Origin of the sequence: Pseudonocardia ailaonensis, from assembly GCF_039531635.1 — a bacterium.
Taxonomy (GTDB): Bacteria; Actinomycetota; Actinomycetes; order Mycobacteriales; family Pseudonocardiaceae; genus Pseudonocardia; species Pseudonocardia ailaonensis.
In genome coordinates this window covers 115,344-169,595 of the sequence record NZ_BAAAQK010000028.1, presented here as the reverse complement: position 1 = coordinate 169,595, position 54,252 = coordinate 115,344, and the positions used below count along the sequence as shown (strand labels likewise).

The 54,252-nt window shown below is 73.3% G+C and carries 60 protein-coding genes and 1 pseudogene (1 of these 61 cut by a window edge); 35 read left to right on the top strand and 26 right to left on the bottom strand.

The features are described 5' to 3' along the window. Nucleotides 1-483: 483 nt before the first annotated feature. The gene (ybaK, locus tag ABD324_RS33180; protein ID WP_344426442.1) at nucleotides 484-960 is read right to left on the bottom strand and encodes a Cys-tRNA(Pro) deacylase; all 477 of its coding nucleotides are present in this window, start codon (nucleotides 958-960) and stop codon (nucleotides 484-486) included. Nucleotides 961-1,190: 230 nt separating this feature from the next. On the opposite strand from ybaK, the gene ABD324_RS33175 reads away from it, so the two are divergent. Then, a complete protein-coding gene (locus ABD324_RS33175) occupies nucleotides 1,191-1,838 on the top strand; it encodes a sigma-70 family RNA polymerase sigma factor (RefSeq protein ID WP_344427540.1) in 648 nt (215 codons plus the stop codon). Next, nucleotides 1,835-2,158, top strand: a complete 324-nt coding sequence (gene rsrA, locus ABD324_RS33170) for a mycothiol system anti-sigma-R factor (RefSeq protein WP_344426439.1) — start codon at nucleotides 1,835-1,837, stop codon at nucleotides 2,156-2,158. Before ABD324_RS33175 ends, rsrA begins: the two co-directional genes overlap by 4 nt. Nucleotides 2,159-2,396: 238 nt before the next feature. On the opposite strand, the gene ABD324_RS37435 is transcribed toward rsrA, so the two are convergent. Continuing rightward, complete coding sequence (locus ABD324_RS37435; protein ID WP_425565971.1) at nucleotides 2,397-2,468, bottom strand: 50S ribosomal protein bL37; 72 nt, start codon at nucleotides 2,466-2,468, stop codon at nucleotides 2,397-2,399. A gap of 62 nt (nucleotides 2,469-2,530) precedes the next feature. On the opposite strand from ABD324_RS37435, the gene ABD324_RS33165 reads away from it, so the two are divergent. Then, nucleotides 2,531-4,030, top strand: a complete 1,500-nt coding sequence (locus ABD324_RS33165; protein WP_344427538.1) for a sensor histidine kinase — start codon at nucleotides 2,531-2,533, stop codon at nucleotides 4,028-4,030. A gap of 246 nt (nucleotides 4,031-4,276) precedes the next feature. Here ABD324_RS33165 and ABD324_RS33160 read toward each other — a convergent pair whose 3' ends face one another. Together ABD324_RS33160 and ABD324_RS33155 are read right to left on the bottom strand one after the other, a co-directional pair. Then, nucleotides 4,277-4,528 (bottom strand): WhiB family transcriptional regulator, encoded by a 252-nt coding sequence (locus tag ABD324_RS33160; protein WP_093082363.1) that lies wholly within the window; start codon nucleotides 4,526-4,528, stop codon nucleotides 4,277-4,279. 426 nt (nucleotides 4,529-4,954) lie between these two features. Further along, entirely contained in the window at nucleotides 4,955-5,905 is a 951-nt protein-coding gene (locus ABD324_RS33155) for a diacylglycerol/lipid kinase family protein (RefSeq protein WP_344426430.1), read from the bottom strand. Between the two features lie 36 nt (nucleotides 5,906-5,941). Here ABD324_RS33155 and ABD324_RS33150 point away from each other — a divergent pair, with 36 nt between their 5' ends. Continuing rightward, complete coding sequence (locus tag ABD324_RS33150) at nucleotides 5,942-6,373, top strand: hypothetical protein (protein WP_344426427.1); 432 nt, start codon at nucleotides 5,942-5,944, stop codon at nucleotides 6,371-6,373. 10 nt (nucleotides 6,374-6,383) lie between these two features. On the opposite strand, the gene ABD324_RS33145 is transcribed toward ABD324_RS33150, so the two are convergent. The 5 genes from ABD324_RS33145 to ABD324_RS33125 all read right to left on the bottom strand — a co-directional run bounded on the left by ABD324_RS33145 (nucleotide 6,384) and on the right by ABD324_RS33125 (nucleotide 10,869). Beyond that, nucleotides 6,384-7,070 carry a fasciclin domain-containing protein gene (locus ABD324_RS33145; RefSeq protein WP_344426424.1) on the bottom strand — a complete coding sequence of 229 codons (687 nt, stop codon included), beginning with the start codon at nucleotides 7,068-7,070 and terminating at the stop codon, nucleotides 6,384-6,386. 115 nt (nucleotides 7,071-7,185) lie between these two features. Beyond that, nucleotides 7,186-8,802, bottom strand: coding sequence for a molybdopterin-dependent oxidoreductase (locus ABD324_RS33140; protein WP_344426421.1), 1,617 nt, complete (start codon nucleotides 8,800-8,802; stop codon nucleotides 7,186-7,188). A 53-nt stretch (nucleotides 8,803-8,855) separates the two neighbouring features. Next, a complete protein-coding gene (locus ABD324_RS33135) occupies nucleotides 8,856-9,677 on the bottom strand; it encodes an anti-sigma factor domain-containing protein (RefSeq protein WP_344426418.1) in 822 nt (273 codons plus the stop codon). Then, nucleotides 9,674-10,333, bottom strand: a complete 660-nt coding sequence (locus ABD324_RS33130; protein WP_344426415.1) for an RNA polymerase sigma factor — start codon at nucleotides 10,331-10,333, stop codon at nucleotides 9,674-9,676. Before ABD324_RS33130 ends, ABD324_RS33135 begins: the two co-directional genes overlap by 4 nt. Before the next feature lie 47 nt (nucleotides 10,334-10,380). Further along, nucleotides 10,381-10,869, bottom strand: coding sequence for a GNAT family N-acetyltransferase (locus tag ABD324_RS33125; RefSeq protein ID WP_344426412.1), 489 nt, complete (start codon nucleotides 10,867-10,869; stop codon nucleotides 10,381-10,383). 108 nt (nucleotides 10,870-10,977) lie between these two features. On the opposite strand from ABD324_RS33125, the gene ABD324_RS33120 reads away from it, so the two are divergent. Then, nucleotides 10,978-11,529 carry a L,D-transpeptidase gene (locus tag ABD324_RS33120; RefSeq protein ID WP_344426409.1) on the top strand — a complete coding sequence of 184 codons (552 nt, stop codon included), beginning with the start codon at nucleotides 10,978-10,980 and terminating at the stop codon, nucleotides 11,527-11,529. 3 nt (nucleotides 11,530-11,532) lie between these two features. On the opposite strand, the gene ABD324_RS33115 is transcribed toward ABD324_RS33120, so the two are convergent. Then, nucleotides 11,533-12,120 carry an acid phosphatase gene (locus tag ABD324_RS33115; RefSeq protein WP_344426406.1) on the bottom strand — a complete coding sequence of 196 codons (588 nt, stop codon included), beginning with the start codon at nucleotides 12,118-12,120 and terminating at the stop codon, nucleotides 11,533-11,535. Between the two features lie 110 nt (nucleotides 12,121-12,230). Here ABD324_RS33115 and ABD324_RS33110 point away from each other — a divergent pair, with 110 nt between their 5' ends. The 4 genes from ABD324_RS33110 (at nucleotide 12,231) to ABD324_RS33095 (ending at nucleotide 14,941) form a co-directional block, all read left to right on the top strand. After that, a complete protein-coding gene (locus ABD324_RS33110) occupies nucleotides 12,231-12,851 on the top strand; it encodes a carboxymuconolactone decarboxylase family protein (RefSeq protein WP_344426404.1) in 621 nt (206 codons plus the stop codon). Nucleotides 12,852-12,880: 29 nt separating this feature from the next. Continuing rightward, entirely contained in the window at nucleotides 12,881-14,053 is a 1,173-nt protein-coding gene (locus tag ABD324_RS33105; RefSeq protein ID WP_344426401.1) for a globin domain-containing protein, read from the top strand. A gap of 67 nt (nucleotides 14,054-14,120) precedes the next feature. Beyond that, entirely contained in the window at nucleotides 14,121-14,453 is a 333-nt protein-coding gene (locus ABD324_RS33100) for an ArsR/SmtB family transcription factor (RefSeq protein ID WP_344426398.1), read from the top strand. Beyond that, nucleotides 14,450-14,941 carry an SRPBCC family protein gene (locus ABD324_RS33095; RefSeq protein ID WP_344426395.1) on the top strand — a complete coding sequence of 164 codons (492 nt, stop codon included), beginning with the start codon at nucleotides 14,450-14,452 and terminating at the stop codon, nucleotides 14,939-14,941. Before ABD324_RS33100 ends, ABD324_RS33095 begins: the two co-directional genes overlap by 4 nt. A 79-nt stretch (nucleotides 14,942-15,020) precedes the next feature. Here ABD324_RS33095 and ABD324_RS33090 read toward each other — a convergent pair whose 3' ends face one another. Both ABD324_RS33090 and ABD324_RS33085 read right to left on the bottom strand, forming a co-directional pair. Further along, entirely contained in the window at nucleotides 15,021-15,836 is an 816-nt protein-coding gene (locus ABD324_RS33090) for an SDR family NAD(P)-dependent oxidoreductase (protein WP_344426392.1), read from the bottom strand. Then, on the bottom strand, nucleotides 15,836-17,278 hold the full coding sequence (locus tag ABD324_RS33085; protein WP_344426389.1) for a flavin-containing monooxygenase: 1,443 nt from the start codon (nucleotides 17,276-17,278) through the stop codon (nucleotides 15,836-15,838). The genes ABD324_RS33090 and ABD324_RS33085 overlap by 1 nt, the downstream gene beginning before the upstream one ends. 71 nt (nucleotides 17,279-17,349) lie before the next feature. On the opposite strand from ABD324_RS33085, the gene ABD324_RS33080 reads away from it, so the two are divergent. Next, the gene (locus ABD324_RS33080) at nucleotides 17,350-18,357 is read left to right on the top strand and encodes an AraC family transcriptional regulator (protein WP_344426386.1); all 1,008 of its coding nucleotides are present in this window, start codon (nucleotides 17,350-17,352) and stop codon (nucleotides 18,355-18,357) included. A 13-nt stretch (nucleotides 18,358-18,370) separates the two neighbouring features. On the opposite strand, the gene ABD324_RS33075 is transcribed toward ABD324_RS33080, so the two are convergent. Beyond that, entirely contained in the window at nucleotides 18,371-18,937 is a 567-nt protein-coding gene (locus ABD324_RS33075; RefSeq protein ID WP_344426383.1) for a TetR/AcrR family transcriptional regulator, read from the bottom strand. 89 nt (nucleotides 18,938-19,026) lie between these two features. On the opposite strand from ABD324_RS33075, the gene ABD324_RS33070 reads away from it, so the two are divergent. After that, entirely contained in the window at nucleotides 19,027-20,109 is a 1,083-nt protein-coding gene (locus ABD324_RS33070) for an FAD-dependent oxidoreductase (protein ID WP_344426380.1), read from the top strand. Nucleotides 20,110-20,130: 21 nt separating this feature from the next. Here the strand turns inward: ABD324_RS33070 and ABD324_RS33065 are convergent, their stop codons facing one another. Further along, nucleotides 20,131-20,526: a hypothetical protein gene (locus tag ABD324_RS33065; protein ID WP_344426377.1), complete on the bottom strand. Its 396-nt coding sequence runs from the start codon at nucleotides 20,524-20,526 to the stop codon at nucleotides 20,131-20,133. Between the two features lie 84 nt (nucleotides 20,527-20,610). Between ABD324_RS33065 and ABD324_RS33060 the strand changes: the two genes are divergently transcribed. Then, nucleotides 20,611-22,206: a CocE/NonD family hydrolase gene (locus ABD324_RS33060; protein WP_344426374.1), complete on the top strand. Its 1,596-nt coding sequence runs from the start codon at nucleotides 20,611-20,613 to the stop codon at nucleotides 22,204-22,206. Nucleotides 22,207-22,679: 473 nt separating this feature from the next. Here ABD324_RS33060 and ABD324_RS33055 read toward each other — a convergent pair whose 3' ends face one another. After that, nucleotides 22,680-23,879 carry an MFS transporter gene (locus ABD324_RS33055; protein ID WP_344426371.1) on the bottom strand — a complete coding sequence of 400 codons (1,200 nt, stop codon included), beginning with the start codon at nucleotides 23,877-23,879 and terminating at the stop codon, nucleotides 22,680-22,682. Between the two features lie 70 nt (nucleotides 23,880-23,949). Here ABD324_RS33055 and ABD324_RS33050 point away from each other — a divergent pair, with 70 nt between their 5' ends. Both ABD324_RS33050 and ABD324_RS33045 read left to right on the top strand, forming a co-directional pair. Further along, complete coding sequence (locus tag ABD324_RS33050; RefSeq protein WP_344426368.1) at nucleotides 23,950-24,882, top strand: LysR family transcriptional regulator; 933 nt, start codon at nucleotides 23,950-23,952, stop codon at nucleotides 24,880-24,882. Further along, a complete protein-coding gene (locus ABD324_RS33045; protein WP_344426364.1) occupies nucleotides 24,879-25,457 on the top strand; it encodes an RBBP9/YdeN family alpha/beta hydrolase in 579 nt (192 codons plus the stop codon). The genes ABD324_RS33050 and ABD324_RS33045 overlap by 4 nt, the downstream gene beginning before the upstream one ends. Before the next feature lie 42 nt (nucleotides 25,458-25,499). On the opposite strand, the gene ABD324_RS33040 is transcribed toward ABD324_RS33045, so the two are convergent. Beyond that, nucleotides 25,500-26,084: a TetR/AcrR family transcriptional regulator gene (locus ABD324_RS33040; RefSeq protein ID WP_344426361.1), complete on the bottom strand. Its 585-nt coding sequence runs from the start codon at nucleotides 26,082-26,084 to the stop codon at nucleotides 25,500-25,502. A 49-nt stretch (nucleotides 26,085-26,133) separates the two neighbouring features. Between ABD324_RS33040 and ABD324_RS33035 the strand changes: the two genes are divergently transcribed. Next, the gene (locus tag ABD324_RS33035) at nucleotides 26,134-26,973 is read left to right on the top strand and encodes a class I SAM-dependent methyltransferase (RefSeq protein ID WP_344426358.1); all 840 of its coding nucleotides are present in this window, start codon (nucleotides 26,134-26,136) and stop codon (nucleotides 26,971-26,973) included. Nucleotides 26,974-27,025: 52 nt separating this feature from the next. Here ABD324_RS33035 and ABD324_RS33030 read toward each other — a convergent pair whose 3' ends face one another. Both ABD324_RS33030 and ABD324_RS33025 read right to left on the bottom strand, forming a co-directional pair. Beyond that, the gene (locus tag ABD324_RS33030) at nucleotides 27,026-27,478 is read right to left on the bottom strand and encodes a class I SAM-dependent methyltransferase (RefSeq protein WP_344426355.1); all 453 of its coding nucleotides are present in this window, start codon (nucleotides 27,476-27,478) and stop codon (nucleotides 27,026-27,028) included. After that, nucleotides 27,475-28,629, bottom strand: coding sequence for an MFS transporter (locus ABD324_RS33025; RefSeq protein ID WP_344426352.1), 1,155 nt, complete (start codon nucleotides 28,627-28,629; stop codon nucleotides 27,475-27,477). Before ABD324_RS33025 ends, ABD324_RS33030 begins: the two co-directional genes overlap by 4 nt. 54 nt (nucleotides 28,630-28,683) lie before the next feature. Here ABD324_RS33025 and ABD324_RS33020 point away from each other — a divergent pair, with 54 nt between their 5' ends. Then, nucleotides 28,684-29,433, top strand: a complete 750-nt coding sequence (locus tag ABD324_RS33020) for an AraC family transcriptional regulator (protein WP_344426349.1) — start codon at nucleotides 28,684-28,686, stop codon at nucleotides 29,431-29,433. 11 nt (nucleotides 29,434-29,444) lie between these two features. Here ABD324_RS33020 and ABD324_RS33015 read toward each other — a convergent pair whose 3' ends face one another. Beyond that, a complete protein-coding gene (locus ABD324_RS33015) occupies nucleotides 29,445-29,906 on the bottom strand; it encodes an ArsI/CadI family heavy metal resistance metalloenzyme (protein WP_344426346.1) in 462 nt (153 codons plus the stop codon). A 72-nt stretch (nucleotides 29,907-29,978) separates the two neighbouring features. Here ABD324_RS33015 and ABD324_RS33010 point away from each other — a divergent pair, with 72 nt between their 5' ends. Genes ABD324_RS33010 through ABD324_RS33000 form a run of 3 tightly spaced genes read left to right on the top strand, consistent with a single transcriptional unit; the run spans nucleotide 29,979 to nucleotide 31,422 of the window. Continuing rightward, complete coding sequence (locus tag ABD324_RS33010) at nucleotides 29,979-30,317, top strand: ArsR/SmtB family transcription factor (protein ID WP_344426343.1); 339 nt, start codon at nucleotides 29,979-29,981, stop codon at nucleotides 30,315-30,317. After that, nucleotides 30,314-31,030: an aquaporin gene (locus tag ABD324_RS33005; protein ID WP_344426339.1), complete on the top strand. Its 717-nt coding sequence runs from the start codon at nucleotides 30,314-30,316 to the stop codon at nucleotides 31,028-31,030. Before ABD324_RS33010 ends, ABD324_RS33005 begins: the two co-directional genes overlap by 4 nt. After that, nucleotides 31,027-31,422: an arsenate reductase ArsC gene (locus ABD324_RS33000; protein WP_344426337.1), complete on the top strand. Its 396-nt coding sequence runs from the start codon at nucleotides 31,027-31,029 to the stop codon at nucleotides 31,420-31,422. The genes ABD324_RS33005 and ABD324_RS33000 overlap by 4 nt, the downstream gene beginning before the upstream one ends. Nucleotides 31,423-31,527: 105 nt before the next feature. Here ABD324_RS33000 and ABD324_RS32995 read toward each other — a convergent pair. Continuing rightward, a pseudogene (locus ABD324_RS32995) lies at nucleotides 31,528-31,986 on the bottom strand (cadmium resistance transporter); the annotation flags it as partial. Nucleotides 31,987-32,256: 270 nt separating this feature from the next. On the opposite strand from ABD324_RS32995, the gene ABD324_RS32990 reads away from it, so the two are divergent. Beyond that, nucleotides 32,257-32,520: a hypothetical protein gene (locus ABD324_RS32990; RefSeq protein WP_344426335.1), complete on the top strand. Its 264-nt coding sequence runs from the start codon at nucleotides 32,257-32,259 to the stop codon at nucleotides 32,518-32,520. A gap of 123 nt (nucleotides 32,521-32,643) precedes the next feature. Here the strand turns inward: ABD324_RS32990 and sodN are convergent, their stop codons facing one another. Then, nucleotides 32,644-33,051, bottom strand: a complete 408-nt coding sequence (sodN, locus tag ABD324_RS32985; protein ID WP_344426332.1) for a superoxide dismutase, Ni — start codon at nucleotides 33,049-33,051, stop codon at nucleotides 32,644-32,646. A gap of 79 nt (nucleotides 33,052-33,130) precedes the next feature. Between sodN and ABD324_RS32980 the strand changes: the two genes are divergently transcribed. From ABD324_RS32980 to ABD324_RS32935, 10 genes are all read left to right on the top strand, one after another. Continuing rightward, nucleotides 33,131-33,454 carry a S26 family signal peptidase gene (locus tag ABD324_RS32980; RefSeq protein ID WP_344426330.1) on the top strand — a complete coding sequence of 108 codons (324 nt, stop codon included), beginning with the start codon at nucleotides 33,131-33,133 and terminating at the stop codon, nucleotides 33,452-33,454. Nucleotides 33,455-33,748: 294 nt separating this feature from the next. Further along, nucleotides 33,749-34,951 carry an NAD(P)-dependent malic enzyme gene (locus ABD324_RS32975; protein ID WP_344427536.1) on the top strand — a complete coding sequence of 401 codons (1,203 nt, stop codon included), beginning with the start codon at nucleotides 33,749-33,751 and terminating at the stop codon, nucleotides 34,949-34,951. Between the two features lie 303 nt (nucleotides 34,952-35,254). Further along, nucleotides 35,255-37,954 (top strand): putative bifunctional diguanylate cyclase/phosphodiesterase, encoded by a 2,700-nt coding sequence (locus ABD324_RS32970; RefSeq protein WP_344426328.1) that lies wholly within the window; start codon nucleotides 35,255-35,257, stop codon nucleotides 37,952-37,954. 132 nt (nucleotides 37,955-38,086) lie between these two features. Next, nucleotides 38,087-39,160 carry an ABC transporter ATP-binding protein gene (locus ABD324_RS32965; protein ID WP_344426325.1) on the top strand — a complete coding sequence of 358 codons (1,074 nt, stop codon included), beginning with the start codon at nucleotides 38,087-38,089 and terminating at the stop codon, nucleotides 39,158-39,160. Then, on the top strand, nucleotides 39,160-39,864 hold the full coding sequence (locus tag ABD324_RS32960) for an ABC transporter permease (RefSeq protein ID WP_344426322.1): 705 nt from the start codon (nucleotides 39,160-39,162) through the stop codon (nucleotides 39,862-39,864). The genes ABD324_RS32965 and ABD324_RS32960 overlap by 1 nt, the downstream gene beginning before the upstream one ends. After that, nucleotides 39,861-40,613 (top strand): ABC transporter permease, encoded by a 753-nt coding sequence (locus ABD324_RS32955; protein ID WP_344426319.1) that lies wholly within the window; start codon nucleotides 39,861-39,863, stop codon nucleotides 40,611-40,613. Before ABD324_RS32960 ends, ABD324_RS32955 begins: the two co-directional genes overlap by 4 nt. After that, nucleotides 40,610-41,545, top strand: a complete 936-nt coding sequence (locus ABD324_RS32950; RefSeq protein WP_344426316.1) for an ABC transporter substrate-binding protein — start codon at nucleotides 40,610-40,612, stop codon at nucleotides 41,543-41,545. The genes ABD324_RS32955 and ABD324_RS32950 overlap by 4 nt, the downstream gene beginning before the upstream one ends. 105 nt (nucleotides 41,546-41,650) lie before the next feature. After that, complete coding sequence (locus ABD324_RS32945; RefSeq protein WP_344426312.1) at nucleotides 41,651-42,145, top strand: hypothetical protein; 495 nt, start codon at nucleotides 41,651-41,653, stop codon at nucleotides 42,143-42,145. Continuing rightward, nucleotides 42,142-43,815, top strand: coding sequence for a multicopper oxidase family protein (locus ABD324_RS32940; RefSeq protein WP_344426309.1), 1,674 nt, complete (start codon nucleotides 42,142-42,144; stop codon nucleotides 43,813-43,815). Before ABD324_RS32945 ends, ABD324_RS32940 begins: the two co-directional genes overlap by 4 nt. Before the next feature lie 354 nt (nucleotides 43,816-44,169). Continuing rightward, nucleotides 44,170-44,970 carry a DUF5134 domain-containing protein gene (locus ABD324_RS32935; RefSeq protein WP_344426307.1) on the top strand — a complete coding sequence of 267 codons (801 nt, stop codon included), beginning with the start codon at nucleotides 44,170-44,172 and terminating at the stop codon, nucleotides 44,968-44,970. Here ABD324_RS32935 and ABD324_RS32930 read toward each other — a convergent pair. Continuing rightward, nucleotides 44,967-46,247 carry an Nramp family divalent metal transporter gene (locus ABD324_RS32930; protein ID WP_344426304.1) on the bottom strand — a complete coding sequence of 427 codons (1,281 nt, stop codon included), beginning with the start codon at nucleotides 46,245-46,247 and terminating at the stop codon, nucleotides 44,967-44,969. The genes ABD324_RS32935 and ABD324_RS32930 overlap by 4 nt on opposite strands. A gap of 177 nt (nucleotides 46,248-46,424) precedes the next feature. On the opposite strand from ABD324_RS32930, the gene ABD324_RS32925 reads away from it, so the two are divergent. From ABD324_RS32925 to ABD324_RS32910, 4 genes are read left to right on the top strand one after another with little or no spacing between them, the layout of a single operon-like run. Further along, entirely contained in the window at nucleotides 46,425-46,685 is a 261-nt protein-coding gene (locus ABD324_RS32925; protein ID WP_344426301.1) for a hypothetical protein, read from the top strand. Nucleotides 46,686-46,707: 22 nt separating this feature from the next. Then, on the top strand, nucleotides 46,708-46,956 hold the full coding sequence (locus ABD324_RS32920; RefSeq protein ID WP_344426299.1) for a hypothetical protein: 249 nt from the start codon (nucleotides 46,708-46,710) through the stop codon (nucleotides 46,954-46,956). A 28-nt stretch (nucleotides 46,957-46,984) separates the two neighbouring features. Then, the gene (locus tag ABD324_RS32915) at nucleotides 46,985-49,699 is read left to right on the top strand and encodes an FtsK/SpoIIIE domain-containing protein (protein ID WP_344426297.1); all 2,715 of its coding nucleotides are present in this window, start codon (nucleotides 46,985-46,987) and stop codon (nucleotides 49,697-49,699) included. Then, nucleotides 49,696-50,064, top strand: a complete 369-nt coding sequence (locus ABD324_RS32910; RefSeq protein WP_344426294.1) for a hypothetical protein — start codon at nucleotides 49,696-49,698, stop codon at nucleotides 50,062-50,064. Before ABD324_RS32915 ends, ABD324_RS32910 begins: the two co-directional genes overlap by 4 nt. Nucleotides 50,065-50,091: 27 nt before the next feature. Here ABD324_RS32910 and ABD324_RS32905 read toward each other — a convergent pair whose 3' ends face one another. Further along, nucleotides 50,092-50,307, bottom strand: coding sequence for a DUF397 domain-containing protein (locus ABD324_RS32905; RefSeq protein WP_344426291.1), 216 nt, complete (start codon nucleotides 50,305-50,307; stop codon nucleotides 50,092-50,094). A gap of 119 nt (nucleotides 50,308-50,426) precedes the next feature. Then, the gene (locus ABD324_RS32900) at nucleotides 50,427-51,314 is read right to left on the bottom strand and encodes a helix-turn-helix domain-containing protein (protein ID WP_344426289.1); all 888 of its coding nucleotides are present in this window, start codon (nucleotides 51,312-51,314) and stop codon (nucleotides 50,427-50,429) included. A gap of 597 nt (nucleotides 51,315-51,911) precedes the next feature. On the opposite strand from ABD324_RS32900, the gene ABD324_RS32895 reads away from it, so the two are divergent. Then, entirely contained in the window at nucleotides 51,912-52,085 is a 174-nt protein-coding gene (locus ABD324_RS32895; RefSeq protein ID WP_344426286.1) for a hypothetical protein, read from the top strand. 90 nt (nucleotides 52,086-52,175) lie between these two features. On the opposite strand, the gene ABD324_RS32890 is transcribed toward ABD324_RS32895, so the two are convergent. Together ABD324_RS32890 and ABD324_RS32885 are read right to left on the bottom strand one after the other, a co-directional pair. Continuing rightward, a complete protein-coding gene (locus ABD324_RS32890; protein WP_344426283.1) occupies nucleotides 52,176-52,349 on the bottom strand; it encodes a DUF6104 family protein in 174 nt (57 codons plus the stop codon). Between the two features lie 4 nt (nucleotides 52,350-52,353). Beyond that, on the bottom strand, nucleotides 52,354-54,252 hold the 3' portion of the coding sequence (locus ABD324_RS32885) for a multifunctional oxoglutarate decarboxylase/oxoglutarate dehydrogenase thiamine pyrophosphate-binding subunit/dihydrolipoyllysine-residue succinyltransferase subunit (RefSeq protein WP_425565970.1). Its footprint extends 1,812 nt past the window's final position; the window shows 1,899 of its 3,711 coding nt (coding positions 1,813-3,711); its start codon lies beyond the right edge, outside the window; the stop codon is at nucleotides 52,354-52,356.

Sequence of the window (54,252 nt, the reverse complement as noted above, 5' to 3'; positions counted from 1 at the left end):
GCGGCGGTGAAGATCGCTGCGAGCGGCACTCGACGGCGCACTCGACCGCTGTGCCGTGCCGGTCGCGGTGATCACGCGCCCGTGCGGCGGTGAAGATCGCCGCGAACGCGACCTCACGGTGCGGCCGGCACCTCTGCTGTGGCACTCGGATCGATCACCGGCCCGCGGCGGAGCTGATCATCGCGAGCGGTACCTCACGGTCCCGTCGCAACTCCGCTGTAGCGCTCGGAACGATCACGGACTAGCGGCGGAGCTGATCATCGCGAGCGTCACCTGACTGCGCAGTCGACCGCTGTGCGGTGCCGGTCGCGGTGATCACGCGCCCGTGCGGCGGTGAAGATCGCCGCGAGCGCGACCTCACAGCGCGGCCGGCAGCTGTGCTGTGGCACTCGGAACGATCACTCTCGGCGGAGTTGATCATCGTGAGCGATACCTCACGGCTCCGCCGGCGACCTTGCTGTGGTGCTCGGATGGATCGCAGCCTCAGCGGGCCGCGATGTCCGCGGTGGTGGCTCCCACGACCGCGACCAGGTCGGTGGGGGAGAGCTCCACCTCGAGGCCTCGGCGACCCGCGGAGCAGAAGATCGTGGGGTAGCCGGTGGCGGAGGCGTCGACCACCACCGGCAGCCGCTTCTTCTGCCCCAGGGGCGAGATCCCTCCCGCGACGTAGCCCGTGGCCCGTTCCGCGGCGGCGACCTCGGCCATCGTCGCCTTCTTGCCCCCGACGGCCGCGGCGAGGGCCTTGAGGTCCAGCGTCGCGTCGACCGGGACCACCCCGACCGTCAGGGCGCCGTCGACCTCGGCCACCAGGGTCTTGAACACCCGGCCGGGCTCGAGGCCGAGCGCCCGGGCGGCCTCGGGGCCGTACGCGGCGCCACCGGCGTGCTCGTAGGAGTGCAGCGTGTGGGCGATCTTCCGCGTGCTCAGCAGCGCCGTCGCCGGCGTCCCCCGCCCTGCCACGACCTCTCCTTTCCCCGGCCCGGGCCGCACCGGGAATCCCCGCCCGGTCCGGCGCGTTCGCAACCTACGTGACATCTGCTCTGTTGGAGACGCCGGTCCCGGCCGCATCGCGCCGCACCGGCGTCGGACGCGTAGTCTCGTCTCCGATCGCGAACCGGGTGCCCCGCACCCACGGGGAGAGGAGCGCGGTGCCCGACGAGTCGTCGAAGGCGGAGGACTCCGCCGAGCCGGTGACGGACGAGCTGGACCGCGCCCCGGAGGAGACCGAGTCCGAGCGGGCCGCGCGCTTCGAGCGCGACGCGATGCCCATGCTGGACCAGCTGTACGGCGCCGCCCTGCGGATGACCCGCAATCCCGCGGACGCGGAGGACCTGGTCCAGGAGACGTACCTGAAGGCCTACTCGGCGTTCCGGACGTTCCGCGAGGGCACCAACCTCAAGGCCTGGCTGTACCGGATCCTCACCAACACCTACATCAACGGCTACCGCAAGCGGCAGCGCCAGCCGCTGCAGTCCCCGACCGACGAGATCACCGACTGGCAGCTCGCCCAGGCCGGTGAGCACAGCTCGACCGGCCTGCGGTCCGCCGAGGTCGAGGCGATGGACAACCTGCCGGACTCGGACGTCAAGGAGGCCCTGCAGCGGCTTCCCGAGGACTTCCGCATGGCGGTCTACCTCGCCGACGTCGAGGGTTTCGCCTACAAGGAGATCGCGGACATCATGGGAACCCCGATCGGCACCGTGATGTCGCGGCTGCACCGCGGCCGCCGGCAGCTCCGGGAGATGCTCACCGACACGGCGATCGAGCGCGGCTTCATCCGTGACTCGAGCATCCGTGACTCGAGCGTCCGGGGCGAGCAGGAGGTGGCCAGCTCATGAGCTGCGGGAACCACCACGACACGGACTGCTCCGAGGTCCTCGCGGAGGTCTGGTTGTACCTCGACGGCGAGTGCGAGCCGCAGCGCCGGAGCCTGCTGATCCAGCATCTCGACGAGTGCTCGCCGTGCCTCGAGGAGTACGGGATCGACGAGAAGCTCAAGGCGCTGCTCGCCCGCAAGTGCAGCGGGGAGACCGCGCCGGACGGGCTGAAGGACCGGCTGCGCCGGCAGATCCTCGCCCAGGCCGAGGTGAGCGTCGAGTCCGGACCGGGCGGGACGACCGTCGAGGTCCGCACCACCCGCATCGAGCGCCGCGGCTGAGCCGCGAGTTCGGCCCTGCGGCTGAGCCGCGAGTTCGGCCCTGCGGCTGAGCCGCGAGTTCGGCCCTGCGGCTGAGCCGCGAGTTCGGCCCTGCGGCTGAGCCGCGAGTTCGGCCCTGCGGCTGAGCCGCGAGATCGGACCCGCGGCTGAGCCGCGAGATCGGACCCGCGGAGGGCAGACAGAACACGAACGGCCCGTCCACCGCGGTGGACGGGCCGTTCGTGCGTCTGCGGACGGCTCAGGTGTTGGGCCGCTTGCCGTGGTTCGCGCCCTTCTTGCGGTCGCGGCGCTTGCGTGCGCGCTTCGACATGGTTCCCTCCTTCTCCTGGCACAGGTCCTGAGCCCATCCTCCCACGTGATTGGATGGCGCTCGTGTCGACCCTGAGCGAACTGCTGGCCGAGCACTCGAGCCTGTCCGGCGACTCCGTCGAGCACCTGCAGCGGGTCGTCGCCGAGTGGCAGCTGCTGGCCGACATGTCGTTCGCGGACTTCCTGCTGTGGATCCCGCTGCCGCAGGACGCGGACCACGACATGGCGGGTGCCCCGGAGGAGTTCCTCTGCGTGGCCCAGGCCCGCCCGACGACCGCCCCGACCGCGCACCCCGAGGACGCCGTGGCGGCCCGGGTGACCTTGTGGGAGAACCCGCAGCTGCGCCGCGCGGTGGTCGAGGGCCGGATCTGTCGCGAGGAGGAGCCCCGCTGGCACATGGAGGTGCCGGTGCGGCGGGAGACCATCCCGGTCCGGCACAACGGTCGCGTCGTCGCCGTGCTGTCCCGGGACACGAACCTGGCCATGCCGCGCGTCCCGAGCCCGTTGGAGATCGCCTACCTGGGCAGCGCGAGCGACCTCTGCCAGATGATCGCGGACGGGACCTTCCCGACGACGGCGGCGGCGGCCGGCGCGGACACCAGCCCGCGGGCGAGCGACGGGCTGATCCGGCTCGACGCCCACGGCCTCGTGGCCTACGCCAGCCCCAACGCCCTGTCCGCCTACCACCGGATGGGTCACGACACCGATCTCGTCGGCACCCCGCTCGGCCCGCTCACCAAGTCGCTCACCGGCGATCCGTTCGACGCCACCGAGGTCGCCGCCCGCATCCAGGCGGCGCTCGACGGGCGCACGTCGCTGCGCATGGAGGTACGGGCCCGCGGCGCCACGATGCTGGTCCGGGCGCTGCCGTTGCGTCCGCGCGGGGACGCGGCGGGCGCGCTCGTCCTCGTCCGGGACATCACCGACCTCCGCCGCCGCGACCAGGCCCTGCTGAGCAAGGACGCAACGATCCGGGAGATCCACCACCGGGTCAAGAACAACCTGCAGACGGTCGCGGCGCTGCTGCGGTTGCAGGCCCGCCGGACCCAGATCCCCGAGGCCCGCCGGGCGCTGTCGGAGAGCGTGCGGCGGGTGACGTCGATCGCGCTGGTCCACGAGGCGCTGGCCTACTCGGTCGCCGAGATGGTCGACCTCGACGAGCTGGTGGACACCGTGCTGCCGGCGATCGGCGACGGCGCCACCGCGGAGGTGCGGGCGAAGGTCCGCCGCGACGGCTCGCTCGGCACCCTGGGTTCGGCGCTCGCGACCCCGCTGGTCCTGGTGCTCACCGAGCTGGTGCACAACGCCCTGGCCCACGCCTACGAGCCGGGTCAGCAGGGCGAGGTGGTCCTGCGGGCCCGGCGCTCGGCGGCGACGCTGGAGGTCGTGGTGGCCGACGACGGGCGGGGCATGCCCGAGGGCTTCGACATCGACCGCGCGGAGGGTCTGGGGCTGCAGATCGTGCGCACGCTGCTCGACGAGCTGGACTCGACGCTGGCCGTCCGCCCCCGGGAGGGCGGCGGAACGGAGGCCCTTATCACTGTCCCGATGACGGCGCGATAACCTTGGCGTGTGATCGCCGATCCCGGTGCCGAGGTCGCGCCGGTGCCGTGCTCGACGGTCATGGGTTCCCGGAGTGGTGCGGTGACATCGCTCCGGGACCACAGAGAAGCGGGCCCGCTGCCGGTGCTCTCCGGCGACGGGCCCGCTTCTCGGGTTCGTGCAGCTGTCTCTGGTACCGCAGGGTGCAGGTCTCGGGGAGCGAGTGTGCGACCCCAGCTGTGACCTGCGCTCGGCCCGGCGAACTGCTCAGGCGGTGCGAGCGCGGGTACGTGCGTTCCGGCGCTTGAGGGCGCGGCGCTCGTCCTCGCTCATACCGCCCCACACGCCGGCGTCCTGGCCACTCTCGAGGGCCCACGCGAGGCACTCGGTGACCACCGGGCAGCGGCGGCAGACGGTCTTCGCCTCGGCGATCTGCAGAAGCGCGGGGCCGCTCGTCCCGACCGGGAAGAAGAGCTCCGGGTCCTCGTCGCGGCAGATAGCGCGGTGACGCCAATCCATGATCGTTCCACTCCTTGTGCTGGCGGTCGGGGTCGCGCCGACCGCACGTCTGTGTGTCACGCATTTTTCGCGCTTGTGAATGATTTCACGAGCGACGTCGCTCTTCAAGGGACAAGGTCCGAGCGGGTGAGTAGCCTCACCCACACTCCGCAACGTTGGCCGACACGGACGGTGTCCGGATCGATCCCGCGTCACTCGGTGCGTCGTCGGTATCGTCCGCCGCGCCCCGGGTATTACCCGGACCGCCGTGGACCATACCGGCCGACCCCGGTGTCGTCCCTCGCTTTCGCAGGACCTACCTTGGATCACGGTCCCCGCAGGTGGCGAGTCCCTAGCTGCTCGGTGGTCGTCGAACGTCGGTGAATGGTGGCCCCGTGTCACTCGACCGGGTGATCACGCCGCCCCGCCTGCGACGAGGGGCTCCTCTCACACGACGACGCGTAACGCTCCGGGCACGCTCACGAATTCCACGTCCGTCCGGGCGCCCAGGTGGTCCCCGTCCAGCTGCAGGGCCAGCGGCTCCTCGCTCCGGATGCGCACCCGCGGCACCGCGTCCTGGCGCACGATGCCCTTGCCGTGGGGGTCGCCGTCGGTCACAAGGATGTGGCGCAGAGTGCGCGCGATGGTCGGCAGCCCCAGATCGCGCAGCGCGAAGAGGGCCAGACCGGCACCGAACGTGGCGCCCGGGTTGGTGCGCACCGCGCGCCCGGACAGGTAGGTCCACGGGTCGGTGTTGCTCACGAACGCCATCCGGATGTCCTCGAGCGGCCCGGCACCCGGGACCTCGACGGTCATCGCCGGCGGCCGGCGGCGCTGCCGGAGGTACTCGGCCACGGCCGTGCCCGCGTACCGGACCGGGCTCGCCTCCCGGCCGCTCGCCCGCGCGCGCTCGACGGCGGCGACCACGTCCGCGTCCCAGCCCATGCCGGCGTTGAAGGTGAACCAGCGGTCGTCCGCGCGGCCCAGGCCCACCAGGCGGCTGCTGCGGCGCTCCAGGGCCCGCAGGATGGCGCCCGTGGCCTCCACGGGGTCCCTGGGGATGCCGAGGGCGCGGGCGAAGACGTTCGCCGACCCACCGGGCACGACGGCGAGGGCGGGGGCCTCGGGATCCGCGCCGTCCGGCGCCCGCGGGCCCTCGGCCTCGCGGTCGACCAGCATGCCGTTGACGACCTCGTTGACCGTCCCGTCGCCGCCCAGGGCCACGACGAGCTCGACGCCGGCCGCGCAGGCCGCGGCGGTGGCCTCGGCCGCGTGCCCGCGGTAGGCGGTCTCCAGCACGTCCAGCTTGAGCTCGCTGGCCAGGGCGTGGGTCAGGACGTCCCGTCCACCCGGGGTCGTCGACGTCGCCCGCGGGTTCACGATGAGGAGGGCGCGCACGTCCCCCAGGGTAGTCGCGCCCGTATCCTGGCCGTCGTGACGCCCGACGCCCGCCCGGAGGACCTTCCCGCCCCGCAGGGGGAGGGCCCGCCGCCGCGGCCCGTGCAGGTCGCCGCGGGGATCGTCGGTGCCGAGGGGCTGCTGTCGCTGGTGGTGGCCGGCGTGTTCGCCGTGGCGTCCGAGGGCGGCGTCGGCGCGCGGATCGGCGAGGCGTCCTACTTCGTGATCATCGGTGCCGCGCTGGTGTTCTGTGCCGCCGCGCTGTTCCGTGGCCGGTCCGGCGCGCGCACGCCGGCGATCGTGGCGCAGCTGCTGCTGGTGCCGGTCGTCTACTCCACGCTCAGCTCGGGGCAGCTCCTGATCGGCATCGCCGCGCTGGTCGTCGTCGTCGGGACCTTCCTGCTGCTGGTGAGCGAACCGGCGCGGCGCTGGTCGATGGGGATCGACCAGCGCCGCAGAGGTGACTAGCGGACGAGCGTCAGCTCGCCGGCATGAGCACCTTGTCGATCACGAACACGGTGGCGTTCGAGGTCGGGATGTTGCCGCACAGGATGTTCGCGGTGTTGCCCTTGCCGTCGGTCACGGTCGGCGCCGTCGCGGTGCCGCCGATCTTCAGGGTGCCGCCGGCGAGCTCGGTGGTGGTGCCGGCCGCGACGAGGCCCTTGGCGTCGTAGCGCTTCGGGATCACGTGGTAGCTGAGCAGGCCACCGAGCTGCTGCTGGTTGGCCAGCAGGCTGTTGAAGGCCTGGTCACCGACCGCCTTCTGGACGTCCGCGAAGGCGCCGTTGTACGGGGCGAACACGGTGATCGCCTTCTGCTGGTTCAGGGTGTCGGCCAGGCCGGGCACCTTGCCGACGGCCGTGACGAGCGTCGTGAGCAGCGGGTTCGTGCTCGCGGCGCTGGCGACCGGCTGCGGGCCCATGTTGTCCAGCGAGCCGGGGGAGTTGCCCTGCGGGAGCTGGCTGCAGGCGGGGCCGAAGACGTCGGCGTTGGTGGTGACGCCGGTGCTCGCCGCGGCCGCCGGGGCGGACGCAGGAGCGGAGGCGGCCGCCGACGGGGCGGCGGAGGTGCCCGACGCGGTGGAGGAGCCCCCGCCACAGGCGGCGAGGGTGACGGCCAGGGCAGCGGTGGCGACTGCGGCGGCCACCCGGACGGTACTGCGCATCGGAATTCTCCTTCGAGCTCGGCCCGGTGCTTCCGGGCCTTTCACAGGGGTATTCGGGACGTTTTCCGGAACGGTTCGCGCTTCGTATCCGGATGAATTTCGGTTCGGGTGAATCTCAGGAAACCGTGAAGATCGTGGCGGGCCAGCCGGAGGCGCCGTCGGGGATCGGCTCGGCGCGGTCCTCGGTCTGGGTCACGCCGTTGGCGTCGACCGCACGGGTCTGCACGGTGTGGCTCCCGGGGGCGAGGTCGAAGTCGGCCTTCCACATCCGCCAGGTGCGCCCGCCCGTGGCGCCGCTCGGGGAGGACGACAGGGTGGCCGCACGCCATGGGCCGCCGTCCATCCGGACCTCGACCTTGCTGATCCCGATCGGCTGCGACCAGGCGATCCCGGCGCAGGTGACGCGTCCGGCCGGCACGGACTGGAAGCCGCGCGGGCTGTCGATGCGGCACTCGGTCTTGATCGGGGCCCGCTGGGCCCAGCCGCGCTGCAGCCAGTAGCCCTTGCGCCGGTCGAAGGTGGTCAGCTCCATGTCCACGAGCCACTTCGTGGCCGAGACGAACCCGTAGAGGCCCGGCACGACCATCCGCACGGGGAAGCCGTGCTCGGGCAGCAGCGCCTCGCCGTTCATCCCGACGGCGAGCAGCGCCCCGCGCCCCGGCTCCAGCACGACGTCGGTGGGGGTGCCGGCGGTCCAGCCGTCCGAGCTGGTGGTGAAGATCTGGTCGGCGCCGCGCTGCACCCCGGCCTCGAGCAGCAGCTCGCGCAGGTCGACGCCGGTGAACACGGCCGTGGAGATCAGGTCCCCGCCGACCGGGTTGGACACGCAGGTCATGGTGATCGTGCGCTCGACGAGCGGGCGGGACAGCAGGTCGTCGAAGCTGAGGGAGAGCTCGCGGTCGACCATCCCGTGCAGCCGCAGCGACCAGTCCTCGGCGCGCAGGTCCGGCACCTGCAGGGCGGTGTCGATCCGGTAGAAGTCCTGCGCGGGCGTCAGGAAGCCGGGCGTGCCGAGCTCGGCGAAGTCCGCACCGGCGGGCACCGCGGGCGGCTGTTCCGTCACCCGGGCGCCGGCCAGCCGGGCGGTCACGCCGCGCCGGGAGTCGGCGCCGCCCCCGCCGAGCAGCAGCCCGCCGAGACCCGCGGCCGCCGACGCCACGGCGACGGCGGCCATGGACCCGACCAGCACGGCCCTCCGGCCGATCCCTCCGCGGCCGGAATCACCGCCACTGCCGTCGGTGGGGGCCTCGCCGTTCGCGGAGCGGGCGACGCGGTGCAGACCGGCGAAGCTCGCGAGGCCGGCCACCAGGGCCGCCAGCGGGGCGACGAAGGCCGCCGCGTTCACCGTCGGCGCGGCGGCGACGGCGCCCACCCCGAGCAGGCCCAGCACGGCCACCACGGTGAGCCCGGGACCCGGGCGGCGCCGCGACACGAGCCCCGCGACGGCTCCGACCAGCGCGATCACCACCGCCATCCCGCCCAGCAGCACCGGCTTGTCGGCGGTGCCGAAGGTGGTCTTGGCGAACTCGGTGAGCACCTGCGGGGAGAGTCGGATGACCGTGTCCCCGACCGCGAGGAAGGGCGACGACGAGGGCGTCACGAGCCCCGCGACGAGGCTCCCCACGCCGAGCGCGGCGCCCACCGAAATGAGTCCGACGAGCGCCGCGACGAGGCGGCCGAGCGCATTTCCCGGTGCCCGTTCCGGCGATTTCCGGGGCGTCGTTGTGGCCATGCCCGAAATTCGTTCCGAAACTGATTTCGGTTCGTTTTCGGGTGCGGCCCCGGTCAGGCGGTGAGCGGGCCGATCGCGACGATCGTGGTGGGCAGTTCGGGGGCGACCCGGCCGGGCTCGCGGGAGACCGCGAACCCGGTGAACCGGGACGTCGCCGGGAGGGTGCGCACCTCGGTGCGACCGGTCGTCGCGTCGAACGTCCCGACCGCCTGCGGGGCCCCGGCGCCGGTGCCCCACAGCACGTAGGTGGTGCTCGACGCGTCGTTGCCCGGCAGGTCCGCGACCACGAGATGAAGCGCGGTGTGGTCGGAGACGACGGCCGCCACGGCGGTCCCGGCGCCGTCGAGCAGGGTGGCGTGGGTGCTGCCGGGGGCGTCGAGCCCGGTGACGATGCTGGTCAGGTCGCGGGAGCCGGCCACCGCGGTGTCCCGCTGGGCCTGCAGGTCGACGGCCTGCCCGGTGAGCACCCCGACGGCCACGGTGCACGCGGCGGCGAGCAGTGCGGTCACGAGCCGGCGCCGACCGGGCCTCGCGCCCCGCCGCTTCCCGGCCGGCTGGAGCGGACGGGTGCTGCCCCAGCCGCCCCGGCTGCCCTCCCCGGCGACGGCGTGCCGCGGGGAGCCCGTGGGCTCCCGCAGGCCGGCGTCCGGTCCGGCGAGAGCCGCGGCGAGGATCCGTTCCCGCAGGTGGGCGGGGGGTGCGGGGGCCGGGGCGGCGTTCGCGATCCGGACCAGCACCTCGTCGTGGGCCCGCAGGGTGGCGGTGCACTCCGCGCAGCGCGGCAGGTGGGCGAGCACGGCCAGCTCCTCGTCGGGCTCCAGCGCGTGCAGCGCGAAGCCGGCGACCTGCCGGGTCATGGAGCAGGGCGCGGTCACGAGGCACCCCCTTCCGGGGCGAGGGCGGCGAGCGAGGTCCGGAGCCGGGCGAGGCCGGTGAACATCCGGGACTTGACGGTGCCCAGCGCGACCCCGGTCAGCGCGGCGACCTCCCGCTGCGTGTACCCGCCGAAGTAGGCGAGGGCGAGGGCCTTGCGCTGCTCGGCGGGGAGCGCGGCCAGGGCGGTGCGCACCGAGCCCGCTGCCGCCGAGAGCAGCGCGGACTCCTCGGGCCCCGCGCCGCCGTCGGGCGGGAGGCGGTCGGTGCCGCCGGGGTCGTTCGGGAAGGTGTCGATCGGCACGGTCCGGCGGCGCTGCGAGTCCTCGCGCCGCACCAGGTCCACGGCGCGGTGGTGCACCAGCGTCATCAGCCAGGTGCCCACCCGCCCCCGCCGCGGGTCGAACCGGGGGGCCTCCCGCCACGCCGTCACGAAGGCTTCCTGGACGGCGTCCTCGGCGAGCTGTGCATCCCCGCACACGCGCTTGGCCAGGGCGAAGGCCCGGGTGCCGTAGCGGTCGTACAGCGCCGCGAGCGCGTCCGGGCGGCCTGCGGCGAGCGCGGCGAGGATGTCCTCGTCGGAGTCCGGAGCTCTGGAGCCGGCGTCCTTGCGGGCCGCAGCGCCGCCGACGGCGTGTGCCGCGTCCCGTGTGTTCACGCAGGGCGTTCGGAGCACCGCCCTGATCGGTTCGGTGGAGAGCCGGTTCAGCTGCCCAGCTCGGCCAGCGCCGCACCCGTGAGCCGGAAGGTCGTCCATTCGTCCATGCCGGTGGCGCCGAGGGACCGGTAGAAGGCGATGGACGGGGCGTTCCAGTCGAGCACCGACCACTCGAGCCGGGCGTACCCGCGCTCCCGGCACTCCACGGCCAGCGCCGTGAGGAGCTCCGTGCCGAGTCCGCTGCCGCGCAGCGCGGGCTGCACGTAGAGGTCCTCCAGCCAGATCCCGTGCACGCCTTCCCACGTACTGAAGTTGAGGAACCAGAGCGCGCAGCCCACGATCCGCCCGTCGAGCTCGGCCACGTGGCCGAACAGCGCCGGCGCCGGCCCGAACAGCGCCGCGCGGAGCTGCTCGACCGTCAGGTGGCACTCGTCGCGTGCCTTCTCGTACTCCGCGAGCTCCTCGACGAGACCCACCACCGCCTCGACATCGCCCGGTTCGATCCTACGTACCCGATTCGTCCGCCCGTCCGTCACCTCTGCACGATATCGGCCTCCTACCAGCGCAAACATCTCCGGCGAACGGAGCAACCTTTGGTGCTCCCACTCGTCAACCATGTGGGGGAGGACGACGGAGAGGTGACCATGGGTAGACACAGCGTGAGAACCGGGCGGTACCGGACGGCGTCGATCACGGCGGCGGTCCTCGGGCTCGGCGCGCTCGCCGTCGCCCCGGCCCAGGCGGCCACCACCGCGCCGCAGAGCCAGACCCAGGCCCAGCCCCAGACCCAGCCCCAGATCCAGCCGCAGGCCCAGCCGGCCGGCGACGCGACGGCGCTGGTGCCCGGCACCCCCTGCACGGTCACGGCGAAGGCGTGCGTCGACCTGGCCCATCGCGAGGCGTGGCTGATCGTCGACGGCAAGGTCAGCCGCGGGCCGGTCCGGATGATGCCCGGCGACCGCGCCGACCCCACGCCCGTCGGCACGTTCACGGTCCAGTGGAAGGACCAGAACCACATCAGCGACATGCCCAACCACGCGCCGATGCCGTTCTCGGTCTTCTTCGCCGACGGCGGGGTGGCCTTCCACGAGGGCAGCCTGCAGAACCCGTCCTACGGCTGCGTGCACCTGACCCACGACGACGCGGTGGCCTTCTTCGACTACCTCCAGGTCGGCGACCAGGTCCAGGTCCACTGATCGCTAGGGGATCCTGAGGTTGACGGCGTCGAGCCGCGGGACCCCGCGCTCGTCGCCCAGTACCGCCCAGGCGGCGGCGTCCATCGCGACGTGCACGCCGCCCGCCGCCGGCATGCCGAGCCAGCGCGCGATCAGGACCCGCGAGAAGTGGCCGTGCCCCACCAGGACGACGTCCCCGTCCGGGAGGACGGCGCGGGCGTCGGCGAGCACGGCGTCGGCCCGCTCGCCCACCTGCTCGGCGGACTCGCCGCCGGGGCACGGATGGGTCCACACGGTCCAGGCCGGCACCGTCTCGCGGATCTGCGGGGTGGTGAGGCCCTCGTAGTCCCCGTAGTCCCACTCGGCGAGCCGCGGGTCGACGGCGTCCGGCTCCAGGCCGGCGAGCTCGGCGGTGACCCGGGCCCGGGCCCGGGGGCTGGTGACCACCCGCGCGGGGGGGCCGGCGCCGGGGCGCAGCGCGGCGAGGGTCGGTGCGGCCGCCTCCGCGAGCTTGCGTCCGCGCTCGGTCAGGGGGATGTCGGTGCGCCCGGTGTGCCGGCCGTTGGCCGACCACTCGGTCTCGCCGTGCCGGAGCAGGAAGACGCGTGCCACCCCGCGCAATCTACCGGTCGGCGCGCGGCGCTCCCGACCGTTCGGAGCAGTGTCGGTGCCCGCCACTGCGGGGTACCATCCGCTCACCCACTGTGCACGAGGAGACGATCATGGCTGGCCGGGCGCTCAACCGCGTGACGGTTCGGCTGCTCCATGCCGGCTGTCGCACGATGTGGGGCTTCGAGCCGCGGATGATCCCGCACATCGTGGAGGCCATGGGCCCGGGCGGCGCGCTGCGGTGGTTCGCCGCCAACATGCCGCGCTACCTGGTGACGATGCAGGTGCTCGGCGGGATCCGCACCCACCTCGCCGGCATGGTCATCTCCCTGTACAACGGCTGCCACTACTGCGCCTACGGCCACGGCTACGCCCTCGAGCTGCTCTACCTGCGCCAGAAGGGCAAGCTGTTCCCGCTGGACGTGCGCACGCTGGACGAGTGGCTGGAGATCGGGCCGCGCCAGCTCACCGGCCGGATGCAGGCGGTGCTGCGAGACGCGGGCATGCATGCCGAGGCGCTCTGGGTGGACGCCACCGTCGGCCTGGTGAGCGGGCAGCAGCAGCCGGTCGACGGCGCCGAGGTGCGGCTCGCGCACCTGGTCTCGATGTTCGGGACCATGAACCGGATCGCCGTCGAGGCCGGCTGCATCGACGCCGACCAGGCGCAGAACCCCGTCAACAAGGACCGGGCCGTGAAGGAGCGCCATGCGGCGCTCCGGGCGGCTCGGGTCTGAGCTCCCCCCGTGCTCTACCCTTCGCCGGTGTGACGGCCGAGCGAGTGTCCGAGGGGATGCCGGGCCTCGCGCCTGCGCATCCCGAGGAGCTGCACCCGCACCTGGCGCTGGCCCGGCGCAGCCTGACCACCGCCGGCATCGACATGGCGGAGTTCGTCCCGCTCTTCTACCGCACGCTGTTCGGCTACGCGCCCGGGCTGCGGTCGCTGTTCCCGCTGTCGCTGTCGGTGCAGCAGTCGCGGTTCGGCCGCGCGCTGGTGCACGTGCTGACCACACTGGACGAGCCCGAGTCGCTCGTCGGGTTCCTGGAGCAGCTGGGCCGCGACCACCGCAAGTTCGACGTCCGCGAGGAGCACTACGCCGCCGTCGGCCGGGCCCTGCTCGCGACCCTGCGCGAGTGCGCGGGGGAGGCCTGGACGCCCGAGGTCGCCGAGGCCTGGGAGTACACCTACGGGTACGTCGCGGACGTCATGCGCCGCGGGGCCCGCGCGGACACCGGGCCCGCCTGGTGGGCGGGCGAGGTCGTGGAGCACCGCCGCCTCGACCGCGACAACGCGATCGTGCGGGTGCGCACCGACGGGGCCGTCGACTACCGCGCCGGGCAGTACGTCGGGGTGGAGACGCCGCAGCACCCGCGGCTCTGGCGCTACCTCTCGCCGGCCACCGCACCCGACGGCGACGTGCTGGAGTTCCAGGTCAAGGCGATCGGCTACGGCAGCGTGAGCCGGGGGATCGTGGCCTCGGCCGCGCCCGGGGACCGCTGGCGGATCGGCTCGCCGATGGGCGCGCTGGACCAGGCGATCGCCCCCGGGCGGGAGCTGCTGATGATCGCGGGCGGCACCGGGATCTCGCCGGTCCGTGCGCTGCTCGACCAGCTGGAACGCGACGGCGGGCACCCGCAGCGGGTGGTCGTCTTCTACGGGGCGCGGGACTGGGAGTCGCTGCACGCCCTCGACGGCCTGCGCCGCGCCACCTATCGCAACGGGTGGCTCGACGTGATCCCGGTCGTCGAGGAGGAGCCCCCGGCACCGGGCCCGCAGGTCGGCACGCTGGCCGAGGTCGCGGCGCGCTTCGGGGGCTGGGACGACTGCGAGATCGTGGTCAGCGGCTCGCCCGCGATGCTCGCCGCCACGGTCCGGCGGCTCCGGGGCGCGGGGGCGCCGCTGGAGCGCATCCACTACGACCCGTTCGTCGTCGACTGACATCCGTTCCACCAGGTAATCCCTTCGTGCGCCTTGACGTATTCCCATATGGGTATATGTTGGGCGCATGGCACGGGCGGCGACCACCACCGACGCGTTCAACGCGGTGGCGGAGCCGCGGCGCCGGGAGATCCTCGACGTGCTCGCCGCCGGCGAGCGCTCGGTGGGTGATCTCGTCGCCGAGCTGGGGCTCGCCCAGCCGCAGGTGTCGAAGCACCTGAAGGTGCTGCACGAGGTGGGCCTCGTCGCCGTCCGCGAGGACGGGCGGCGGCGGCTCTACCGGCTGAACGGGGGCGGGCTCAAACCGATCCACGACTGGGTCGCCCGCTTCGAACGGCACTGGGAGGACCGGTTCGGCGTGCTGGACGCCGTCCTGGAGCAGATGGAGGAGCCGGAATGAGCACCACGACCCGCGGCAGCGCCGTCGTCACGCTGCCCGCCGACGACCAGATCCTGATCGTGCGCGAGTTCGCCGCCCCGGCCGCGAACGTGTTCCGCGCCTGGACCGAGCCCGAGCTCGTGAAGCGCTGGTGGGCGGGCACGAAGGGCACCGTGACCGGCGCGGACGTCGACCTGCGGGTCGGCGGGTCCTGGCGCTGGGTGATGGAGGCCAACGGCGGCTTCGAGGTCGCGTTCCACGGCGAGTACCGCGAGATCGTCCCCGGTGTGCGGCTGGTGTTCACCGAGGTCTTCGAGGGCATCCCGAACGCCGACGAGGCCTACGCGGTGACCGCCCTGGACTTCACCGAGACCGACGGCCGCACCACCGTGAGAATGCTGATCCAGCACCAGACCCAGGAGCACCGCGACATGCACGTCCAGTCCGGTATGGAGGAAGGCATGCAGGGCAGCATGGACGCCCTCGAGGACGTCGCCGTCACCCTCTGACCTGCGCATTATGGTTCCATAACGCGATTTCGGGGGCCGTTTTCGCGCGTTATGGTTCCATGACGCGGGGTCAGCGGGGTCAGCGGGTGAGGAGAGCCGTCAGGCGGTCGAGGGCGGGGCCGTAGGCGCCGGGGAGGGCGCGGGCCAGGAGGTCGGGGACCTTGGCGCTGCTGGCGATCAGGACCCTCGTCCGCCGTTTCTCGACGCCGTCGAGGATCTCCGCGGCGGCCTTCTCCGGCGGGTAGGACAGCAGCTTCGCGAACAACGCCCGGTGCCTCTCGGCCTCGGCGGTGTCCACACCGGACCCGAGCCGGGCGTTGCGCGCCACGTTGGTGCGGATCCCGCCCGGATGTACTTGCGTCACACCGGTTCCGGTCTCGGCGAGCTCGTGGCGCAGCACCTCGGAGAACCCGCGGATCGCGAACTTGCTCGACGAGTACGCGGACTGTCCCGCCGGCCCGATCAGCCCGTACAGGCTGGAGACGTTCACGAGGTGGCCGCCGGGGCGGGCGGTCAGGGCCGGCAGCAGGTGGTGGGTCAGCACCACGGGCGCGCGGAAGTTGATGTCCATGACCCACTCGAACTCGTCGAGGGTCACCTCGCGGAACCGCCCGCCCAGGGCGACCCCGGCGTTGTTGACCAGCAGCCGGATCTCCCGGGTCGCGAGCTCCTCGCCGAGGGCGGTGACGGCGGCCCGGTCGGCCAGGTCGACGACGTGCGTCTCGGTCTTGACCGTGGTGATCGCGTCGGCCACCCGGGCCAGGCCCTCTGCGTCCCGGTCGACCAGGATCAGGTCGCTGCCGCGGGCCGCCAGCCCGTACGCGAGCTGCTCGCCGATGCCGCTCGCGGCGCCGGTGAGGACCGCGGTGCCGCCGGTGAACCGGTAGTTCTCCATCAGGCTGCCTTTCCGGTGAAGGTCATGTCCCGGGTGAGGTCCGCGCGGGACATGGTCAGGGCGTCGGACACATAGTTCTGCGTCACCTGCCAGGGGCGGCGCGTGCCCTGGCTCGGGAAGTCCTTCATGGAGCGCTGCACGTAGCCGGAGGTGAGGTCGAGCAGCGGGCGGCGTTCGGCGGAGGCGGGCGCGGTCGGGGCGGCCGAGCCGTACCCGTTGCGCTCCAGGTACGTCAGCAGGCGGGTCACGTACCGCGAGGACAGGTCGGCCCGCAGCGTCCAGGAGGCGTTGGTGTAGCCGATGCAGTAGGCGAGGTTCGGCACGCCCGACAGCATCAGGCCGCGGTAGGAGAAGGTGTCGCCCAGGGCGACCTGCCGGCCGTCGACGGACAGGGTGAGCCCGCCGAGCGGCAGCATGCGCAGCCCGGTCGCGGACACCACGACGTCCGCCTCGAGCTCCCGCCCGGACCGGAGCCGGATGCCCTTCTCGGTGAAGGTGTCGATGTGGTCCGTGACGACGGAGGCGTGCCCGTCGCGGACCGCCTGGTAGAAGTCGCCCCCCGGGACGACGCAGAGCCGCTGGTCCCACGGCTCGTAGGCGGGCGTGAAGTGCTCGTCGACGGCCTTCTCGTTGAGGAAGTGCAGCGCGCCCGCGCGGAGCATCTTCTTGACCAGGGCCGGCCGGCGCCGGGCGAGCTGGTAGAAGGCCTGCGTGACGGCGACGTTCTTGGCCCGGACGATCCGGTGCGCGAGCCCGGCCGGCAACCGGCGCCGCACCGCGTCGGCGAATCCGTCCTTGGCCGGCAGGGCCGTGAGGTAGGAGGGGGAGCGCTGCAGCATGGTGACGTGCGCGGCCTGCTCCGCCATCGCGGGGACGAGGGTGACGGCGGTGGCGCCGCTGCCGATGACCACGACCTGCTTGCCGGTGTGGTCAAGGTCCGCGGGCCAGGCCTGCGGGTGCACGAAGGTGCCCGCGTAGTCCGCGAGGCCGGGGAACTCCGGCTGGTAGCCGCGGTCGTAGGAGTAGTAGCCGGCGCAGAGGTAGACGAACTTCGCGTGCCACTGCCCGCTGCTCGTCTCGACCGTCCAGCGCTGGGTCTCGCTGGACCAGGCCGCGGACCGCACCGTCGTGCCGAAGCGGATGTTCCGCTCGATGCCCGCCTCGCGCGCGGTGTCGCGGATGTAGGTGCGGATGGCATCGCCGTCGGCCATGGACTTCTCCCCGCGCCACGGCCGGAAGGGATAGGACAGCGTGAACATGTCCGAGTCCGAGCGGACGCCGGGATACCGGAAGAGGTCCCAGGTGCCGCCGATCGCCTCGCGCTGCTCGAGGATCACGTAGGAGTCGCCGGGGCGCTCCTCGTGCAGGCGGTACGCGGCGCCGATGCCGGACAGGCCGGCCCCGACGATGAGGACGTCTGTGTCGAACGGACCGTCGTTCATGTCGTCCAGTCTCCGATTTCGTACGGGCAGGGCGCTTACCCTCACGCGACAATGATTTACCCTCACGCGACATGACCCCGGTCGTGCGCGCCGCCTCGCTGCGCGGCCTCGCCCCGCTCGTCGACGGCCTGGGCGGCGACTCCGCGGAGCTCTTCCGCCGGTTCGGGGTCGATCCCGCCGCCGTGGGCGCGGACGACGCGGTGATCCCGGTCCGCTCCGCCGGCCTGCTGCTGGAGGTCGCCGCCGCCGAGCTGGACTGCGCGGACCTCGGCCTGCGCCTCGCCGAACACCAGGACCTGGGCATCCTCGGGCCGCTGGCCGTCGCGATCGAGAACGCGCAGACGCTGGGGGAGGCCCTGGACAGCGCGTCGCGGTACCTGTTCGTACACAGCCCGGTGCTGTCGATCGCGCAGGTGCCCGATCCGGAGGGCGGCCGCGGCGTCACCGCGGTGCGCTACGGCGCGACCGGGCCGGAGCCGCTGCGGCCGCAGGCCTCGGACCTGGGACTCGGTCTGCTGCACCGGATCATCCTGCTCCTGCACGGCGGCCCGTACGGCCTGCGTTCCGCCCACCTGCCGCATCCACCACTCGTCCCGGTGACGCGCTACACCGACTTCTTCGGTGCCGACGTCCGGTTCTCCCGCGACGCCGCGGTCCTCCGCCTGCCCACCTCGCTCACCGCCGCCCCGGTCGCGGGCGGGGACCGCCTGCTGCGCACGCTCGCCCTGGAGTATCTGGACACCCACTTCGCGGAGCCGGACCAGGGCGTGACCGACCGGGTCCGGGCCCTGCTGGCCCGCTCGCTCGGCTCGACCCCGCCGCGGATCACGGACGTGGCCCGCTTCCTGCGCCTGCACCCCCGCACCCTGCAACGTCACCTGGCCGCGGAGGGCACCACCTTCGAGACGGTCCTCGACGAGGTCCGCCGCGCCGCCGCCCACCGCCTGATCACCCAGACCGACCTCCCGTTCTCGCAGGTCACGGCCATGCTGGGGCTCGGCGCCCAGTCCGCCCTGACCCGCGCCTCGCGCCGCTGGTTCGGGGCGTCCCCCCGTTCCGTGCGCGCGGAGCAGGGCTAGGGGGACGACCGGCTCACAGGGGCCAGCCGGAACGCAGGATCGCGAAGGTCGCCTCGCGGAGGGCGGCGGCGTCGTCGTCCGGTCCCTGGACGAGGCCGGGGATCCCGCAGAACACGTGGGCGAGCGCGCGGGTGGAGGGGCTCGGGGCCGCCTCGCCGCGGTCCTCGGCGATCGCTGCGGCCAGCGCCTGCTCGTGGCGCGCCCACATCCTCGCGGCGTACTCGCGCAGCGCCGGGCTCTCCTCGACGAGCCGGCGGAAGCTCGGGCCCCGCGGGCTCTCCTGGTGCACGGGGCGGCTGTTGCGCTCGGCGAAGGCCGCCAACGCGTCGAGCAGGGGGATGTCCCCGCGGTCGCGGACGGCGGCCACCAGCGCGGCCTCGACGGAGGCGTCCTGGTCGAAGAACAGGGCCTCCTTGCTGGGGAAGTGCGTGAACAGCGTGGTGACGGAGACGTCCGCGCGATCGGCGATCTCCGCGACGGTCACCTGGTCGTAGCCGCCGCGCTCCAGGGCGAGCCCGAGCGCCGCGTCGGCCAGGGACTGGCGGGTGGCGGCCTTCTTGCGCTCGCGTCGTCCGGTCACGGGTGTAGCGTATCAATAACTGAAGTCACTTCACTTTTGAAGTCACTACACCTATGGTGGGTGGCAACCGACGACGAAGGAGAACTCCCATGAAGATCGCAGTGATCGGCGCCGGACCCGGTGGACTCACCCTCGCCCGCGTCCTGCAGCGCCACGGAATCCCGGTGACCGTCTACGAACGCGACGACGATCCGGGCGCCCGCGACCAGGGCGGCACGCTCGACATGCAGCAGGACACCGGCCAGGTCGCGCTCGAGGCCGCCGGCCTGCTCGACGACTTCCTGGCGCTCTCGCGCCCCGAGGGCCAGGGCGGCCGCATCGCCGACCGGTCCGGCCGCATCCTGGCCGACCAGCCGGCCCGCCCCGGCGACCTGGCGAGCCCCGAGATCGACCGCGGCGAGCTCCGCGGCCTGCTGCTGGGCTCGCTCGAACCCGGCACCGTGCGGTGGGGGAGCGTGCTCGAGCGCGCCGAGCCGGGCCGCCTCCACCTCCGGGGCGGCGACACCGTGGAGGCAGACCTGATCGTGGGCGCGGACGGCGCCTGGTCGAGGGTCCGCCCGCTCGTCTCGCCCGCCCGGCCCGAGTACTCCGGGGTGACGTTCGTCGAGCTCCGGATCACCGACGTCGACGAGGCCCATCCCGAGATCGCCGCCCTGGTCGGCGACGGGATGCTGTTCGCCCTCGGCGACCGGAAGGGCCTGCTCTGCCAGCGCAACGGCCATGGCGTCGTCCGCGTCTACGCCGCCTTCGCCGCCGAGCTCGGGGCCACCCACGAACGGGCGGACCTGTACCGGATCTTCGAGGGCTGGGGCGCGCCGCTGCTCCGCCTGCTCGACGAGTGCGAGCCCGCGGTCGTCGACCGCCCGATGTTCGCGCTGCCCGTCCCGCATACCTGGGAGCACGTCCCGGGCGTCACGCTGCTCGGCGACGCGGCGCACCTGATGTCGCCGTTCTCCGGCCTGGGCGCCAACACCGCGATGCTCGACGGCGCGGACCTCGCCCTGGCGATCGCGGAGGAACCCGACCTGTCGGCGGCGGTCCGCCGCTACGAGCGGCTGATGTTCCCCCGCGCCGCCCGCAACGCCGAGGGCGCGGCGGAGGGCCTCGCCGGCATCCTGGAGGACGACGCGCTGGAGGGCTCACTCGCCCACGTGGGCCGACGCTCCTCGTGAGTGCCGATGCCCCTGTGGTCCTCACAAGGGGCGCTGACCTGCGAAGAAGGCGTTCGCGCGGGCGTTCCAGAGGAGGTAGAGGAGCAGCAGGCCGATCACGATGCTGCCCCAGCCCGACGAGGTCGCGGTGGTGGCGCCGACGCCGGTCAGGGCCGTCAGCGCGCCGACGATCTGCAGCACCGTGAGGATCGTGACGAGCAGCCGCGCCCCGCGCCCGCCCTTCCCGAGCCGCGAGGCGACCGCGCCCGTGACCAGCCCGATCAGGACGTAGACCACTCCGACGATCACCGCCAGCCGGTTCGGCGCGGACGCGCCGAGCACGAGCAACGCGATCCCGCCGAGCAGGGCGAGGACGGCGGAGATCCAGGTCAGGACCACGACGACGGTCACGCTGCCCGGACGACGGGGTGCACTCATCGACGGCTCCTCGGCGAGAGACGATGGGTGCCCACTGTAGAGCGAGCGTGCGCGCCACCCCAAGACATGACTACCTTCGGGTAGGTGCAGCCGTTCACGGGCGCCGTCGCCGCCCTCCTCGACAAGGCGCTGGGGCTCCCCCCGGGCAAGGACCGGTACGAGAGCGAGGCGTTCGCCGTCCCCATGCCGGACGGGGTCACCCTCCTCGGGCGGCGCTACCGGCCGTCCCGGGCGGAGGGGCCGCAGCCCGTGGTGCTGGTCCGCAACCCGTACGGCCCGCAGATGGAGAAGCTGCTGCTCGGCGGCCCGCTGGCCCGGCACGGCTTCCAGGTCTTCGTGCAGGCGACCCGCGGCACGTTCGGGTCCGGCGGGCAGTTCCGGCCCTTCACCAGCGAGCGCGCGGACGGGCTGGCGACGGTCGACTGGCTGCGCGAGCAGCCCTGGTGCGACGGCCGGATCGCCACCACCGGCCCCAGCTACCTCGGGCACACGCAGTGGCTGGTGGCGCCGCACGCGGATCCGCCGCTCGTCGCCGTCTCCCCGCACATCACCGCGTCGCGGATGACCGAGACGTTCTACCCGGGCGGCGCCCCGACCCTGCTCAACGGCCTGGCCTGGACGGCGACGATCGGCCGCCAGGAGATCCCGCGCGCGGTCCCGGACCCGCGGCGCAAGGCCGTGCTGAAGAAGGCGCTGCGCCGGATCCCGCTGCAGACCGCGGACATCGCGGTCGCCGGCGCGCCCGTCGGCTTCTGGCGGGACTTCACCTCGCACGGCGAGCCGGGCGACCCGTACTGGCCCGCGACCTACGGTGAGCCGGCGGCGGACCTCGCGAAGGTGCCCCCGGCCAACATGGTGACGGGGTGGTGGGACCTCTTCATCGCCGCCCAGATGCACGACTTCGCGGACCTGCAGGCGGCGGGGGTGCCGGCGCGGATCGTCGTCGGGCCCTGGCTGCACGGCGAGTTCGCCGAGTTCATCGCCATGATGAAGGCCGACCTGCCCTGGCTGGAGCACCATCTGAACGGCGGCCCGGAGCCCGAGGGCGCGCCGGTGCGCCTGTTCCTGCAGGAGGCGGACCAGTGGCTGGAGTTCGACTCCTGGCCGCCGCCCGCCGAGCCGCACACGGTCCCGCTCGGCAGGGGCAGCTTCGTGTACGACCCGTCGGACCCGACCCCGGCCGTCGGCGGGCCGCTGCTGCAGCCGCCCGGCAAGCAGGAGGACCAGCAGCCCGTCGAGTCCCGCCCGGACGTGCTGGTGTTCACCGGGGAGCCGCTCGCCGAGGATCTCGACGTCGTGGGCGCGCCGGTCGCGACGGTCCACGTGCGACCCGAGCTGGAACACGCCGACGTGTACGTCCGGGTGTGCGACGTGGACGCCAAGGGCGTGTCCCGCAACGTCGTCGACGGCATCCGTCGGCTCGACCCGCACACCGTCCCGGCGAAGGACGTGACCGTCGGTGAGGACGGCGCGCTGACCGTGGAGATCGAGCTGTTCCCGACCGCGTACCGCTTCCGCGCGGGGCACCGGATCCGCGTGCAGGTCGCCGGCGGCGCGTTCCCGCGCTACGCCCGCAACGTCGGTACGGGGGAGCCGTTCGGCGCCGCGACGACCGGGCGACGGTGCCGCACCGAGGTGCTCGACGGAGGCCTCGTGGAGCTGCCGGTCCTGCGGCGCTGAGTCCCTAACGGACGACGGGGTACCGCACCGGGCGGTCCGGTGCGGTGAACCGCCGTATCGCGGTGACGATCCACGTCCTGTTCCGGGCGTTCTCCTGCAGCGCGGACCACCACGCCGGGCATTGCCTCAGATCGATCTTCGCCGCCGCATGGCGCCTGTGCGTCGTGCGGCAGGAATGGTGATCCGCTGTCATCCCGACCCCCCGTTACTCTCTGAAGTGACCGTCCGCTGTGGACTCAACGGGATGGTCGTCGCAGGTGAACTGCCCCGACCGAGATCTGTGTCACGGAGAATGTACTGAGCGTTGCCGGGCTCCCGTCCACTCGGAGGCGGTATTTTCTCGGTGAGTGGCGTGAATTCGACGGCGAATGGTGCGTGCTCGCTGCGTCAATCGGCCGTGTTATACGTCCGGCATTTCGGCAATTCTCGCTGCGGCGTCCGGTCGGCGACCCGGCGTCCGTCGGGACCGGACCTCATCCCTCCGGACGGGCGGGTTCCCGCCCCTGCCGCCCGGCCAGGAGCAGTGGGGTCAGGAGCAGCAACACGCCGGCGGTCGCGACGGCGGCCCTCGGTCCGATCGCCGCGCCGAGCACGCCCCACGCCGCCGTGACCACCGCCGTCGTCACCTTGCCGGTGATCGACCAGGCGGCGAGCGCGCTCCCGATCCGCCGCTGCGGCAGGGCGCGGAGCCGGTGGGTCGCGAGCACCGGGTTGAACACCGAGGCGCAGAGGATCAGTCCGAACTCGACGCCGATCAGCAGTGCCAGCCCGCCCGCGCCCGGCCCGACGAAGGCCGGCCCGAGGGACCAGCACGCCCGCAGGATGCCGGCGACGCGGAGCGTCCGGCCCTCGCCGAACCGGCCGACCAGGTGGCGGGCGAGCCGGGAACCGAGGAGACCGCCGAGGCAGGGCGCGGCGAAGGCGAGCCCGTACTGCCAGGGCGCGAACCCGAGCGGGCCGAGCAGCAGCACCGCCAGCAGCGGTTCCGTGGCCATGATCAGCGCGTTGACCGCCAGGGTGTTCGCGAAGAGCCGGCGCAGGCCCGGGCGCGCGAGGATCGTGCGCCAGCCGCCGAGGAGGTCGGCGCGCCCCGGCCGCGGCTCGGGCCGGGGCTCCCCGGACCCGATCGCGGTCAGGCCCGCCGCGGAGAGCAGGAAGCTCGCGGCGTTGGCGACCATCGTGGACAGCGGCCCGGCGATCCCGGCCAGGAGCCCGCCCAGCGGCGGGCCGAGCATCGTGGTGGTCCACGTCGTCGCCTCGAGGCGGCCGTTCGCGCGGAGCAGGTCGGGGCCCGGGACGAGCGTGCGCAGGTACGCGCCCGACGCGGCGGTGAACGTGATGTCCGCGGCCGCCGTGAGCACCGCGACGGCCACGAGCCAGCCCATGGTCAGCAGGCCGAGGAGGTACGCCGCGGGCACGCTGAGCAGCGCGACCAGCCGCGCGAGGTCCATCGCGATCATCAGCGGCCGCTTCCGCGCGCGGTCGATGCGGGACCCGAGCGGCACCGCCACGAGCGCCCCGACGAGCGGCCCCGCGGCGGCCAGCCCGGACACCACCACCGGCCCGGCGTGCAGCACGAGGAGCGCGACGAGCGCGAACGCCCCGAAGGCCAGCCCGGTCCCCGCCGCACTCGCCGCGTAGGCGGCCCACAGCCAGCCGAACCGTCGTCCCACACCCCGATCCCATCAGGCAGGTCAAACAACCACTTCCACAAACAGTGGTTGTGACGAGTACGGTGCCGGTGTGGATCTCCACGCCGTGCGCACCGTGGTCGCGGTGGCGGACGCCGGGCGCTTCGGCGACGCCGCGGACGATCTCGGGATCACCCAGCAGGCCGTGTCGAAACGGATCGCCGGGCTGGAACGCGAGCTCGGGGTGCGGCTGTTCGACCGCACGCCCCGCGGCGCCGCGCCGACCGTCGACGGCCGCGCCTTCCTCCCGCACGCCCGCGACCTGCTGCGGGCCGCGGACCGGGCCGCCGCGTCCGTGCTGCCGGGCCGCCGCGCCCTGCGCGTGGACGTACTCGGCCACCGGATCGGCCCCGGCGTGCTGGTCCGCGGGTTCCACCGCGCCCACCCGGACGTCGAGCTCGACGTGCTCACCCTGCCCGGCGGCGCCGCGGCGATCGAGGCGGTCCGCGCGGGCACCGTCGACGCGACCTTCCGGGCGGTGTTCGCGCAGCTCCCCGAGGGGGTGGTGGCCACCAGGGTGCTGAACGAGCGGCACCAGCTGCTCGTCGGGCCTGGGCACCCGCTCGCCGGCGCCGAGGCCGTCACGCCCGCCGCGCTGCGGGGGTTCCGGATCTGGATCCCGGGGATCGCGCCGGGCACCGAATGGGGTGCGTACTACGCGGCGCTCGCCGCCGCCTTCGACCTCTCGATCGACGGGCTGGGCCCCAACCTCGGCTCGGACGTCCTGCTCGAGACCCTGGCCGAGTCCCCGACGCTCGCGACCCTGACCGGGGAGCACGTCCGCCTGCAGTGGCCGCCGGTCTTCGACCTCCGCCGCATCCCGCTCGTCGACCCCTGCCCGGTCTACCCCCACTCGCTGGTCCGCCGTGCGGACAACGCCCATCCGGGTCTCGCCGCACTCGTCCGGCACCTGGGGGAGGAGCCGCCGCTCGGCGCGGACCTCTGGGAACCGCACAACTCCCGGTTGGAGGAAGGAGAGAGATGACCCGGCGTTTCCTGATGGTCCACGGGGTGGCCCACCGCCGCCCGCGGGAGCACTGGCTGTGGTGGCTGACCGAGGAGCTGCGACGCCGCGGCGAGCAGGCCCTCTACCCGCAGTTCCCGGCGCCCGAGCGGCCGTCGGTCGACGAGTGGGTCGAGCTCCTCCACGCCGAGCTCGCCCAGCTCGGCGACCGGGAGCGGGTGGTGGTGTGCCACTCGCTGGGGTGCGCGTTGTGGCTGCGGGCCGCGCGGGACCTCCCCGCGGAGCTGCGCGTCGACCGGGTGCTGCTGGTGTCCCCGCTCGGTGCGCAGGCGTTCACCGCGGAGAACGGGAACGAGGAGTTCCGCATCGGCGGCGTCGACCGCGAGGCCCTCGCCGCCGGCCGCGTGCGGGTGGTCGTCTCCGCGACGGATCCCTACGCCCCCGTCGATCCGCGCGGCTGGAGCGCGGGTGTGGACTGCGACGTCCTCCCCGACGCCGGCCACATCACCCCGGCGGAGGGGTACGGCCCGTGGCCGGGAGTCCTGGACTGGTGCCTCGACGAGCGGACGCCGGTGGCCGGGCACGCCGAGCGCTGACCGAGCGCTGACCGAGCGCGCGGGGTCGCCGCCGCCGGATCATCAGGGGCCCGGTAGGGCGCCGACCAGCGCGGACTCGACCACCTCCGCGACCGCGCCCGCGTCCGGCAGCGCCCCGAGCTCGCCGGCCAGGAGCAGGTGCCCGGTCCCGACGAGGGTGCGGGCCAGCACGTCCGGATCCGCTCCGGCGGAGATCCGGCCGAGCCCTCGTTCCGCGGCGAGGTACGCGGAGAGCATCCCGGCGACCTCGGGCAGGACCGGGAGCCCGCGGCGGGGCAGGCGGCTGCGCAGGCTGTCCCGCGAGATCGCGAGCCCGACGATCCCGATGACCACCGGGTCGATCGTCTCCACGAGTACGCGGGACACGATGCCGACGACGGTCCCGGTGCCCGCCGCGTCGTGGAGTGTCGCCGTGCGGCGCTCGATCGCGGTGATCCGCTCCTCGACCAGGGCGACGAGCAGGTCGTCGACCGTGGCGAAATGGCGGTGCAGGACCCCCTTTGCCATCCCGGCCTCCTCGGTCACCGCGCGGCTCGTGAGGGCCCCGGGCCCGTCGCGGACGAGGACGCGTTCGGCGGCGGCGACCAGGTGGGCGCGCGGATCGCGCAGGGGGACTCCGGTGGGCACGGCGGCTCCGCGGTCGACGAGTGGGCGCGTGCCCATTTAGAGTGGGCGCGTGCCCACTCTACCGCCGCCGGACCCGCGTTCCGGCATCGCCACCAGCCATGAGCTGCGCACGATCGCCGAGGGGTTCGGCGCCGAGGCCGAGCGCTACGACCGCGCCCGGCCGCGGTATCCGGCGGCCCTGGCGGCGGCGGTGCTCGCCGAGCTGCCCGGTACCCGGCTCCTCGACGTCGGCATCGGGACCGGCATCTCCGCGCTCCCGTTCCGCGAGGCGGGGGCGGAGGTCCTCGGCGTCGATCCCGACGAGCGGATGGCCGAGCTCGCCCGGGCGCGGGGCTTCGATGTCGAGATCTCCACGATCGAGGACTGGGACCCGCGCGGACGCCGGTTCGACGGCGTCGTCGCGGGTCAGGCGTGGCACTGGGTCGATCCGGTCGCGGGGGCGGTCCGGGCGCGCGAGGCGCTCGCCCCGGACGGACGGCTCGCGGTCTTCTGGAACGCCGCCGATCCGCCGCCCGAGCTCGCCGCCGCCTTCGCCGAGGTCTTCCGCGGCGTCGACACCGGCCTGCCGTTCACACCCTGGCAGGGGTCGCAGCGCGACGGCGCCGCCGCGTTCCTCGACAAGGCCGCCGCCGGCGTCCGCGAGGCGGGCGGGTTCGGCGAGCCGCACCGGCTGCGTTTCGACAGGGAGGAGACGACGGACCGCGACGCCTTCCTCGACGTGCTGCCGACGGCGGGCGGGCACGACCGGATCGCGCCCGAGAAGCTCGCCCGGCTGCTCGACGGGCTCGGCGCCGCGATCGACGCCGTCGGCGGGTCGTTCACGATGCGCTGCGCGACGGTCGCGCTGGTCTGTCCCGTGTCACGGCGCCCGAGCTCGGCCCGGCGGTAGGACCCCACGCCGTCGGGTCGGTCGACGGCAGGGAGGGCCATCCCCGGACGTGTCACGGGTGCCAGGCCACCACCGTCACCCGGTGACGGACGAGGACCACCGACCCGTCGTCGTCGCGGAAGGGGTGGAGCCCGGTCAGGGGCCCGCCGCCCAGCTCGTCGTCGATCCGCCGCCCGATCTCGAGGCGCGCCCCGGACGGGGCACGTTCGAGCCAGGTCGCCAGGCCCACCGGCCGGTCCCGGGTGGACACCCCCTCGATCGTCGCGCCGGAGTCCTCGACGAGTCGTGCGATCTCGCCGAAGGTGAGGGTCCGGCGGTGGCCCCGGTCACGGAGCCGCTCCAGGCGGTTGGATTCCTCCGCGACGAGCGGGTCCGCGTCCGCGAACACGTCCACGACCGCGAAGAGCCCGCCCGGGCGCGTCCGTCTCACCGCCGCCCGCAGCAGCGCGGCCGGATCGGCGGCGCGGTGGAGGACGAACCGGCGGACGTCGGTCGCGGTCGTCATGCGGCGGCCCGCGCGGGTACGGCCGGTTCGGGCAGAGCGCGGGCCAGCAGCCAGCTCACCGCCGGCATGAGGACCAGCGGGGTGAGGGCGGTCTGCAGCGAGGTCCGGTCCGCGAGCCAGCCGAGGGCGGGGCTCGCGAGGCCGCCGATGCTCACCGTCAGGCCGAGGGTGAGGCCGCTGGCCGTCCCCACCCGCGAGGGCAGGTAGTCCTGGCCGAGGGTCAGCTGCAGGGAGAAGGGCAGGTAGAGGCCCATCGAGGTGAGCGCCACGAACACGAACACCGCCGGTCCCGGCACGAACACGACCCCGGCGACGGCGACGACCGCCAGCAGGTACGCCCGCCGCACCACGGTGACCCGGTCCCAGTGGCCGACCAGCATCCCGCCGGCGACCGACCCGACGGCGCCGCCGACGTACAGCACGAACAGCGCCGCCGAGCCCACCGCGGGCCCGCCGCCGGTCCGCTGCTCGACATACAGCGCGAGGAAGGTGCTCAGCCCCACGAAGGCGATCGAGCGGGCCACGACGACCCCGGACAGGACGCCGAACGACCGCCAGTCGTCCGGTCGCGGCGGCGAGGTGGTCGCGGACCCGGCGGCCCGCCTGCGTGCGAGCACGCGCAGGACCGGCAGGCAGAGCACGGATCCGGCGAGCGCGGGCACCATCAGCAGCGGGGTCGCGCCGAGCCCGCCGGCCGCCGAGACGAGGCCGACGAGCAGCGGCGCGGTGGCGAATCCGACGTTGCCGCCGAGGGAGAACCACCCCATCGACCGGTGGCTCCCGGCGCTGGCCAGCCGCGCGATCCGGGCCGACTCCGGGTGGTACGCCGCCACCCCGATCCCGGAGACGGCGACGAAGGCCAGGGTGAGCGCGTAGGAGCCCGCGAGCCCGCTCGCCGCCACCCCCGCCCCGCCGACGAGCGTGCTCACCGGGATGAGCCAGGGGGCCCGCCACCGATCGGTCAGCGCCCCGAACAGCGGCTGCGCGACGGACGACAGCAGTGAGGCGGCCAGCACGATCCCGGCGACCGTGGCGTAGTCGTAGCGGCGCTCGGCGACGAAGAGGGGGACGAGCGCGGCCACGGATCCCTGGTAGACGTCCACACACGCGTGCCCCACCGACAGCAGGGCGATCGAGGTGCGACGTTCCACCGCGTCATCGTCCGATCCGACGAGCGTGTCCCGCTTCCGATAACCTGCCGGTCGATGTCAGAAGTCCGCCATCTCCCGGTCGCGCCGACGCGAGTGGAACGCCTCGCGCCCGGCGGCGAGATCGAGGCCCACCGGCACGACGACCACCAGATCGTCTACGCCGCCCGCGGTGTGCTGGCCATCTCCACCACGGCCGGGACCTGGATGGCCCCGGGCAACCGCGCGATCTGGGTCCCCGCCGGCACCATCCACGCCCACTACGCCCACGGCGAGCTGGAGCTCCATCTCGTCGGGGTGCCCGCACACCGGAACCCGCTCGGCCTGACCGACCCGACGGTGCTCGCGGTGGCCCCGCTGCTGCGCGAGCTGATCATGGGCTACACCGCCATGCCGGACGACGACCGGGGTGCCGAACGCGCCCGGCTGCACGCCGTGCTGCTCGACCGGCTCCGGGCCGCACCCCACCAGCCGCTGCACCTGCCCGCACCGTCGTCGCCGCTGCTGCGCTCGGTGTGCGACGTCCTGCGGACCGATCCGGCCGACGGCCGGACCCTCGACGAGCTCGGCCACCAGGTCGGTGCGAGCTCGCGGACGTTGTCGCGCCTGTTCCGCAGCGATCTGGGGATGACCTTCCCCCAGTGGCGCACCCAGCTCCGGCTGCAGGTCGCGCTGGTCCTGCTGGCGGACGGCGCCTCGGTGACGACGGTCGCCCGGCAGTGCGGATGGTCGTCGCCCAGCGCCTTCATCGACGTCTTCCGGCGCACCTTCGGGCACACCCCGGGCGCCCATGCGCTGGGTTCCTGACCTCGGCTCCTTCAGCCGCAGCAGGGGGCGGTCGCCCCGGCCGGGGTGCCGCACTCGCAGGACGCCTCCGGGGAGGCGCCGGCGGGATGGACCGACGTGGCGTCCGGGGCGTCGGCCTTGACCGTGTAGACCTCCCACGGCTCCGCCCCGGGCCCGTGCACCCAGACCTTGTCCTGGAGGGCGTAGCAGCAGGTGGTGTCCTCCTCGACCTGAGTGAACAGGCCGAGATCGGACAGGCGGGTGGTGGCGGCGCGCACCTCGTCGGTGCTCCCGACCTCCACGCCGAGGTGGTCCATCACCGTCGGCTCGCCGTCGCCGCCCTCGATGAGGACGAGCTTGAGCGGCGGCTCGGCGATCGCGAAGTTCGCGTAGCCGGGCCGCCGCTTGGCGGGCTCGACGCCGAACAACGAGCGGTAGAACGCGACGGATCCCTCGAGATCGGCGACGCGCAGGGCGAGCTGGACGCGGGACATGGGGACTCCTTGTTTCGACGACTGTCGAGACAGAGGTTGCTCCCGTGTTTCGACTTCTGTCAAGATAGAGAGATGTCGAAGCAAGGGCCCGCGTGCTGCTCCCCGTTGACCGGGGAACCGCTGGACGCGGAACGGGCGGCGGACCTGGCCCGGATGTTCAAGGCGCTGGGCGAGCCGGTCCGGCTGCGGCTGCTGTCGCTGATCGCCTCCCACGAGGGCGGCGAGGCGTGCGTGTGCGAGCTGACCGGCGTCTTCGACCTGACGGGGCCGACGATCAGCCATCACCTCAAGGTCCTGCGTGCGGCCGGCCTGATCAGGGGGGACCGGCGAGGGACCTGGATCTACTACCGGGTCGAGCCCGAGCGGCTGCGCCAGGCCTCGGCCCTGCTCGACCTGCAACCGGCGTCGTGACACCCACGCTCGCGCGGCGCCTGCTGGCCGAGGGCGTCGGTACCGGGCTGCTCGTCACGGTCGTCGTCGGGTCCGGGATCGCCGCCTCACGGCTGTCACCCGGCGACGTCGGCCTGCAGCTGCTGGAGAACTCGATTGCCACCGCGCTCGGCCTCGGCGTGCTGATCCTCCTGTTCGGACCGGTGTCCGGCGCGCACTTCAACCCGGTCGTCACCGTCGCCGCCCGGCTGCTGGGCCGCCCGGCGCCGCGGCGGCGCGAGGTGCTCGCCTACGTCGGCGTCCAGACCCTCGGGGCGGTCCTCGGAGCGGTCCTGGCCAACGCCATGTACGGCCTGCCCGCCGTCCAGGTCGCGACGACCGTCCGCGGCGGCACGGGGGTCTGGATCGGTGAGGCCGTCGCCACCGCCGGGCTCGTCGCGCTGGTGTTCGCCCTGGTCCGCACCGGACGGGAAGGGCTGGCGGCGCCCGCGGTCGGCGCGTACATCGGGGCGGCGTACTGGTTCACCTCGTCCACGTCGTTCGCCAATCCCGCCGTGACGGTCGGGCGCATGGTCAGCGACACCTTCGCCGGGATCGCCCCGGCGTCGGTGCCCGGCTTCGTCCTCGCGCAGCTCGTCGGGGCGGCGCTCGGGATCGGGCTGGTCGTCGCCCTCCATCCGGCCGTCCGCCCGGCGAACCACCCCACCCGGCCCGTCGTCGAGGAGTCGTCGTGACCGTTCCCGAGGTCCTGTTCGTGTGCGTGCACAACGCCGGCCGCTCCCAGATGGCCGCCGCCCTGCTGCAGCACCACGCCGCCGGACGGGTCCGGGTCACCTCCGCGGGCTCCGCGCCGGCGGACGAGATCAACCCGGCCGTCCGGGAGGTCATGGCGGAGATGGGCATCGACCTCGCCGAGGAGGTCCCGAAGAAGCTGACGGTGGACGCCGCCCGGGCCGTCGACGTCGTCGTCACCATGGGGTGCGGGGACTCCTGCCCGGTCTTCCCCGGCAAGCGCTACCTCGACTGGGAGCTCCCCGACCCGGCGGGGCAGGGGATCGACGCGGTCCGTCCGATCAGGGACGAGATCGACCGCCGCGTCCGCGCCCTCCTCGCCACCCTGACGTAGGTCAGAGCCCGAACGCGCCGCCCCCGACCAGGATGACCAGGCCGTCCCGACCAGGACGACCGGCAGCACGACGTGCCCCCACCGCCCGAGCGCCCGGGCGACGAGGGGCCGGGTGGCGAGGCCGCGGCCCAGCGCGCACCACACCGCGACCAGCACGAGGAACACGACGCAGAAGACGACCGTCCCGCCGACCCCGCTGGTGGCGAACACCGGCACGTAGACGCCGATGTTGTCGCCCCCGTTGGCCGCGGTCACTCCGGCCACGGCAAGGATCGACGGCCCCGCCGTCGCGGTCGCGTCCGGGGTGTCGTCGCCGCTGCGATAGCGCCAGGCCCGCCACGCCGCGCGGAGCCCGAGCAGCAGCGGCACCAGGCCCAGGTAGGGGATGGCCGGCCCCGGCAGGAGGCCGGCGCCCAGCGCGCCCACGACGGACGCCACCAGGATGGCGAGGAAGCCGAGGTACTGGCCCACCGCGACTCGCACCTCGGCGGCCCGCCGCCCTGCCGCCTGCCCGAAGAACAGCGCGAGGATCAGGATGTCGTCGAGGTTGGTGACGGCGAACATCCCCGCCGCCTGCCCGATCCGGCCGAACACGGCACTCCTCGCTGTCGGCTGCCTGTCGGCCCCACCGTGGCAGAGGGTCAGGCCTGCGATTCGTGCGGATGCGCCCCGATCTCCGTTCCGGGCGACGTTCAGGGCATTTGAGCGCCATTGCCCAATTGGTTCAGACGCTGGAGATCTCGTGTTGACCGCACGCTGCCGACACGTGATCCTCAGCTCTGTTCGGCTGATGGAGCCGGAGCCGCGTCGGTCGATGAAGAAGGTGGACAGCCAATGTCCGACAAACTGGACGAACAGTATATCCTCGAGCATCTCGGTGTGCACAATTACGAGTCTTTCGGGCGCAGCATTGTTGCGACGGTTCTCGAGGAGGCGCTGGCGCAGAGAAGGCACGACGACCAGGCGGAGCTGACGTTCGAGGTCACGGCGAACCTGGCGAAGACGCCCTCCGGCTGCACGTGGCTCACCATGATCGTGAATGGGAAGAGTGTCCGGATCCATCAACCGCCGATCACGAACTGGCCCCCGGTCCAGTAAGGGGTGATCGGTCCTCACTCGGGTCCGGCGCCGCCCGGACCTTTTGAAAGCACCCGATAACGAAAAGCGACGCTGACCACGGGAAAATGTTCCCGTCGGTCAGCGCCGCTTTGTGCGCCTGGATCAGGCAGCCTGCTTGGTCTCCCAGAAGATCTTGTCGATCTGGGCGATGTAGTCCAGCAGCTCCTGGCCCGTCTTGGGGTCGTTCGAGCCCTTGGTGCCCCCGGCACCGGCGGCCTTGGTGGCCTTGTTGAAGAGCTCGTGCAGCTCCGGGTACTTCTCGAAGTGCGGCGGCTTGAAGTAGTCCGTCCACAGCACCCAGAGGTGGTGCTTCACGAGGTCGGAGCGCTGCTCCTTGATCTCGATCGCGCGGGCGCGGAAGTCCACGTCCTCGTTGCCCTGGTACTTCTCCTGGATGGCCTTGACGGACTCGGCCTCGATGCGCGCCTGGGCCGGGTCGTACACGCCGCAGGGGAGGTCGCAGTGCGCGGTGGCCTCCAGCCGCGGGCGGAGAATGCGGGGCAGCCGCATGGGGGTCCTCCCTGGTGGTGATCGTTCTGGCAGGTCCGACCCTACTACCGGGCCGGGGGCCCCAGCAGGCCGAGAGGGTGTGGTGTGCGTGGCCCGTCGCTGGCGTGCGGTGACGGTGCGTGGCCCGTCGATGTCCACCGCGTTGACGGACGGCGACGTGGTGCTGGCGCGGTTCGGCGCGGCGGTGCGGCCGGGGGACGTGGTCCTGGTCGGCTGGGACGCGCGGCCCGGCCAGCTGTCGGTCAAGCGCGCGGTCCGGGCCGAGGGCGACGGCTGGTGGGTCGAGGGTGACAACCCCTTCGGTTCCACGGACTCGCGGACGCTCGGGCCGGCGACCGTTCTCGCGGTCGTCCCCGTCCGGGTGCTGCCCCGACCGGGCCGGCTGGCGCGCCGGACGTCGTGAGCGTGTGATTCGGCCTACCGAATGTGCCGACTCGCGGGTTCGGGGGTGAACGGGGTGGCGGCATGGGGCGGGTAACGGTGTGGGTGCTCTCACCGCCACGGCGCGCCCGCGTCCGTTAACATGGCTGCCAGTACCCGACTGCCGATCCCTCTCCGGCGCCCCGCCGCATCCCGCGGGGTCACCGTGTGGGGGCCGCCGGCGCCGCGTCTGGGCGAGATCCTGCCCCCGGTGCACGGTGAGTAGGGGCGCCCGTGCGCGCCCGCCCTACCTTCATCGGAGTCCTCTGCCGTGACCATGTCCCCGGAGCGCACCCTGTCCACGCCCGACATCGAGCTGGCCCCCACCCGCGAGGAGATCTTCGCCTCGCACGAGGGCGGCAAGCTCTCGACCGGCCTGTCCGCGCCGCTGCGCCACGCGCGCGACCTCGCGATCGCGTACACGCCGGGCGTCGCCGAGGTCAGCCGCGCCATCGCCGCCGAGCCGGCGCTCGCGCGCCGCTACACCTGGACGGACCGCCTGGTCGCCGTGGTGAGCGATGGCACCGCCGTGCTCGGCCTGGGGAACATCGGCCCGCGCGCCTCGCTCCCGGTGATGGAGGGCAAGTCGGCGTTGTTCAAGACCTTCGGCGAGCTCGACTCGATCCCGCTGGTGCTCGACACCACCGACGTCGACGAGATCGTGGAGACCCTGGTCCGGCTGCGGCCGAGCTTCGGCGCGGTCAACCTCGAGGACGTCTCGGCCCCACGCTGCTTCGAGCTCGAACGCAAGCTGGTCGAGGCCCTGGACTGCCCGGTCATGCACGACGACCAGCACGGCACCGCGATCGTCCTGCTCGCCGCGCTCAAGGGCGCCTGTGCCGCCACCGGCCGGGAGCTCGGCAGCCTGCGCACGGTGATCTCCGGCGCCGGTGCGGCGGGCGTGGCCTGCGCGCGGATCCTGCTGGCCGCCGGGGCGACGGACGTCGTCGTCCTCGACTCCCGGGGGATCATCGACACCGCGCGCGGCGGGGAGAAGGCCGCACTCGCGGCCGAGACCAACCCGCGCGGGATCACCGGCGGCATCGCCGAGGCGATGGACGGCGCGGACGTCTTCGTCGGCCTCTCCAGCGCGACCCTGCCCCAGGAGCTGCTGACCACGATGGCCCCGGCGCCCTTCGTGTTCGCACTGTCCAACCCGGACCCGGAGATCCACCCGGCCGTCGCGGCCCGGTACGCCGCCGTCGTCGCCACGGGGCGCAGCGACTACCCGAACCAGATCAACAACGTGCTCGCCTTCCCCGGGGTCTTCCGCGGGGCGCTCGACGTGGGCGCGCGCCGGATCACCGAGTCGATGAAGCTCGCCGCCGCGGAGGCCATCTTCCGCGTGGCGACGGACGATCTCGGCGTCGACCGGATCGTCCCGAGCCCCTTCGACCCGCGGGTCGCGGTCGAGGTCGCGCAGGCCGTGGCGGAGGCCGCCCGCCGCGACCCCGCCGCCGGCGTGACCCAGCCGGTCTGACCCCAGCCGGTCTGACCCACCCGGTCGGGCCCGGCCGGTGTGACGGAACCGATGTGGCGCACACGATGTGACACGGCGGTTCGACCCGGGCGGAGTGACTCAGCGTCACTCCGCCCGGGCCGTCCACCTGCCCCTGCTCGGTCGGTCGGCCGAGTCGATCACGGAGTGTGCGAGCTGTCCGGGTCACTCACTCGGGGTGCGGTAGTCCGTTCGGGCAACGTGACCGGATCGAGTGGGCGACTCGCTCGTTGAGCCCGCTGAGGGCGTGCGATCGCACACGCCGCGGTCGACACGGGGGTACGGGTGAGCGAGTCCGGAGAGCGGGCGGATCCCGTGCGGCGCACCGACTTCCGCCGGGCCCGGCACGACCGGCCCACGCCGGACGCCGCCCGCTTCGCCGGCCAGGTCGCCCGGGCGCTCGCCGCGCCGTCGGGCGGTGAGGTGCCGGGCGGTGCCGGGCAGGGGCAGGGGCACCGGTCGGCGTCCCACCCCGAGTACGCCGCCGAGCCGGTCGAGGACGCGAACGGCGAGATCAGCACGGACCCGAGCGCGGTGCGGCTGGTCGCCCCACCCGGTGAGGCGGAACGGCCCGACGTGACCGACCCCGGATCCGTGGGGGTCCCCTCCGCACTGCGCGACGCGGCCTTCGGCACCCCGTACGTCCCCGAGTCCGGCGACCAGCCCGGTGGGGTCGAGGTCGTCCCGCTGCCGACCGCCCCCGCCGTGGTGTGCGACCTGGAGGACCGGATCCTGCGGGTCAATCCCGCGTTCCTGCGGCTGACCGGCTGCGATCCGTCCGACCCGGACAGCGGGCCGCTGGGGATGCGGCTCGCGCAGCTCGTCGCCGGACCCGACGCGGACGCGCGGCTGATCCGCGCGGACGGCGCCGCGGTCCGGGTGCGGGTGGTCCGCTGGGACCTGCCCGGCGGGCTGCGCGCGGTCCTGCTGGTCGAGCTCGGCGAGCCCGCCCCGGAGCCGGTGGACCGGCGCTGGACCGCGGAGCTGGAGCGGCTCGCCCGCGTGGGCACCTGGACGTTCGACCTCGCCACGGCCACCCTGCGGCGCAGCGCCTCGCTCGAGGAGCTCTATCGCCAGGTCGGCGTCGTGCCGGACGGCGCGCACGGCCCGGTCGAGGGCGACCAGGTCGCGCTGCTCTGCCGCGCGCTGCGCACCGGCGCCGGCGCGGCCACCGACCACCACGTCGAGCTGCGGCTGCCGGGGGAGCGGGTGCTGTCCTGCCGCGCGGTCATCGAGCGGGCGCCCCACGGCATGCCCGTCCGGCTGGCCGGGATGGTCCGGGACGTGAGCGCGCAGCGGCTCGCCGAGGGCCGCGTGCAGCACTCCGGGCGCCGCTTCGCCGACCTGATGTCCACGGTGCCGGCCGGGGTCGCGCTGCTCGACGCCGCGGGCCGCCTCGTCGACGCCAACGCCTCCTTCTGCCGCCTGCTCGACCGCACGCTCGAAGGCCTGCGCGGTACCCCCGCGCTCGCCCTGAGCGCCGAGCCGGTCGAGCCGGGCGCGCCGCTGCCCGGCTGGCTCCGCGCCGGCGGCGCACCCGCCGTCGTCACCCTGTTGAAGGCGGACGGCAGCGGCGTGACCTGCGAGATCGGCGTCACCACGTCCACGTCGGACGAGGGGGACCCGTTCTGGCTGGTCGTGGCCACGGACGTCGGCGACCGCCGGCGCGCGGCCGAGGTGCTGCGCCAGGCCGGGAGCGTCGACGAGCTCACCCGGCTGCCCAACCGCGCGGCCGCCCTCGCCCTGGTCGACGAGCTGCTGGCCGACAGCCCCCGGGTCGCCGTGGCCTGCGGCGACCTCGACGACTTCGCCCGCGTCAACTCCTCGCTCGGCCACCTCGCCGGCGACGAGCTGCTGGTCGGGCTGGCCGGGCGGCTGCAGCGGGAGCTCCCGATCGGGTGCACCGCGGCGCGGCTCTCGGCGGACGAGTTCGTGGTCATCTGCTCGGACCACGCGCTGATCGGCGGCCCCGACGCCCTCGCGCGCCGCGTCGGCGAGCTGCTGCACACCACGGTCCCCGTGCACGGACGCCCGGTGCAGCTCACCGCCTCCGTCGGGGTGGCGACGCCCGACGTGCGGCCCGGGGAGGTCACCGCCGGTGATCTCCTCCGCTACGCCGAGGTCGCGATGCAGGAGGCCAAGCGGCGGGACCGCGGCGGCGTCGCCACGGCGTCACCGGCCGTCGTCGCCTCCGCGGACCGGCAGCTGGAGCTGGAGGCCGAGCTGCGCGCGGCCCTCGCCGAGGACCGGCTGGTGCTGGAGTACCAGCCCGTCGTCGGCCCGGACGGGACGGTGCTCTCGGCCGAGGCGCTGGTCCGGTGGCCGCACCCCGAGCGCGGGATGATCTCCCCGGGCGAGTTCCTGCCGGTCGCCGAGCGCGCCGGGATGATGCGCGAGCTCGACCTCTGGGTCCTGCGGACCGCCGTGAACTCCGCGGTCCGCTGGCCGGGGCGGGCGGGCGTCGCCGTCAACCTGGCCGGGCTGCTGCCGGGCGATCCGGCCTTCCTCTCCGACGTCACCCGGATCGTCGAGGGCGCCGGGCTGGCCTGGGAACGGCTGATCCTCGAGCTCGTGGAGACGAGCCTGGTCGCCCTGCCGCAGGCCGCGCTCGACGCCATGGCCGAGCTCGTCTCCCGGGGCGCCCGCTTCGCCGTGGACGACTTCGGCACCGGCTACTCGTCGCTGGCGCGGCTCAAGGAGCTCCCTGCCCAGACGGTCAAGGTCGACCGGGCCTTCGTGACGGGTGTCGGGACCGATCCGGCGGACTTCGCGGTGGCCCGCGCGGTGGTCGACATGGCCCGCGCGATGGGCCGCACGACCGTCGCCGAGGGGGTCGAGACCGCGGCCCAGTTCCACGTACTGAGAGGCCTCGGGGTGGACGCCTACCAGGGCTGGCTCTTCTCCCGCTCCCTGCGTGAGCAGGACCTGGAGCAGGTACTGGCCGCCGGGCGGCTGGCCACGCCCGCCCGCGCACTGGGAGCCTGAACCCGAAAGGTCCGGACCGGTCGCGGCTGGGTCACGGTTGCTCGGTCGGTTCGCTCCTGTCGGTGGTCCCGGTTAGCCTCGCAGCACCATGACGGCCGACTGGCGGCGGTCGGCGACGACGGGGGTACCCGGATGATCGAGTTCCGGGGTGTGACGAAGCAGTTCCCGGACGGCACCGTCGCCGTCGACAAGCTCGACATGAAGGTGGACGGTGGCCGGATCACGGTCTTCGTCGGCCCGTCCGGCTGCGGGAAGACCACGTCGCTGCGGATGGTCAACCGGATGATCGAGCCCAGCAGCGGCACGATCACCGTGGACGGCCAGGACATCATGGCCCAGGACCCGGCCGACCTGCGGCGCGGCATCGGCTACGTGATCCAGAACGCGGGGCTGTTCCCGCACAAGACCATCCGGGACAACATCGCCACCGTGCCGCTGCTGCTGGGCTGGAGCAAAGCCCGCGCACGCGAGCGGGCGATGGAGCTCATGGAGATCGTCGGGCTGGACACGCAGATGGCCCAGCGCTATCCCGCGCAGCTCTCGGGCGGCCAGCAGCAGCGCGTCGGCGTGGCCCGCGCGCTCGCCGCGGACCCGCCCGTGCTGCTCATGGACGAGCCGTTCTCCGCGGTCGACCCGGTGGTCCGGGAGACCCTGCAGGAGGAGCTGCTGCGGCTGCAGTCGGAGCTGGCGAAGACGATCGTGTTCGTCACCCACGACATCGACGAGGCCGTGAAGCTGGGGGACATGGTCGCCGTGTTCCGCACCGGCGGCCACCTCGCGCAGTACGACGAGCCGGGCGTGCTGCTCAGCCGCCCCGCCAACGGGTTCGTGGACGGGTTCGTCGGCCGGGACCGCGGGTACCGCGGGCTCGGCTTCGTCACCTCCACCGGCCTCTCGCTCGGCGAGCTGCCCACCGTGACGGTCGGGGCGAGCGCGCCGGAGGGCTGGTCGCTCGTGGTCGACGCGGACGGGCGCCCGCTGGGCTGGCACTCCGGCGCCGGCACCACCTCCGAGCAGGGCCTGATCCCCGGCGGCTCGCTGTACGACGCCGAGTCCGGATCGCTGCGCAGCGCGCTCGACGCGGCGCTGTCCTCGCCGTCGGGCCAGGGCGTGGCGGTGGACCCGGAGGGGCGTGTGGCCGGCGGCGTCAGCGCGGACGAGGTGCTGCGCGTGCTCGCCGAGGCCCGGGCGGACGAGGCGGCCTGATGGTCTGGGACTGGATCCCCCGCAACCTCGACCTGATCGGGAACCTGCTGGTCGTGCACGTCGTGCTCGCGCTGATCCCGGTCGTCGTCGGGCTGGTGCTCGCGGTGCCGATCGGCTGGCTGGCCAGCCGCAGCCGGGTGCTGCGCGGCATCCTCGTGCCGGCCGCGAGCGTGCTCTACACGATCCCGTCGCTGGCGGTGTTCATCGTGCTCCCGGCGATCCTCGGCACACAGATCCTCGATCCGCTCAACGTCGTGGTGGCACTGTCGATCTACACGGTCGCCCTGCTGGTCCGGTCCGTGGCCGACGCGCTCGCCGCCGTCCCGGCGCTGGTCGTCGCCGCGGCCACCGCGATGGGCTACCGGCCGGCCAAGCGGTTCGTGTCCGTGGAGCTGCCGCTGGCGGTCCCGGTGCTGATCGCGGGCCTGCGGGTGGCGGCGGTGTCGAACATCAGCCTGGTGTCCGTCGGTGCGCTGATCGGCGTCGGCGGCCTGGGGCGGATGTTCACCGAGGGCTACCAGCGGGACTTCCCGACGGAGATCATCACCGGCATCGTGCTGATCGTGGCGCTGGCCCTGGTGGTCGACGGGCTGCTGGTCCTGCTGGGCCGCGCGATCACGCCGTGGACCCGGCTCGAGGGCAAGGGGCGGGCCGTGGCCGAGCCCGAGGCCACCCCGGGGACGACCGAGGTGAGCGCGGCATGAGCCTGCTGTTCTCCTACCTCTTCGATCCCGCGCACTGGAGCGGGCCCACCGGCATCCCGGTGCGGATCGGCGAGCACCTCTTCTACTCGGTGCTGGCGCTCGCGCTGGGCGCGATCGTCGCGATCCCGCTGGGCGCGCTGATCGGGCACACGCACAAGGGCGAGTTCGTGGTCGTCGGCCTCGCCAACGGCATGCGCGCCCTGCCCGAGCTGGGCCTGCTCACGCTGCTCGTGCTGCTCATGGGGATCGGCCTGCTGCCGGTCACGATCGCCCTCGCGGTGCTCGCCGTCCCGCCGCTGCTCGCCGGCACCTACGCCGGCGTGCGCAACGTCGACGCCGGGACGGTCGACGCCGCCCGCGGCGTCGGCATGCGCGAGTGGCAGGTGCTCACCAAGGTCGAGATGCCCAACGCGCTGCCGCTCGTCCTCGGGGGGCTGCGCGCCGCGTCGCTGCAGGTCATCGCCACCGCCGCGGTCGCGGCGTTCGTCAGCTTCGGCGGGCTCGGCCGGTTCCTGATCGACGGGCTCAAGTCCCTGGACTACTCGCAGATGGCGGCCGGCGCGATCCTCGTCGCCCTCCTCGCGCTGGCGGTCGAGGGCCTGCTGGCGCTGGTGCAGCGCGCCGTCGTGTCACCCGGGCTGCGCGGTGGTGCGCGCCGCTCGCCCACCGCCGAGATCACCGGCACCACCGAGAACGCCGCCCCCGAACCAGTACGCCCCACACCCGAACCAGCAGGAGCCGAACCGTGAACCTCAGACGATCCCTCACCTATGTGGCCGCCGGCGCGGCCCTCGTCATGGGCCTCGCCGCCTGCGGTGGCGGCGGCGGATCGAGCCCGCTGGGCAGCGGCGGCGCCAGCCAGGCCCCGGCCGCCACGGACACCATCCGGATCGGCTCGGCGGACTTCACCGAGAGCCAGCTGCTGGCGCAGATCTACGGGCAGGCGCTGCAGGCCAAGGGCGTCAAGGTCGACATCACGGCGCCCATCGGCAGCCGCGAGGTCTACTTCCCGGCGCTCACGGACGGCTCGATCGACCTGATCCCGGACTACACCGGCACGCTGCTGCAGTACATCAAGAAGGACGCCACGCAGACCGCGGCGGACGACGTGTACACCGCGCTCAAGGCCGCCGTCCCGGCCCCGCTCACCGTGCTCGACAAGGCGGCGGCCGAGGACAAGGACGCCGTCGTCGTCACCTCGGATTTCGCCACCAAGAACAACCTGAAGTCCATCGCGGACCTCGCGCCGATCGCCAACACCATGGTCTTCGGCGGGCCGTCGGAGTTCCAGACCCGGCCGGACGGCATCCCCGGCATCCAGAAGACCTACGGCGTGACGTTCAAGTCCTACAGCGCCCTCGACACCGGCGGCCCGGTCACGGTCAAGGGGCTCAAGGACAACACCGTCCAGGCCGCGGACCTGTTCACCACGGACCCGAGCATCGAGGACAACAAGTTCGTCGTCCTCGCGGACCCGAAGAACAACTTCGCCGCGCAGAACGTCGTGCCGCTGATCAACGCCAAGAAGGCGACCGACCAGGTCAAGCAGATCCTCAACGCCGTGCAGGCCAAGCTGACGACCGAGGGCCTGGTCACCCTCAACCGCACCGCCAACGCGCCGGACAAGCCCAACCTGGACACCGTCGCGAAAAACTGGCTCAGCCAGAACGGTCTCGCCTGACCCGTGTGACCGCACGTCCCGGGGTTCCCTGAGCCGGCCTTCCGGGGTCGGCTCGGGGTTCTGCCCGGATCCTCCGGAGCAGGCGGATCCCTAGCGTCCTGAGCTGTGGAAACGCCTTCTCCGGGGCCGCGCGCCAGCCTGTGGACCCTCCGGGTCCTGCTGACGGTGCACGTGCTCGCCGTCGCCTGCCAGCCGCTGCTCGCCGGCCTGTTCCTGACCGGCGACGTGGACGCCATCGCGGTGCACGGCGCCGTCGGCTCGTCCCTCGCCGCCTTCGGGCTGCTGCTCATCGCCGCCGCGCTCGCCTACGTCCTCGGCGGTCGCGGGCGGCTGTGGGTGTTGCCGGTGATCGTGGTCCTCTTCCTCGCCGAGGGCCTGCAGATCGGCGTCGGCTACGCCCGCGAGCTGCAGTACCACGTGCCGCTGGGCGTCCTGATCGTCACGAGCTCGATCCTGCTCGCGGGGTGGGTGTGGACCCCGTCCGCCCGCCGCGCCCGCACCTCGCGCCGCCCGATGTCCTCGCCCTCGGCGCCGCCGCTCACCTCGCCGCCTCCGCCGTCGGCCCCGATCGGCTCGGCGGACCCCCGGAGCCCGCGATGACCCGCCGCTCCGCGAGTCGGGCCGTGGCTCCGCGCGAGTCGGGGCGTGGTCCGGCGCGGGTCGCGCTCTCCCGCCGGGGGTTCCTCGGCGCGCTCGGGGCTGTGGGTGTCGGGTCCGTCGCCCTCGCCGGCTGCGGGGTGTTCGGCATCGACACCCCACCCGGCCAGACCGGCGACACCCTGCCCAGCACCCGTCCGCTCCCCGAGCCGTACACGGTGCCGCTGCCGCGCCCGGCCGTCGCCCGTCCCACCGGCACCCTCGACGGCGCCGACCTCTACGAGGTCACCCAGCGCGCCGCGGACGTCGAGATCCTGCCCGGCGCCCGCACCACGATCTGGGGCTACGACGGCACCTTCCCCGGCCCGACCTTCGAGACCCGGCGGGGCCGGCCGGTCGTCGTCCGGCACACGAACGCGCTGCCCGTGCCGACGGTCGCGCACCTGCACGGCGGGCACACCGCCCCCGAGCACGACGGGTGGCCCCTCGACCTGCTCGTCCCCGCCGGGCAGGCCGCGCCCCACCAGCACATGCCCGGCGATCTCGCGCTCGGCACCCGCGACCACCGCTATCCGCTCGACCAGCGCGCCGCGCTGCTCTGGTACCACGACCACCGCATGGACTTCACCGGTCCCGCGGTCTACCGCGGCCTCGCCGGCCTGTTCGTCGTGCGGGACGACGAGGAGGACGCGCTGCCGCTGCCGCGCGGGGACCGCGAGATCCCGCTGCTGATCGTGGACCGCTCGTTCGACGCCGACGGGCAGTTCGCCTACCCGTCGCTCGATCGCACGCTGACCCGCGTCCCCGGGGTGCAGAGCGAGTGGATGGAGGGGGTGCTCGGCGACCAGATCCTGGTCAACGGGGCACCCGCGCCGTTCGTCGAGGTCGACGCCGCACGCCACCGGCTGCGCATCCTCAACGCCTCCAACGCCCGCCGGCTCTCGCTGTCGTTGCAGGTCCCGGGCGCGCCGGACCTGCCGATCACCCAGATCGGCTCGGACGGCGGGCTGCTCGCCGCCCCGGTCGAGCTCTCGAGGGTGGACCTGGCGCCGGGGGAGCGGCTCGACGTGGTCGTGGATCTCGGGAGGGTGCCGGTGGGGACAGCGGTGACGATGGTGAACGCGCTCAGCTCCACCTCGGCACCGATGGTCGGTTCCGCGAGCTCCACCTCGGCGCCGATGGTCGGTTCCGCGAGCTCCACCTCCGCCCGGGAGGTCCTGCAGTTCCGGGTCGTCCGCGCGGCGCGGGACGACTCCGCGGTCCCCGCCCGCCTCTCCACGATCGAGCCGCTGGTCCCCGGCCCGGTGCGCCGGGAGTTCGTGTTCCGCCGCGGGCAGGCCGGCGACCACTCCGGCTGGACCATCAACGACCGCACCTTCGACCCGGACGTCTCCCAGGCGGACGTGCCGCTCGGCCGGACCGAGACCTGGCGCTTCCGCAGCGACGTCCATCATCCCGTCCACCTGCACCTCGACCACTTCCAGGTGCTGTCCCGGGACGGCCGCGGCCCCGGGCCGTTCGACGCGGGCTGGAAGGACACGGTCGACGTCCGCCCCGGCGAGATCGTCGACGTCGCCGTGCGGTTCACCGGCTACCGCGGCCGCTACGTCCTGCACTGCCACAACCTGGAGCACGAGGACATGGCCATGATGGCGACGATCCGCACCGTCTGACCCGGCCGAGATGAACCTCAGGGCGATTCCGGGACCCCCGAAATCGCCCTGAGGTTCATCTCGGCGCTGGGGTTGGGACGGCGACGGCGCCGGGTGGGCGGCGGCGCGACGCGGGTCGGTTGCGCGCGGGGTGATTCGTCGCACACGGAGGGTGTTCGGACATTCGTCCGGATGGACCTCGGGCGACGGCGATCGGCGCAGACCGGAGTGAATGTCCGGACCGTCCCGCGGGTGCTCCCCGACCGGTTGTCACCCGGGGTGGGTACCCGGGCACGGTATGGCGTCGGTGGTGACGCGCTGCCTACTCTCCTTCCCGACCGATGAGTCCGCCCGGGGTGAGGGAGTCGACCTGTCATGGCCCTGTCGTCGACCACCCTGTTCTCCGCCGTCCTCGCCGCCGTGTCCCTCGGGCTGGGGCTGCTGCACCTCGTCCGACTGGCGACCGCCCGCCGCGACGGGCGCCCGGTCGCCGGTGAGGCCGCGCACGCCGCGATGGGGTTCGGCATGGCGGCGATGTTCTCCCCGGCGCTGGACCCGGTGCCCACTCCGGTGTGGACGGCCGTGTTCGCGGTGAGCGCGGCGTGGTTCGCCGTGGTCGCGCTGCGCCGGGGGCTCGCCGTCGACGACGCCGGGCACCACCTGGCCTGCGGGATCGCGATGCTGGTCATGCTCGTCACCGCGCCGGCCGCGGGCGGGCACCACATGAGCGGTTCGGCCTGGAGCTCGCTCGCCGCGATCCTGCTCGCCGGCTACTTCGCGTGGCACGTGATGCGCTGCGGGGACCGCTACCTGGCCGCCCGCCGCGCGACGTCCGCCGCGGCGGCCTCGTCCGGCGGGGTGCTCGGACCGCCCGCCGCGGTGGGCGTCGTGGCCGGCCCGGGTGCCGTTCCCGGCACTGCCGGCGGACCCGATTCCGCCGGGGCTCGTACCGCCCGCGGGTCCGCCCCGGCCGTCGCCACCGCCCCGGCCGTCGCCACCGCCGCTGCTGTCAGCACCGCCGCGGCTGTCAGCACAGCCCCGGCCGTCGACTGCGGCTGCGCCCCCGGACCCGCGGAGGGAGCCCGGCTGGCCGTGCTCCGCGCCCCCGGCGCCGCCGCCGTCGCGCATCTGGTCATGGCGTCCGCGATGACCGTCATGCTCCTGGGCATGCTCTAGAGACGGTTGACGACGTCCGTCACCAGCAACGCGAGGAACAGGGCGGAGGCCGCGCCGAGCAGCAGGTTCGACAGCCGGCCCGACCGCCCGGGTCCCTCGACCCGGCGGGAGTTGAGCAGCAGCATCAGCGTGATCGCCAGGAACGGCATGAACACCGAGCCGAGCACGCCGTAGACCAGCGTGAGCCCGAAGGGCCGGTCGATGAACAGCAGCCCCATCGGCGGGAGCGTCAGCCAGAGCAGGTAGCCGCGGAAGGCGGGGGAGCGCTCGGCCTCCCCGGAGGCGAAGCGGCTCATGGCCTCCCCGCCCTCGGCTGCACTGCCGTGCGGGAGCCGGACCGTCCGCGTCCAGTCGGTGAACATCAGGCTGACGCCGTTCCACACCCCGAGCAGCGACGTCGACGTCACGGCCAGGAAGCCGACGAGGAACAGGATCCGGGCCCAGCCGCCGTACCGCTCGTCGAGCGCGGCGCCCAGGACCAGGAGCCCGCTGTCGGACTCGGTGAGGTTCTGCCCGAACAGGATCGTGGAGCCGACGATCAGCATGGCGACCACGAAGATGCCCGTCATGACGTAGCCGACGGCGTTGTCGAGCCGCATCATCGACAGCCAGCCGGTGCCCCTCCAGCCCTTCGCGAACATCCAGTAGCCGTAGGCGGCCATCGTGATCGTGCCGCCGACCCCGCCGACCAGCCCGAGGACGTAGATCGTGGATCCGGCGGGCAGCCGCGGCACCAGCCCGGACGCGAGGTTCCCCAGGTCCGGGGCGACGAGCACCGCCACGGCGACCACGGTGCAGAACTTGATCAGCACCAGCACCGTCATGAACTTCTCGAAGAAGGCGTACCGCTGGGTCCAGACGAGCGCCAGCCCCACCACGCCGGCGATCATCGCCCAGTACCGCACCGACAGCCCGCCGAACAGGGCGTTGAGCGGCAGGCCGACCGCGGACATCGCCGTGGCCCCGTAGACGAAGCCCCAGATCACGATGTACACGCCGAAGAAGCCGGTGGCCCACCGCCCGAGCCGCCGCCAGCCGTCGAGCAGCGTGGTGCCGGAGGCGAGGTGCCAGCGGCCCACGCCCTCACCGAGCGCGAGCTTGAGCACCGTGCCCAGCAGCGCCGCCCACAGCAGGACGGTCCCGAACCGGGCCCCGGCGATCATCGTCGCGACCAGATCACCGGCGCCGACACCGGTCGCCGCGGCCAGCAGGCCGGGACCGACCTGCCGGATCTTCGCCCCGAACCCGACCGGCGGCTGCTCGAGCGTCGTCGCCACGTTCCCTCCCCGCTGAGGTGACAGCTCTGTCCCGGAAACGGTAGGGATGTCCGATCCGTCCTGCAGGGTGTGGCGTAACCCGGGGTGCACGAACGCGCACGCGAGCGGACGATAGATTCCGGCCGGGCGGCCCTCGCCCGAATCCCCGCGAGTGAGACGAAAGAGGTCCGAGCAGCCGTGGCGAGCATCGAAGAGGTCCGGTCCGGGATCGGCCAGGCCACCGACAAGGCCTCCGAGAGCCTGGGTGCGCTCCAGCAGGCGCAGGACTGCATCGAGCAGGCCCAGGCCGCGCTCGCGTCGGTCACCGAGGGCAGCAGCCAGAGCGACGTGGACCAGGCCAACGCCTACTTCGCCGACGCGGCGAGCAAGATCGGCGACGTGCAGCAGGCGGTCAACGCCGCCATCGAGGCGGCCGAGGGCGTCTCGGCGCGGCTGTAGCGAGAGCCGACGAGAGAGCACAGTGAGCATCGGGGAGCTGCGCGCGGCGCTCGACGCGGTCGCCGGGCTGGCGGCCGAGGCCCGCGGACACGCCGCGGCGGCGGCCGAGCAGCTCGGCGAGGCCGTCGGTGCCTTGACCGAGCTGGCCGAGCGCTCCGGTGAGACCCTGCCGGTGGTGGAGCTCGGCAAGGCCCGGGAGGAGGTCGACGTGCTGGTGACGACCCTGAACGCGGCCGCGGAGCTGGTCGCCGACCTCGGGGCCCGGCTCTAGTGGGTCGCTCCGGGACGGGGTGCTGACGGTGGCGGGGCGCAAGCACCGGGAGCGCGTCGAGGAGGCGTTCGCCGAGTTCCACGCGGCCGCCGGCCGGGCGCTCGGCGCCGCCGACCGCCTCCGCGAGGACGCGGTGCGCCGCCAGGCCCTGTCCATGTTCGCCCTCTGGCTGCGCCGCGACGGGCTCGAGGCCGCCCGCGCCGACCGCGGGCTGGCGGGCTCGTTCGCCGCGCCTGCGCTGCGGGGCGTGGTCCGCGCGTCGGAGAACGACCGGTCCACCGCGCTCGGGACGTGGGCGCGCAGCGGCCCGGCCCGGCTCGCCGATCTCGTGGCCGCCCACGCCCCCGGCGCCGCCGGCGCCGAGGGGACGGCCTGGCTGGGCCAGGTCCCGTTCCCCGGCGCGGCCGCGCAGTCCGAGACGGGTGATCCCGCCCTGGACGGCATCAAGGACTTCCCGACGCTCTGGCGGATCGGCAGCGGCCGGCTCGCGCCCGGGCCGTCGTTCCCGGTCGCGGTGCCGCTGCTCGAGGAGTCCCACCTGCGCGTCGACTCCCGGCCGCGGACCCGCGCCCGCGCCGAGGAGCTGGTGGAGCTGCTGCTCCTGCGGCTGTTCTCGGCGTTCCGGCCCGGCGTGCTGCGCGTCGACGTGTGGGACGGCAGCCAGTACACCCTGTTCCCCGGCCTGCACCCGCTCAGCCGTACCGGGCTCGTCACCGCCCACGACCCCAACGACCTCGACGGCCTGCTCGACCAGCTCGCCGAGCGGGTCCACCGAGTGCACAGCCGGGTCCTGTCCGAGGGCGACACGTCGCTGCGGGACTACACGGAACGCACGGGCAAGCGCAGCGAGCCGTGGCAGGTCGTCGTCCTGGCCGGGAACCGGGCGCCCCTGCCCGAGGAGCAGCAGCGCCGCCTGCAGCGGATCGCCCGCAGCGGCCTGACGGCGGGGATCCAGCTCGTGCTCCTCGACCTGCCGGTCACCGTGGCGGCCCCGGTCGAGTCGGTCCGGTTCACCGCGGACGGGGTGCGCTGCTCGATGACGGGCGAGCACATCGCCGTCACCCCCGATCCGCTGCCCGGCCGCGGCGAGGTCACGGGGGCCTGCGACACGATCGTCCGGGCGCACGAGGGCTGGCGCTCCCGGGTCCGCGGGCTCGCGGAGTTCCTGCCCCGGGACGGCTGGATGACGGGTAACTCGGCGGCCGGCCTGCAGACCGACATCGGCGACGACGACGGCAGCGCCGTGGAGCTGCGTCTCGACGACGCCTCGCCGCACGCCCTGATCGGCGGCCCCTCCGGCTCGGGCAAGACCAACCTGCTGATCGGCATGATCACCTCGCTCGCCGCCCGCTACAGCCCCTCCGAGCTGCAGTTCTACCTCCTCGACTTCAAGGAGGGCGTGTCCTTCGCCCAGTTCGCGCCCGGCCAGCAGGACAAGACCTGGCTGCCGCACGCGCAGCTGATCGGCATCAACGTCAACACCGACCGCGAGTTCGGGCTGGCGCTGCTGCAGTTCCTCGCGGACGAGATGCGCCGCCGGGCGGACGTCGCGAAGCAGCAGGAGGTCACCAAGCTCGAGGAGCTGCGCAGGGCGGACCCGGAGGGGCACTGGCCGCGGATCGTCGCGATCGTCGACGAGTTCCAGTTCCTCTTCGCCGAGAACGACGCCCTGGCCAAGCGGGCCACCAACCTGCTGGAGGACGTCGCCCGGCGCGGCCGCTCCCAGGGCATCCACCTGGTCTTCGCGAGCCAGGACGTGTCGGGGATCGAGGCCTTCTGGGGACGGCCGGCGATCTTCGAGCAGTTCGTCCTGCGGATCGCGCTGCCCCGGGCCCGCCGGGTGCTCGCCACCCTCAACGAGGCGGCGCAGACGCTGCCGAAGTGGCACGCGATCGTCAACCACGAGTCCGGGGTGAAGCACGGCAACGAGATCGCGCGGATCCCGGACGCGTCGAAGGACGTGGTCCACGAGGTGCAGGTGCGGGCGCACGAGCAGTTCGGGGCGGAGTCGCCGCGGGTGTTCGACGGGGCGAGCTCCCCGGCGCTCGGCGCGCTGGTCGCGGACCTGCCGGCGGGCGAGCCCCTCGCCGTGGTCGGCCAGGTGATCGACATGGAGGGCAGCCCCGCGGCCGTCCGCCTGCCGGACGCGCCGGGCCGCAACGTCGCGGTCTTCGGCTCCGGTTCCCGGGACGCGCTGCGGGTGATGGGCGGCGCCGCGGCCGGCCTGGCGCGCACCGCACCTTCGGGCGCCCGGTTCCTGCTGGCCCCGCTCGTCGGTGATCCGGCGGGGATCGAGCAGGTGCTCGGGGAGGTCGAGACCGTCGCCCTCGCCGACTTCCGCGCCCGCGTCGAGGAGCTCGCCGCGACCGTCCGCGAACGGGCCGCCGGAAGTGACCGCAGCCCCGTGTTCCTGCTGGTCCTGGGCGCGGACGCCGCCGATCCGCTGCTCGAGCGCGCCGGCACCGAGGCCTTCCGCACGGTGCTGCGCTTCGGGCCCGAGGTGGGGGTGCACGTCGTCGGGTGGTGGCGGTCGGCGACCCGGCTCAAGCAGCTGCTGTCGATGTCCGCGAGCGTCGACGACGTCGGGGCCTGGATCGGGCTCGACGTCCAGGGAGCCGAGCTGGCCCCCTTCGCCTCCCTGACCTCGACGACCTGGTCCCCGCGCCCCGGCCGCGGCCTGTTCTTCGACCGCGCCCAGCACTCGCGCCCCGAGGTCGTGCTCGTGCCGGGTGACGCCCGATGAGTGAGCAGCGCAGCGCCGCCGAGGCCTACAAGACCGTCACGTCGGAGATCAGCGCGGCGGTGGAGGCGTTGCGGGACAAGGACGAGATCGAGGCCGCCAAGCTGGAGCACAGCCTGGCCCGCCTCGACGACCGCATGCGCCGGGTCGGCGAACGCACCGCCCTGACCCGCTTCGCCGTGGACCTGCACTGGGAGTCGGTCCTCGAGGCGATGTGGTCCGAGCCGTGGATGCGGATCCGCTCCGCCCCCAAGCCGGACCCGGAGGCGGACCCGGCGAAACTCGACCAGTACGACCGCGACCTGGGCACGACCTACGAGTCCCTCATGCAGCTCATCACGAGACGCCGCTTCGGCTTCCGCCGATAGGGAGCGTCCGGCGAATCACCGGACCCTCTAGCTCGCGCGCTGCCGGGGGAGGTCGAACTCGTCCCCCCGGGCACCGGCGAGGAACACGTCCCACTCGAATGGGGTGAACCTCAGGACCGGACCGTGAGGGTCGCGCGAGTTGCGGACCTCGACCCCTCCGGCGAGGAAACGTACCTCGACGCAGCCCTGGTAGTTGCTGTGACTGCTCTTGCGCCAGGTCTCCGGTGCTATCCCATCAGGCACTGCGTCCACTCCCCCGCTGACGCCCCACGACCTGCGGGCCGCCCCCTTCTCGACTCACGCCGATGGTACGAGCTGACTACGCTCCGTACTCTGCGCCGAATGAGTGGTGTGGTGCCCGTTCATCTTTCCTGGGGAGCGGCGCCCGCCCGCAGGACAGCCCGGGCGGCGTCGAGCGCCGCCGCGGTGCGGTCGGCGGGCGCGGCGTCGCGCGCCAGCTCGGCCAGCACGTCGCGGAAACCGTCCGTGACCTCCGGGGCGTCCTCGACGCTGTCCCCCCGCCGGTCCTCCAGGTACACGACGGCCGGCGCCCCCTCGGCGAGGAACTCGAGGAGCACGAACGAACCGCGCAGTCCCGGGTTCGCCCCCAGCGCGAGCGGGATGATCCGCACCGTGACGGTCGGCCGCCGGCTGAGCTCGCCGAGGTGGTCGAGCTGCTCGAGCATCGTCGAGGGGCCGCCGATCGCCCGGGTCAGGACAGCCTCGTCGAGGTAGAAGTGCAGCCGGGGTCCGCCGTCCGCGGCCGTTATGCGCTGCTGGCGGTCCGCACGGATCTCGGCGAGGCGCGTGAACCGGGTGCTGTCTGTGCCGTGCCCGCCGCTGAGCAGCGCGCGCGTGTAGGCGGGCGTCTGCAGGAGACCCGGCAGCACGAGCATCGCCACCTCGGAGATCCGGTCCGCGTTCTGCTCGTAGGCGAAGAACCGGCGGGCCTCGAGGGTCAGCACGTCGCCGTAGGTCGAGTAGGGCAGCTTCTGGCGTTGCCGCCGCGCCGCCTGGGCCAGTCTCTGGAGCTCGTCGACCCGCAGCGGATCCGTGACCCCGTAGCTCCTCAGCAGCGCCGCGAGGTCGTTCTTCGTGATGGGCGAGATGCCTTTCTCGATCCGATGGACCTTGGCCGCCGACCACTCCTGGGTGCGCGCCACCTCGTCCTGGGTCAGGCCAAGGATCGCCCGCATCTGACGCAGCTCCTGATGGAGGCGTCCGGCCTGGGCAGGTGTGTTCGAGGTCATCGCTCTGGCTTCACGTCCGGTGCATCTGAAACTTGCACGATGCAGCAAGCATAGCGGTCACTCACTCTGATGCCCAGAGTCATGATCCGGCTACGCTCCGCAGGATTGAGGAGCGGAGTAGCGGGCGCCGGGTGGCCGCGGGACGTCGTGGGCAGGCGGGCCGTGGTCGATCGCGTTCCCGCAGCTCATCGCCGTAGGTCACCGATCGATGACCATACGCAGCAATGTGAAAAATTCACTTTGGACCTTCACTACGATTGTTACTTTATGTAGTCTCAGCGTGCAAGCTACTCGGTGCGAGAGGGAGTGAGCGGGATGCGATGGCACGAGCGCAACCGAACATGGTGACCGGGGATGGGTGACCCGCGAGACGCCAGAGCGGGGCGGCCGGACGCCGGGGAACCCGAAAGAGAGAACGGGGCCCCATGCGACGGGACCCCGTTCGGTCAGGTATCCGCCCCATACACGAAGTCGGACTCGTCGGAGGAGGAACCGTCCATGAGGCTACGGGGGGCCGCAGGCGAAGGCCAGCCATCCGATCGGGGGAGAGCGGCGGCAGCGCGCGCGGCCGGCGGCGCCGGCACCGGATGGGCGCAGGTGGCCCTGGGCATGATCGCGCTGGTGCAGCCGGCCCTGGCCGGAACCGGCAACGACGCTGCGGACCGGCTTGTCCGCATCCTCCGCTGGGTGTGCTGGCTGGTGCTATTCGCCGGGGTGTACCAGCTCGCCGCCCGCTTCCCGTGGGAGGAGGCCCTGTCCTTCATGACGTGACGTCAGCCCGGGACCTCGGGCGATCCCCGAGGTGAGGACCCCGCCCCGACCGGGGGACCGGCCCGGGCCCGGCCGCCGGCCGGGCCCGGGTCAGTCCTCGTCCTCGTCGCGCGCCAGGTAGGTCGCAAGGCGGTCTACGGCGTCTTCGTATACGGGGTGGTCGTCCACGAAGGTGCGGAGGCGGGCGGTCAGCCATTCCACGCTGAGCGCCTCGCCCTCGCGGCGGGACTCGAGCTCCTCGATCCCGCGGTCGGTCGCGTACATCCGCTTACGAGAAGGCCTTGGCGATCAGCTCGCGCTGCTCGACCTCGTGGACCTTCGACGAGCCGGGGGCCGGGGCGGCCATGCGGCGGCGGCTGACCCGCTTGAGGCCCGCGACCCGCGGCAGCTTCTCCGGGAGCTCGAGGCCGATGTGCGGCCACGGGCCCTGGTTGGCCGGCTCCTCCTGGACCCAGCGGATGTCCTCCGCGTTGGGGTAGCGCTCCAGGACGGATGCGAGCTGGCGGTCCGGCACCGGGTACAGCTGCTCGATGCGGACGATCGCCGTGTCGGTGATGTTCTCCTTCTGGCGCTGCTGGTGCAGCTCCCAGAAGATCTTGCCGCTGCACAGCAGGACCTTCTTGACGCCGGCGGCCGGCCCGTCCGCGGTGCGGAACTCCGGGTCGTCGATCACCGGGCGGAAGCGGCCGCCGGTGAAGTCCGAGACCGGCGACACGACCGCCTTGTTGCGCAGCATCGACTTCGGGGTGAAGACGACCAGCGGGCGGCGGACGCCGTCGAGGGCGTGCCGGCGCAGCAGGTGGAAGTAGTTCGCGGGCTCGGACGGGAGCGCGACGGTCATCGAGCCCTCGGCGCACAGCTGCAGGAACCGCTCGATGCGGCCGGAGCTGTGGTCCGGGCCCTGGCCCTCGAGGCCGTGGGGCAGCAGGAGCACGACGTCGGAGAACTGGCCCCACTTGGCCTCACCGGACGAGATGAACTCGTCGATGATCGACTGGGCACCGTTGACGAAGTCGCCGAACTGCGCCTCCCACAGGACCAGCGCGTCCGGGTTGGCCACCGAGTAGCCGTACTCGAAGCCGAGCGCGGCGAACTCCGACAGCGCGGAGTCGTAGGGCAGGAAGCGGCCCTGGTTCTCCGAGAGGTTCCGCAGCGGGGTGTACTCCTCGCCCGTCTTGCGGTCGATCAGCACCGAGTGCCGCTGCACGAACGTGCCGCGCCGCGAGTCCTGGCCCGAGAGCCGGACGAGCTTGCCGTCCATCGCCAGCGAACCGAAGGCGAGCAGCTCGCCGAAGGCCCAGTCGATGTCGCCCTCCCGGGACATCTTCTCCCGCTTGACCAGCACCGGCTTCACGCGCTGGTGCGGGGTGAAGCCCTCGGGCAGGTTGACGTGCGCGTCGCCGATGTGGTGCACGACCTCCAGCGGGACCGACGTGTCGAGGTCGGTCGGCACCAGCTGCTCGGTCTCGACGGACAGCGAGATGGCCGGGGGCGTGCGCTCCAGCTCCCGGACCTCGTTGAACACGTGCTCGAGCTGGTTGGAGAAGTCCTTGAGCGCGTGCTCGGCCTCCTCCATCGTGATGTCGCCGCGGCCGATCAGCGACTCGGTGTAGATCTTGCGCACCGAGCGCTTCGCGTCGATCACGTCGTACATGGCCGGCTGCGTCATCGAGGGGTCGTCGCCCTCGTTGTGGCCGCGGCGGCGGTAGCAGATCATGTCGATCACGACGTCGTTGTTCCAGCGCTGCCGGTACTCGACGGCCAGCTTGGCCACCCAGACGCAGGCCTCCGGGTCGTCGCCGTTCACGTGGAAGACCGGGGCGCCGATCATCTTCGCGACGTCCGTGGAGTACTGCGAGCTGCGGGAGTGCTCCGGGGCGGTGGTGAACCCGACCTGGTTGTTGACGACGACGTGCACGGTGCCGCCGGTGCGGTACCCGCGCAGCAGCGCGAGGTTCAGGGTCTCCGCGACGACACCCTGGCCCGCGAACGCCGCGTCGCCGTGCATCATCAGTGGCAGGACGGTGAAGCCGCCGTCGCCCTTGTCGAGGATGTCCTGCTTGGCGCGGACGATGCCCTCGAGCACCGGGTCCACCGCCTCCAGGTGCGAGGGGTTCGAGGCCAGCGACACGACGGTCTCGCCGTCGCCGAACATCCGGAAGTACTT

Coding starts and splice junctions, on each gene's coding strand:
- ABD324_RS32990 (WP_344426335.1), top strand. CDS start 32,257: ATGTCCGACAAACTGGACGAACAGTATATCCTCGAGCATCTCGGTGTG.
- ABD324_RS32900 (WP_344426289.1), bottom strand. CDS start 51,314: ATGACCTCGAACACACCTGCCCAGGCCGGACGCCTCCATCAGGAGCTG.
- ABD324_RS33110 (WP_344426404.1), top strand. CDS start 12,231: ATGGCTGGCCGGGCGCTCAACCGCGTGACGGTTCGGCTGCTCCATGCC.
- ABD324_RS33030 (WP_344426355.1), bottom strand. CDS start 27,478: ATGACGACCGCGACCGACGTCCGCCGGTTCGTCCTCCACCGCGCCGCC.
- ABD324_RS33160 (WP_093082363.1), bottom strand. CDS start 4,528: ATGGATTGGCGTCACCGCGCTATCTGCCGCGACGAGGACCCGGAGCTC.
- ABD324_RS33010 (WP_344426343.1), top strand. CDS start 29,979: ATGTCGAAGCAAGGGCCCGCGTGCTGCTCCCCGTTGACCGGGGAACCG.
- ABD324_RS33080 (WP_344426386.1), top strand. CDS start 17,350: ATGACCCCGGTCGTGCGCGCCGCCTCGCTGCGCGGCCTCGCCCCGCTC.
- ABD324_RS33015 (WP_344426346.1), bottom strand. CDS start 29,906: ATGTCCCGCGTCCAGCTCGCCCTGCGCGTCGCCGATCTCGAGGGATCC.
- ABD324_RS32890 (WP_344426283.1), bottom strand. CDS start 52,349: ATGTACGCGACCGACCGCGGGATCGAGGAGCTCGAGTCCCGCCGCGAG.
- ABD324_RS33085 (WP_344426389.1), bottom strand. CDS start 17,278: ATGAACGACGGTCCGTTCGACACAGACGTCCTCATCGTCGGGGCCGGC.
- ABD324_RS33095 (WP_344426395.1), top strand. CDS start 14,450: ATGAGCACCACGACCCGCGGCAGCGCCGTCGTCACGCTGCCCGCCGAC.
- ABD324_RS33070 (WP_344426380.1), top strand. CDS start 19,027: ATGAAGATCGCAGTGATCGGCGCCGGACCCGGTGGACTCACCCTCGCC.
- ABD324_RS32960 (WP_344426322.1), top strand. CDS start 39,160: ATGGTCTGGGACTGGATCCCCCGCAACCTCGACCTGATCGGGAACCTG.
- ABD324_RS32940 (WP_344426309.1), top strand. CDS start 42,142: ATGACCCGCCGCTCCGCGAGTCGGGCCGTGGCTCCGCGCGAGTCGGGG.
- ABD324_RS32910 (WP_344426294.1), top strand. CDS start 49,696: ATGAGTGAGCAGCGCAGCGCCGCCGAGGCCTACAAGACCGTCACGTCG.
- rsrA (WP_344426439.1), top strand. CDS start 1,835: ATGAGCTGCGGGAACCACCACGACACGGACTGCTCCGAGGTCCTCGCG.
- ABD324_RS33020 (WP_344426349.1), top strand. CDS start 28,684: ATGTCAGAAGTCCGCCATCTCCCGGTCGCGCCGACGCGAGTGGAACGC.
- ABD324_RS33045 (WP_344426364.1), top strand. CDS start 24,879: ATGACCCGGCGTTTCCTGATGGTCCACGGGGTGGCCCACCGCCGCCCG.
- ABD324_RS33120 (WP_344426409.1), top strand. CDS start 10,978: ATGGGTAGACACAGCGTGAGAACCGGGCGGTACCGGACGGCGTCGATC.
- ABD324_RS33145 (WP_344426424.1), bottom strand. CDS start 7,070: ATGCGCAGTACCGTCCGGGTGGCCGCCGCAGTCGCCACCGCTGCCCTG.
- ABD324_RS32975 (WP_344427536.1), top strand. CDS start 33,749: ATGTCCCCGGAGCGCACCCTGTCCACGCCCGACATCGAGCTGGCCCCC.
- ABD324_RS32965 (WP_344426325.1), top strand. CDS start 38,087: ATGATCGAGTTCCGGGGTGTGACGAAGCAGTTCCCGGACGGCACCGTC.
- sodN (WP_344426332.1), bottom strand. CDS start 33,051: ATGCGGCTGCCCCGCATTCTCCGCCCGCGGCTGGAGGCCACCGCGCAC.
- ABD324_RS33140 (WP_344426421.1), bottom strand. CDS start 8,802: ATGGCCACAACGACGCCCCGGAAATCGCCGGAACGGGCACCGGGAAAT.
- ABD324_RS33100 (WP_344426398.1), top strand. CDS start 14,121: ATGGCACGGGCGGCGACCACCACCGACGCGTTCAACGCGGTGGCGGAG.
- ABD324_RS32955 (WP_344426319.1), top strand. CDS start 39,861: ATGAGCCTGCTGTTCTCCTACCTCTTCGATCCCGCGCACTGGAGCGGG.
- ABD324_RS33065 (WP_344426377.1), bottom strand. CDS start 20,526: ATGAGTGCACCCCGTCGTCCGGGCAGCGTGACCGTCGTCGTGGTCCTG.
- ABD324_RS32935 (WP_344426307.1), top strand. CDS start 44,170: ATGGCCCTGTCGTCGACCACCCTGTTCTCCGCCGTCCTCGCCGCCGTG.
- ABD324_RS33090 (WP_344426392.1), bottom strand. CDS start 15,836: ATGGAGAACTACCGGTTCACCGGCGGCACCGCGGTCCTCACCGGCGCC.